Source organism: Methylobacterium sp., from assembly GCF_028290105.1.
Lineage (GTDB): Bacteria > Pseudomonadota > Alphaproteobacteria > Rhizobiales > Beijerinckiaceae > Methylobacterium.
On record NZ_JAQGKL010000146.1, the window covers coordinates 1 to 54,247 of the forward strand.

The 54,247-nt window shown below is 69.0% G+C and carries 60 protein-coding genes (1 of these 60 cut by a window edge); 31 read left to right on the plus strand and 29 right to left on the minus strand.

Going from position 1 to position 54,247, the window contains the following annotated elements:
* Both JWQ05_RS10305 and JWQ05_RS10310 read left to right on the plus strand, forming a co-directional pair.
* Positions 1-668 (plus strand): GTP-binding protein (locus JWQ05_RS10305; RefSeq protein ID WP_299658265.1); only part of this gene is annotated, 668 nt, incomplete at its 5' end.
* Positions 669-783: 115 nt separating this feature from the next.
* On the plus strand, positions 784-1,680 hold the full coding sequence (locus JWQ05_RS10310; RefSeq protein ID WP_299658267.1) for a hypothetical protein: 897 nt from the start codon (positions 784-786) through the stop codon (positions 1,678-1,680).
* 16 nt (positions 1,681-1,696) lie between these two features.
* Here the strand turns inward: JWQ05_RS10310 and JWQ05_RS10315 are convergent, their stop codons facing one another.
* The 5 genes from JWQ05_RS10315 to JWQ05_RS10335 form a co-directional block, all read right to left on the minus strand.
* Positions 1,697-2,020 (minus strand): HPr family phosphocarrier protein, encoded by a 324-nt coding sequence (locus JWQ05_RS10315; RefSeq protein WP_299658269.1) that lies wholly within the window; start codon positions 2,018-2,020, stop codon positions 1,697-1,699.
* A 116-nt stretch (positions 2,021-2,136) separates the two neighbouring features.
* The gene (locus JWQ05_RS10320) at positions 2,137-2,538 is read right to left on the minus strand and encodes a PTS sugar transporter subunit IIA (RefSeq protein WP_299658398.1); all 402 of its coding nucleotides are present in this window, start codon (positions 2,536-2,538) and stop codon (positions 2,137-2,139) included.
* A 125-nt stretch (positions 2,539-2,663) separates the two neighbouring features.
* Entirely contained in the window at positions 2,664-3,185 is a 522-nt protein-coding gene (locus JWQ05_RS10325; RefSeq protein WP_299658272.1) for a hypothetical protein, read from the minus strand.
* Positions 3,186-3,204: 19 nt separating this feature from the next.
* A complete protein-coding gene (locus tag JWQ05_RS10330; protein ID WP_299658274.1) occupies positions 3,205-4,920 on the minus strand; it encodes a sensor histidine kinase in 1,716 nt (571 codons plus the stop codon).
* A 90-nt stretch (positions 4,921-5,010) separates the two neighbouring features.
* Positions 5,011-5,721: a response regulator transcription factor gene (locus JWQ05_RS10335; protein ID WP_056179384.1), complete on the minus strand. Its 711-nt coding sequence runs from the start codon at positions 5,719-5,721 to the stop codon at positions 5,011-5,013.
* Between the two features lie 339 nt (positions 5,722-6,060).
* Between JWQ05_RS10335 and JWQ05_RS10340 the strand changes: the two genes are divergently transcribed.
* Positions 6,061-6,852 carry a DUF2470 domain-containing protein gene (locus JWQ05_RS10340; RefSeq protein ID WP_299658278.1) on the plus strand — a complete coding sequence of 264 codons (792 nt, stop codon included), beginning with the start codon at positions 6,061-6,063 and terminating at the stop codon, positions 6,850-6,852.
* 253 nt (positions 6,853-7,105) lie between these two features.
* Positions 7,106-8,911, plus strand: coding sequence for a translation elongation factor 4 (lepA, locus tag JWQ05_RS10345; RefSeq protein WP_299658280.1), 1,806 nt, complete (start codon positions 7,106-7,108; stop codon positions 8,909-8,911).
* Between the two features lie 6 nt (positions 8,912-8,917).
* Here the strand turns inward: lepA and JWQ05_RS10350 are convergent, their stop codons facing one another.
* The 9 genes from JWQ05_RS10350 to JWQ05_RS10390 all read right to left on the minus strand — a co-directional run bounded on the left by JWQ05_RS10350 (position 8,918) and on the right by JWQ05_RS10390 (position 17,772).
* Entirely contained in the window at positions 8,918-9,160 is a 243-nt protein-coding gene (locus JWQ05_RS10350) for a hypothetical protein (RefSeq protein WP_299658283.1), read from the minus strand.
* A gap of 124 nt (positions 9,161-9,284) precedes the next feature.
* Entirely contained in the window at positions 9,285-10,292 is a 1,008-nt protein-coding gene (locus JWQ05_RS10355; protein ID WP_299561136.1) for an inorganic phosphate transporter, read from the minus strand.
* 4 nt (positions 10,293-10,296) lie between these two features.
* Positions 10,297-10,953, minus strand: coding sequence for a DUF47 domain-containing protein (locus JWQ05_RS10360; protein WP_299561139.1), 657 nt, complete (start codon positions 10,951-10,953; stop codon positions 10,297-10,299).
* A 150-nt stretch (positions 10,954-11,103) separates the two neighbouring features.
* On the minus strand, positions 11,104-12,462 hold the full coding sequence (locus JWQ05_RS10365) for a methyl-accepting chemotaxis protein (protein WP_299658286.1): 1,359 nt from the start codon (positions 12,460-12,462) through the stop codon (positions 11,104-11,106).
* 268 nt (positions 12,463-12,730) lie between these two features.
* On the minus strand, positions 12,731-13,735 hold the full coding sequence (locus tag JWQ05_RS10370; RefSeq protein WP_299658288.1) for a GGDEF domain-containing protein: 1,005 nt from the start codon (positions 13,733-13,735) through the stop codon (positions 12,731-12,733).
* A 220-nt stretch (positions 13,736-13,955) separates the two neighbouring features.
* A complete protein-coding gene (locus JWQ05_RS10375; protein WP_299561148.1) occupies positions 13,956-14,378 on the minus strand; it encodes a hypothetical protein in 423 nt (140 codons plus the stop codon).
* Positions 14,379-14,520: 142 nt separating this feature from the next.
* A complete protein-coding gene (locus JWQ05_RS10380) occupies positions 14,521-14,907 on the minus strand; it encodes a hypothetical protein (RefSeq protein WP_299561152.1) in 387 nt (128 codons plus the stop codon).
* 65 nt (positions 14,908-14,972) lie between these two features.
* Positions 14,973-16,832, minus strand: coding sequence for a methylmalonyl-CoA mutase subunit beta (locus tag JWQ05_RS10385; protein ID WP_299658291.1), 1,860 nt, complete (start codon positions 16,830-16,832; stop codon positions 14,973-14,975).
* Positions 16,833-16,968: 136 nt separating this feature from the next.
* Positions 16,969-17,772, minus strand: coding sequence for an undecaprenyl-diphosphate phosphatase (locus JWQ05_RS10390; RefSeq protein WP_299658400.1), 804 nt, complete (start codon positions 17,770-17,772; stop codon positions 16,969-16,971).
* A 257-nt stretch (positions 17,773-18,029) separates the two neighbouring features.
* On the opposite strand from JWQ05_RS10390, the gene JWQ05_RS10395 reads away from it, so the two are divergent.
* The 3 genes from JWQ05_RS10395 to JWQ05_RS10405 all read left to right on the plus strand — a co-directional run bounded on the left by JWQ05_RS10395 (position 18,030) and on the right by JWQ05_RS10405 (position 20,775).
* Positions 18,030-18,722, plus strand: coding sequence for a glutathione S-transferase family protein (locus JWQ05_RS10395; protein WP_299658293.1), 693 nt, complete (start codon positions 18,030-18,032; stop codon positions 18,720-18,722).
* Positions 18,723-18,784: 62 nt separating this feature from the next.
* Complete coding sequence (gene queG, locus JWQ05_RS10400; protein WP_299658295.1) at positions 18,785-19,918, plus strand: tRNA epoxyqueuosine(34) reductase QueG; 1,134 nt, start codon at positions 18,785-18,787, stop codon at positions 19,916-19,918.
* Positions 19,915-20,775 carry an SDR family oxidoreductase gene (locus tag JWQ05_RS10405; RefSeq protein ID WP_299658297.1) on the plus strand — a complete coding sequence of 287 codons (861 nt, stop codon included), beginning with the start codon at positions 19,915-19,917 and terminating at the stop codon, positions 20,773-20,775. The genes queG and JWQ05_RS10405 overlap by 4 nt, the downstream gene beginning before the upstream one ends.
* 7 nt (positions 20,776-20,782) lie before the next feature.
* On the opposite strand, the gene JWQ05_RS10410 is transcribed toward JWQ05_RS10405, so the two are convergent.
* Together JWQ05_RS10410 and JWQ05_RS10415 are read right to left on the minus strand one after the other, a co-directional pair.
* A complete protein-coding gene (locus JWQ05_RS10410) occupies positions 20,783-21,826 on the minus strand; it encodes a GNAT family N-acyltransferase (RefSeq protein WP_299658299.1) in 1,044 nt (347 codons plus the stop codon).
* A gap of 204 nt (positions 21,827-22,030) precedes the next feature.
* Complete coding sequence (locus JWQ05_RS10415) at positions 22,031-22,417, minus strand: DUF2267 domain-containing protein (RefSeq protein WP_299658301.1); 387 nt, start codon at positions 22,415-22,417, stop codon at positions 22,031-22,033.
* A gap of 160 nt (positions 22,418-22,577) precedes the next feature.
* Here JWQ05_RS10415 and JWQ05_RS10420 point away from each other — a divergent pair, with 160 nt between their 5' ends.
* The 14 genes from JWQ05_RS10420 (at position 22,578) to JWQ05_RS10485 (ending at position 35,764) form a co-directional block, all read left to right on the plus strand.
* Positions 22,578-24,110 (plus strand): helicase HerA-like domain-containing protein, encoded by a 1,533-nt coding sequence (locus tag JWQ05_RS10420; RefSeq protein WP_299658303.1) that lies wholly within the window; start codon positions 22,578-22,580, stop codon positions 24,108-24,110.
* A gap of 224 nt (positions 24,111-24,334) precedes the next feature.
* Positions 24,335-24,649 carry a 50S ribosomal protein L21 gene (rplU, locus tag JWQ05_RS10425; protein ID WP_055947814.1) on the plus strand — a complete coding sequence of 105 codons (315 nt, stop codon included), beginning with the start codon at positions 24,335-24,337 and terminating at the stop codon, positions 24,647-24,649.
* A 39-nt stretch (positions 24,650-24,688) separates the two neighbouring features.
* A complete protein-coding gene (gene rpmA, locus JWQ05_RS10430) occupies positions 24,689-24,955 on the plus strand; it encodes a 50S ribosomal protein L27 (RefSeq protein WP_244013899.1) in 267 nt (88 codons plus the stop codon).
* A gap of 150 nt (positions 24,956-25,105) precedes the next feature.
* Entirely contained in the window at positions 25,106-26,140 is a 1,035-nt protein-coding gene (obgE, locus tag JWQ05_RS10435) for a GTPase ObgE (protein ID WP_299658311.1), read from the plus strand.
* A gap of 157 nt (positions 26,141-26,297) precedes the next feature.
* Positions 26,298-27,434 (plus strand): glutamate 5-kinase, encoded by a 1,137-nt coding sequence (proB, locus tag JWQ05_RS10440; RefSeq protein WP_299658313.1) that lies wholly within the window; start codon positions 26,298-26,300, stop codon positions 27,432-27,434.
* A gap of 107 nt (positions 27,435-27,541) precedes the next feature.
* Positions 27,542-28,840, plus strand: coding sequence for a glutamate-5-semialdehyde dehydrogenase (locus JWQ05_RS10445; RefSeq protein ID WP_299658315.1), 1,299 nt, complete (start codon positions 27,542-27,544; stop codon positions 28,838-28,840).
* Between the two features lie 30 nt (positions 28,841-28,870).
* Positions 28,871-29,494 carry a nicotinate-nucleotide adenylyltransferase gene (locus tag JWQ05_RS10450; protein WP_299658317.1) on the plus strand — a complete coding sequence of 208 codons (624 nt, stop codon included), beginning with the start codon at positions 28,871-28,873 and terminating at the stop codon, positions 29,492-29,494.
* Positions 29,495-29,557: 63 nt separating this feature from the next.
* Positions 29,558-29,986, plus strand: coding sequence for a ribosome silencing factor (gene rsfS / locus JWQ05_RS10455; RefSeq protein WP_299658318.1), 429 nt, complete (start codon positions 29,558-29,560; stop codon positions 29,984-29,986).
* 13 nt (positions 29,987-29,999) lie between these two features.
* Positions 30,000-30,503, plus strand: a complete 504-nt coding sequence (gene rlmH, locus JWQ05_RS10460; protein ID WP_299658320.1) for a 23S rRNA (pseudouridine(1915)-N(3))-methyltransferase RlmH — start codon at positions 30,000-30,002, stop codon at positions 30,501-30,503.
* The gene (locus JWQ05_RS10465; RefSeq protein ID WP_299658322.1) at positions 30,500-31,840 is read left to right on the plus strand and encodes a peptidoglycan DD-metalloendopeptidase family protein; all 1,341 of its coding nucleotides are present in this window, start codon (positions 30,500-30,502) and stop codon (positions 31,838-31,840) included. The genes rlmH and JWQ05_RS10465 overlap by 4 nt, the downstream gene beginning before the upstream one ends.
* Positions 31,840-33,162, plus strand: coding sequence for a S41 family peptidase (locus JWQ05_RS10470; RefSeq protein WP_299658324.1), 1,323 nt, complete (start codon positions 31,840-31,842; stop codon positions 33,160-33,162). Before JWQ05_RS10465 ends, JWQ05_RS10470 begins: the two co-directional genes overlap by 1 nt.
* 138 nt (positions 33,163-33,300) lie before the next feature.
* On the plus strand, positions 33,301-34,509 hold the full coding sequence (locus JWQ05_RS10475) for a divergent polysaccharide deacetylase family protein (RefSeq protein WP_299658326.1): 1,209 nt from the start codon (positions 33,301-33,303) through the stop codon (positions 34,507-34,509).
* A gap of 77 nt (positions 34,510-34,586) precedes the next feature.
* The gene (locus JWQ05_RS10480) at positions 34,587-35,132 is read left to right on the plus strand and encodes an RNA pyrophosphohydrolase (RefSeq protein WP_299658328.1); all 546 of its coding nucleotides are present in this window, start codon (positions 34,587-34,589) and stop codon (positions 35,130-35,132) included.
* A 44-nt stretch (positions 35,133-35,176) separates the two neighbouring features.
* The gene (locus JWQ05_RS10485; protein ID WP_366944583.1) at positions 35,177-35,764 is read left to right on the plus strand and encodes a DUF2939 domain-containing protein; all 588 of its coding nucleotides are present in this window, start codon (positions 35,177-35,179) and stop codon (positions 35,762-35,764) included.
* A 10-nt stretch (positions 35,765-35,774) separates the two neighbouring features.
* Here JWQ05_RS10485 and JWQ05_RS10490 read toward each other — a convergent pair whose 3' ends face one another.
* From JWQ05_RS10490 to JWQ05_RS10500, 3 genes are read right to left on the minus strand one after another with little or no spacing between them, the layout of a single operon-like run.
* A complete protein-coding gene (locus JWQ05_RS10490; protein WP_299658332.1) occupies positions 35,775-36,854 on the minus strand; it encodes an ROK family protein in 1,080 nt (359 codons plus the stop codon).
* 55 nt (positions 36,855-36,909) lie between these two features.
* Positions 36,910-37,269 carry a photosystem reaction center subunit H gene (locus JWQ05_RS10495; protein WP_299658334.1) on the minus strand — a complete coding sequence of 120 codons (360 nt, stop codon included), beginning with the start codon at positions 37,267-37,269 and terminating at the stop codon, positions 36,910-36,912.
* Between the two features lie 46 nt (positions 37,270-37,315).
* Positions 37,316-37,744, minus strand: coding sequence for a response regulator (locus JWQ05_RS10500; protein WP_299658336.1), 429 nt, complete (start codon positions 37,742-37,744; stop codon positions 37,316-37,318).
* A gap of 168 nt (positions 37,745-37,912) precedes the next feature.
* Here JWQ05_RS10500 and JWQ05_RS10505 point away from each other — a divergent pair, with 168 nt between their 5' ends.
* The 5 genes from JWQ05_RS10505 (at position 37,913) to JWQ05_RS10525 (ending at position 41,872) form a co-directional block, all read left to right on the plus strand.
* Positions 37,913-38,590 (plus strand): DUF1275 family protein, encoded by a 678-nt coding sequence (locus JWQ05_RS10505; protein WP_299658338.1) that lies wholly within the window; start codon positions 37,913-37,915, stop codon positions 38,588-38,590.
* Positions 38,591-38,624: 34 nt separating this feature from the next.
* Complete coding sequence (locus JWQ05_RS10510) at positions 38,625-39,626, plus strand: WD40 repeat domain-containing protein (protein WP_299658340.1); 1,002 nt, start codon at positions 38,625-38,627, stop codon at positions 39,624-39,626.
* 7 nt (positions 39,627-39,633) lie between these two features.
* Positions 39,634-39,906, plus strand: a complete 273-nt coding sequence (locus JWQ05_RS10515) for a hypothetical protein (RefSeq protein WP_299658342.1) — start codon at positions 39,634-39,636, stop codon at positions 39,904-39,906.
* 65 nt (positions 39,907-39,971) lie between these two features.
* A complete protein-coding gene (locus tag JWQ05_RS10520; RefSeq protein ID WP_299658344.1) occupies positions 39,972-40,499 on the plus strand; it encodes a DUF2937 family protein in 528 nt (175 codons plus the stop codon).
* A 131-nt stretch (positions 40,500-40,630) separates the two neighbouring features.
* Positions 40,631-41,872 carry a peptide ABC transporter permease gene (locus JWQ05_RS10525; RefSeq protein ID WP_299658346.1) on the plus strand — a complete coding sequence of 414 codons (1,242 nt, stop codon included), beginning with the start codon at positions 40,631-40,633 and terminating at the stop codon, positions 41,870-41,872.
* Here the strand turns inward: JWQ05_RS10525 and JWQ05_RS10530 are convergent, their stop codons facing one another.
* The 3 genes from JWQ05_RS10530 to argB form a co-directional block, all read right to left on the minus strand.
* Positions 41,873-42,307 (minus strand): metallopeptidase family protein, encoded by a 435-nt coding sequence (locus JWQ05_RS10530; protein ID WP_299658348.1) that lies wholly within the window; start codon positions 42,305-42,307, stop codon positions 41,873-41,875.
* Positions 42,304-43,032, minus strand: coding sequence for a pyrimidine 5'-nucleotidase (locus JWQ05_RS10535; RefSeq protein ID WP_299658350.1), 729 nt, complete (start codon positions 43,030-43,032; stop codon positions 42,304-42,306). Before JWQ05_RS10535 ends, JWQ05_RS10530 begins: the two co-directional genes overlap by 4 nt.
* Positions 43,033-43,206: 174 nt before the next feature.
* On the minus strand, positions 43,207-44,103 hold the full coding sequence (gene argB / locus JWQ05_RS10540; RefSeq protein WP_299658352.1) for an acetylglutamate kinase: 897 nt from the start codon (positions 44,101-44,103) through the stop codon (positions 43,207-43,209).
* A 235-nt stretch (positions 44,104-44,338) separates the two neighbouring features.
* Here argB and JWQ05_RS10545 point away from each other — a divergent pair, with 235 nt between their 5' ends.
* Positions 44,339-44,548 carry a hypothetical protein gene (locus JWQ05_RS10545; RefSeq protein WP_299658354.1) on the plus strand — a complete coding sequence of 70 codons (210 nt, stop codon included), beginning with the start codon at positions 44,339-44,341 and terminating at the stop codon, positions 44,546-44,548.
* Between the two features lie 245 nt (positions 44,549-44,793).
* Positions 44,794-45,069 (plus strand): hypothetical protein, encoded by a 276-nt coding sequence (locus JWQ05_RS10550; RefSeq protein ID WP_299658356.1) that lies wholly within the window; start codon positions 44,794-44,796, stop codon positions 45,067-45,069.
* On the opposite strand, the gene JWQ05_RS10555 is transcribed toward JWQ05_RS10550, so the two are convergent.
* Entirely contained in the window at positions 45,066-45,836 is a 771-nt protein-coding gene (locus tag JWQ05_RS10555; RefSeq protein WP_299658358.1) for an MOSC N-terminal beta barrel domain-containing protein, read from the minus strand. The two genes, JWQ05_RS10550 and JWQ05_RS10555, sit on opposite strands and share 4 nt — an antisense overlap.
* Positions 45,837-46,096: 260 nt before the next feature.
* Between JWQ05_RS10555 and clpB the strand changes: the two genes are divergently transcribed.
* On the plus strand, positions 46,097-48,727 hold the full coding sequence (clpB, locus tag JWQ05_RS10560) for an ATP-dependent chaperone ClpB (protein ID WP_299658360.1): 2,631 nt from the start codon (positions 46,097-46,099) through the stop codon (positions 48,725-48,727).
* 83 nt (positions 48,728-48,810) lie between these two features.
* Here the strand turns inward: clpB and JWQ05_RS10565 are convergent, their stop codons facing one another.
* A complete protein-coding gene (locus JWQ05_RS10565) occupies positions 48,811-49,125 on the minus strand; it encodes a hypothetical protein (RefSeq protein WP_299658362.1) in 315 nt (104 codons plus the stop codon).
* A 250-nt stretch (positions 49,126-49,375) separates the two neighbouring features.
* Here JWQ05_RS10565 and JWQ05_RS10570 point away from each other — a divergent pair, with 250 nt between their 5' ends.
* Together JWQ05_RS10570 and JWQ05_RS10575 are read left to right on the plus strand one after the other, a co-directional pair.
* Entirely contained in the window at positions 49,376-50,821 is a 1,446-nt protein-coding gene (locus tag JWQ05_RS10570; protein WP_299658364.1) for a TIGR00366 family protein, read from the plus strand.
* A gap of 38 nt (positions 50,822-50,859) precedes the next feature.
* A complete protein-coding gene (locus JWQ05_RS10575) occupies positions 50,860-51,483 on the plus strand; it encodes a carboxymuconolactone decarboxylase family protein (RefSeq protein ID WP_299658366.1) in 624 nt (207 codons plus the stop codon).
* A 20-nt stretch (positions 51,484-51,503) separates the two neighbouring features.
* Here the strand turns inward: JWQ05_RS10575 and JWQ05_RS10580 are convergent, their stop codons facing one another.
* The 5 genes from JWQ05_RS10580 to yidC all read right to left on the minus strand — a co-directional run.
* Entirely contained in the window at positions 51,504-51,659 is a 156-nt protein-coding gene (locus JWQ05_RS10580; RefSeq protein ID WP_299658368.1) for a hypothetical protein, read from the minus strand.
* Positions 51,656-51,892, minus strand: coding sequence for a hypothetical protein (locus JWQ05_RS10585; protein WP_299658370.1), 237 nt, complete (start codon positions 51,890-51,892; stop codon positions 51,656-51,658). Before JWQ05_RS10585 ends, JWQ05_RS10580 begins: the two co-directional genes overlap by 4 nt.
* On the minus strand, positions 51,889-52,260 hold the full coding sequence (locus JWQ05_RS10590; protein ID WP_299658372.1) for a DUF423 domain-containing protein: 372 nt from the start codon (positions 52,258-52,260) through the stop codon (positions 51,889-51,891). The genes JWQ05_RS10585 and JWQ05_RS10590 overlap by 4 nt, the downstream gene beginning before the upstream one ends.
* The gene (gene yihA, locus JWQ05_RS10595) at positions 52,257-52,907 is read right to left on the minus strand and encodes a ribosome biogenesis GTP-binding protein YihA/YsxC (RefSeq protein WP_299658374.1); all 651 of its coding nucleotides are present in this window, start codon (positions 52,905-52,907) and stop codon (positions 52,257-52,259) included. The genes JWQ05_RS10590 and yihA overlap by 4 nt, the downstream gene beginning before the upstream one ends.
* 137 nt (positions 52,908-53,044) lie before the next feature.
* Positions 53,045-54,247, minus strand: partial view of a membrane protein insertase YidC gene (gene yidC, locus JWQ05_RS10600; protein ID WP_299658376.1) — the 3' portion only. 639 nt of this gene lie beyond the right edge of the window; only the last 1,203 of its 1,842 coding nucleotides appear in the window; the start codon falls outside the window, past its right edge; its stop codon occupies positions 53,045-53,047.

A 54,247-nucleotide genomic window follows, 5' to 3' on the forward strand; every position in this document is an offset into this window, starting at 1 on the left:
CCTCGACCCTCGACAGGCATGGGGAGGCCGTGCGCCAGGTGGCGGTGGCCGACCATCTGGTGCTGGGCAAGCGTGACCTCGCCTCCGACGATGGCACGGCCCTGGAGGCCCGCCTGCGGACCCTGAACCCCACGGCGCCGATCCATGCCGCGTCGGTAGACCCGAGCGCGCTCCTCGGCGGCCTGTTCGGTCTGACGGGCAAGGGGGCCGATGTGCGCGACTGGCTCGGCGCGGACGAACAGGCGGCGCACGGACATCATCACGCGCACGGACATCACCATCACGACGTGAACCGGCACGATTCCGCGATCCGGGCCTTCAGCCTCACCAGCGACACGCCGGTGCCGCGCGCCGCCTTCGAGATGTTTCTCGACCTGCTGCGGGCCAATCACGGCCCGAACCTCCTGCGCCTCAAGGGACTGGTGGCCCTGGCCGATGCGCCCGAGCGCCCGCTGGTGGTGCACGGGGTGCAGCACATCATCCACGCGCCCGTGCATCTCGACGCGTGGCCCGACGGCGACCATCGCTCGCGCCTCGTCCTCATCGTGCGCGACCTCGACCCGGCCTTCGTCGCGCGCCTGTGGGATGCCTTCCTCGGACGTCCGCGCATCGACGGCCCCGACGCGGCGGCTCTCACCGACAACCCGCTCGCGATTCCGGGCGGCTGAGATCAGGGGCCCGTCCGGAAACGGGCGGCATCGATCTTGAGATGGAGATCCCGACTGGCGCGGCAGAGCGCGCGATTGTCCCGGATCGGGACAGGATTGGGATCGGATCGAGACGATGAGACAGCGCTTCACGGTCATCGAAGGCGGCGCAGCGGCTCCGGGGGCAGTGATCGCGGATGCGGCGGTGACCGGCTCCTTCGGCGGCCCAGTGACCTGGCGCATCGACCTTCGCAAGCCCCTGTCGATCGGTGAGGGCGAGGTTGCGGCGTGGCGGGCCCTCCTAGTGCGCAGCGGCGCGGCCGATCCCGTCCATGCCGACCCGGATTACCTGCTCTCGGCCGCTCAGCATCAGGCAGGCGGCCGCGAGATCGTCTTCGCCCTGGCCTGGGCGGTCGGGGCCGGTCCGGAGCGGTTGGGCGCGGTGGTGCCGCTCGCGCTGCCGCACACGCTGTGGGGCCATGGCCGGATCGTTCTCTGGCAGCCGCACGGGACTGCCGTCGCTCCGACTTTCGCGACAGACAGCGCAGCGGCCGTGCGCGAGGCCCTGGTCGAGCGCCTGCGTGAGCTGCGTCCCCGTGCAATCCTGATTCTCGACGAGCCCGCCGCGGACGCGCCCCAAGACCGCGCGCCGGCTCCGCGCCTCGCGGCCTTGCCGCGCCGCGCGAGCATTCCGGCCCACAGTCTCATCGGCGTGCGCGCGATCCATGCACCGGCACCGCCGGTGACCGAGTGGATCAGCGAACCGCACCGTATCCGCGACGCGGTGGAGGCGTTCCTGCTCCTCGACGCCGAGGTCTCCACGGCGCCGATCATCGCCGATCCGTCGGAGGCCGCGATGGTACGGGTGGTGACGCGCCTGTTCGCACAGCGCCGGCAGGCCACCGTCGCGCTGACGCGCCGCGATGGCGCCGTGGTCGCCGCATCGGTGACCCTCGGTGTCGGAGCGGAGTCCGTCATCTGGAAGCAGGTGGCGGGGAACGTGGCGCCGGAACGGATCGCCCGCCCGGCCTGATCCTGCTCTCAGCGCTTTACTCGTCCTCGCCGAACTTGTTGGCGAGGAGTTCGCTGATCGCCGTCATGCAGGTCTCGGCGTCGCTGCCCGAGGTCACCACCGCGATCGAGGTGCCCTGCGCCGCGCCCAGGGTCAGCAGCCCCATGATCGAGCGCCCGCCCACCGTCTCGCCGGAGCGGGTGACGGTGACGGCGGCGTCGTACCGCTCCACCGTCTGCACGAACTTCGCCGAGGCCCGCGCATGCAGGCCGCGCCGGTTGATGATCGGGAGCACCTGGATCAGCCCGCCTTCGGGCACCGGCGGCAGGGCGTCGTCGGCATCGTGATCGTCGTAGCTCATGGGCGTCGGCCGTCCCCTCGCTGGCATCCCGCGCCGCTTCGCGCGGCCGTGGCGGACCCGCTCGCTGAAGCGGGGCCTTGGAATGCCTGTAATCCGTGAAAGTGGGGGAAGGAAGACTATTTGCCGGCGAGCACGCGCGACGCGACATTGATGTATTTGCGCCCCGCCTCCTGTGCGTGCAGCACGGCATCGCCGAGGGGCTCGGCATCGCGCACGCTGGCGAGCTTGATCAGCATGGGCAGGTTGATGCCGGCCACCACCTCGACCTGACCGCCGTTCATGCACGACAGGGCGAGGTTCGAGGGCGTGCCTCCGAACATGTCGGTCAGCACGACGACGCCCGTGCCGGTGTTGACCCGGCCCACCGCCGTCATGATGTCGAGCCGGCGCAGCTCCATATCGTCCTCGGGACCGATGGTGATGGTCTCGATCTGTTTTTGCGGCCCGACGACATGTTCAAGGGCCGCCTTGAACTCCGTCGCCAGCAGGCCGTGGGTGACGAGCACCATTCCAATCATCGACGCGGGTTCCAACGCCTTCTGAGCGAAGCCGCCATTTTGTGCAGCGCAAGGTCGAGCGCAAGGGAATTGCGGCGTTTTGTGTGCTCGAACGTCATGATCATGCCACGGTGGTGGCTCCGGCGCTACGGTCCTGGCACCGGCGGCAGCGTCAGGACCGCCGGGTGCGTCCCGTGCGCCACGCCTATGCACGCAGCCAGCGCATCGAGGACGAGGCGTGGCGCGAGGCCGGACTGCAGGATCGCCCGGTCGAGCACCAGCCCCGGAACGGCGATTCCGAGCAGGACGACGGGCGGCATCGCCGCGTCCGGCAGGCGCGGGTTCGCGGCGACGAGGTCGACGACGAGGCGGATGGCTGCCGAGTCCAGCGAGCGCGTCACCCGAACGAGGCCAAGACCCCGGACCTCGATCCGGTCGCCAAGGGCCGGATGCGGGCGCGCCACCAGCGATCCGGCTTCCCGCACGAGCCGGATCCGGTCGTCGCCGACGAGGCCGGCATCGATGCCCATCAGGGCCGCCCGGTCGAGGAGGAGGAGGGCGAGGGTCGACTTACCCGATCCCGAGGCGCCGCGGATCAGGATGCCCACGCTCCCGAGGGCGATGCAGCTGGCGTGGATCGTGTCCGCCTCGTGCGTCGGGTCGGGCACGGGGAGTGGTCCCGTCCGTTCAGCGGGCAACGGCGGGCAGGCGCACGATGAAGCGGGCCCCGCGCACGGTGGGCTCGCCCTCCTCGTCGGCCGGACCGGGCCGGTTCTCGGCCCGGATCGTGCCGCGATGCGCCTGCACGATCTGACGCGAGATCGAGAGGCCGAGGCCGGAATTCTGGCCGAAACCCTGTTCGGGGCGGTCGGTGTAGAAGCGCTCGAAGATCCGCTCCAGGGCATGTTCGGGGATGCCGGGGCCCTCGTCCTCCACGATCAGCTCCACGTCGCCGCGGACACGGCGCAGGGCCACCCGCACCTTGGCATCGGGGGGCGAGAACGAGCGGGCATTGTCGAGGAGGTTGTTCACCACCTGACCGAGTCGGCTGTCGTGGCCGAAGATCATGAAGGGCGAGTCCATCTCGCCGGCGGGCGCATCGACGTCGAACTGGATCGGGGCGTCCTTGGCGCGCTTGCGCTCGTTGGCCACCGAGACGACGGTGGTCATCAACTTGCGCATGTCGACGCGGCGCGCCTCGGCACGGGCGAGCTCCGCATCGAGGCGCGAGGCGTCCGAGATATCCGAGATCAGCCGGTCGAGGCGCTTCACGTCGTGTTGGATGATCGCGAGGAGACGGGTGCGCGAATCGTCGGACTTGGCCAGTGGCAGGGTCTCGACGGCGCTGCGAAGCGAGGTGAGCGGGTTCTTCAGCTCGTGGCTGACATCGGCGGCAAAGCTCTCGATGGCGTCGATGCGCCGGTAGAGCGCCTGGGTCATCTCCCGCAGCGCCCCCGAGAGGTGGCCGATCTCGTCGGTGCGCCCGGTAAAATCGGGAATCTCCTCGCGCGACTTGATGCCGAGGCGCACCTTCTCGGCGGCGTCCGCCAGGCGCCGTACCGGCCCCGCGATGGCACCCGCGAGCAGGATCGAGAGGACCAGCATCACGGCGGCCGCGATCAGGAAGACCTGCAGCAGGCCGAAGCGCTCCGAGGCGATGACTCGGTCGATGTCGCCGCCTTGCGTCGAGAGCATCAGGGCGCCGCGCACCGAGTTCGCGCGCTGGATCGGCACCGCCACGGAGACGATGGTCTCGCCACCGGGATTGCGGCGCACGATGGTGCCGCGCCCGCCGCCGAGCGCCACCTGCACCTCCTTGAGGCCGTGGCCGCTTGCCGGGCCGACATCCTCGGCCGCGCCGGGCGTCTGGGTCCGGGTCCCCACCCGCGCCTGGAAAAAATCCCAGACCTGCTCCAGCAGGGTCCGCTTGCGCGGGCGGACATCCGGGTCGCTCCGGCTCATCTCGCCCCGCGCCGAGAGGGTGCGGGTGTCGAACAGCAGGCCGCCCTCCTGGTCGTAGACCCGGGCACGGTTGCCGGTGGGCGTGATCAGGCGGCGCAGGAGCGGAGCGACCCGCTCGGGATTGAGCGAGAAGGTGAGGGGCGACGAGGGCTTGTCCTCGCCCTCGCCGGCCTGGAGCTGAAGGAGCTGGTCCGGATCGATGCGGATCGCGTCGGTCTCGACGGAGGCCGATGAGGCGATGGCGCCCGCGATGATCTCGCCCTGGATCAGCAGACTCTGTACCCGCGCCTGGATCAGCCCCTGGCGGAACTGGTTCAGGTAGAGGAAGCCGAACAGGAGCGCGATGAGCCCGACGAGATTGAGCACGACGATCCGTCGCGTCAGGCTCGACGAGGCGCTTTGGCCGATCCCTCTCCAGATCTGGCGCGGCCAGCCCAGCATGCCGCGTGTCGGAGTCTCGGCTTGGTCTGTGGTCGCCACGGTCGTCCGGGTGTGAGGGGAAACGCTGGGACGGGAGGGCCGTCCGGGCGCTCAGCTTTCCTTGAAGCGGTAGCCGACGCCGTAAAGCGTTTCGATCATGTCGAAGTTGGTGTCGGTCACCTTGAACTTCTTGCGCAGGCGCTTGATGTGGCTGTCGATGGTGCGGTCGTCCACGTAGACCTGATCGTCGTAGGCCGCGTCCATCAGAGCGTTGCGGCTCTTGACCACGCCGGGGCGGTGGGCGAGCGCCTGCAGGATCAGGAATTCCGTCACCGTCAGGGTGACGGGCTCGCCCTTCCAAGTGCAGGTGTGGCGCTCGGGGTCCATCATCAGGAGGCCGCGCTCCAGGGAGCGGGCGGCGGCGTCGGCTTCGCGGGCGGCGGCACCGGGGCCGTCCTTCGGGGCGAAGCGGCGCAGCACCGCCTTCACCCGCTCCACCAGCAGGCGCTGCGAGAACGGCTTATGGATGAAGTCGTCCGCGCCCATCTTCAGGCCGAACAACTCGTCGATCTCCTCGTCCTTCGAGGTCAGGAAGATCACCGGCAGGTCGGATTTCTGCCGCAGGCGCCGGAGAAGCTCCATCCCGTCCATGCGCGGCATCTTGATGTCGAAGATCGCGAGATCGGGCGGGGAATGCTTGAGGCCGTCCAGCGCCGAGGCGCCGTCGGTGTAGGTCTGGATGCGGTAGCCTTCCGTCTCCAACGCGATCGAGACGGAGGTGAGGATGTTTCGGTCGTCGTCCACGAGGGCGATGGTCGGCATGCGCGTGTCCTGTTGCTCGGATGCGGCTCGGCGGACGTCTGATGGCGCCCACCCCTCCGCATCCCACCCAGATTCGCCGTCGCGGACGGCTGACGAGGATCGGCAAAAACGCGGTGGCGACCGTGCCGGAGGGCGGGCCGCGTTCGCGCGGAGAGTCAGGCTCTGTAATCCCAATGTGCAAGAAAAGCGAGCGATCTCGGTCGTTTGTGCGTTTGGCGCTTGACTGAGGCCATTGGGCCGCAGTCCGGCACCCTCGTGCGGGCCCCTATCTCATCGCTATGATCCCCTGGCTGAACGCGGCCTGAGCGCCGCGTCGGGAACACGATCGGGGAGACATTCATGGCCGAGGGCGAGACCAATACCGGGCAGGCGCGGCGCGGGCCGGCGGTGCCGCTGCCGGCGGCCGAGGCGCCCTTCGACGCCATCGGCCTCGCCCGGCATCTCTTGCGCTCGATCCGGTCGGGTGCGCTCGCCACCCTCGACCCGGAGGACGGCACGCCCTTCGCCTCGCTCGTGACCATCGCCACGGATGTCGACGGTACGCCCCTGATGCTGCTCTCGCGGCTCTCGGCCCACACCCGCAACCTGCTCAAGGATCCGCGCGCCTCGCTGTTGTTCAGTGCCGGCGGCAAGGGCGACCCGCTCGCCCATCCACGCCTGACCGTGACGGGCCGCGTCGCCCAGACCGCCGATCCGCGTGCCCGCGCTCGCTTCATTGCCCGGCACCCGAAGGCCAAGCTCTACGCGGACTTTCCCGATTTCGGATTCTTCGCCCTGGAGCCGACGGCCGGTCACCTGAACGGGGGCTTTGCCAAGGCCGCCGTTCTGACCCCCGGTGAACTGCGCCTCGACCTCAGCGGCACCGAGGCTCTGGTCTCCGGCGAGGCCGGCGCCATCGAGCATATGAACGCGGATCATGCCGACGCACTCTCGCTCTACGCGGTCGCCGCGGGTGCCGAACCGGGTCCGTGGCGCCTCACCGGCCTCGACCCGGAGGGGATGGACCTCCTGACCGGAGACAGGACCGCGCGCGTGCCGTTTCCCGAGCCGGTCCACGAGATGGGCGCCTTGCGAAAAATCCTGGTGGCGATGGCGGCGCGGGCGCGTGAGGGCGACGCAAGGGCGGATTAGACGGATCGGCCGCGCCGGCGCGGGCGCCGCCGGCGCACGATGTTCGCCGCAGAGGCACGGCCGACGGGCTCCGCCTCCCCGTTCGCGTCGTTCCGGCGCCGGGCCCGGGCTGAGACACCGCCGCCCGCCCCTCGCGCTTGGCGCACGGGGCGGGCGCTGCTATCTGCGGCGTTCCAGTTTCCCACACCCGAAAGACCGTGCGCCGGGTTCGTCTTCAGACGACGGGCCGCGCGCGCCGGAGATCGCAGCCTCGATGACCACGTCGCCAATCGACAACATCCGCAACTTCTCCATCGTCGCCCATATCGACCACGGCAAATCGACCCTCGCCGACCGGTTGATCCAGACCACCGGCACCGTGGCGTTGCGCGACATGAGCGAGCAGATGCTCGACTCAATGGACATCGAGAAGGAACGCGGCATCACCATCAAGGCGCAGACCGTGCGCCTGGAATACAAGGCCGAGGACGGCAAGGACTACATCCTCAACCTGATGGACACCCCCGGCCACGTGGACTTCGCCTATGAGGTCTCGCGGTCGCTCGCCGCCTGCGAGGGCTCGCTGCTGGTGGTCGATGCGAGCCAGGGCGTCGAGGCGCAGACCCTGGCCAACGTCTACCAGGCGCTCGACGCCAACCACGAGATCGTGCCCGTCCTCAACAAGATCGACCTGCCGGCGGCCGAACCCGAGCGCATCCGCGCGCAGATCGAGGAGGTCATCGGCATCGACGCCTCCGAGGCCGTGGCGATCTCGGCCAAGAGCGGCCTCAACATCGAGGCGGTGCTGGAGGCCATCGTCAAGCGCCTGCCGCCGCCCAAGGGCGACCGGGACGCGCCTCTCAAGGCCCTGCTGGTGGACAGCTGGTACGACGTCTATCTCGGCGTCGTCGTGCTGGTGCGCATCGTCGACGGCGTCCTCAAGAAGGGCATGAACATCCGCATGATGCGGGCGGACGCCGTGCACGGCGTCGACAAGATCGGCGTGTTCCGGCCCAAGATGGCCGATATCGCCGAACTCGGCCCCGGCGAGGTCGGCTTCTTCACCGGATCGATCAAGGAGGTCGCCGATACCCGGGTAGGCGACACGCTGACCGAGGACAAGCGTCCCTGCAAGGAGATGCTGGCGGGCTTCAAGGACGTCCAGTCGGTGGTGTTCTGCGGCCTGTTCCCGGTGGACGCCGCCGAGTTCGAGACCCTGCGCAGCGCCATGAGCAAGCTGCGCCTGAACGACGCTTCGTTCTCCTACGAGATGGAGACGAGCGCGGCGCTGGGCTTCGGCTTCCGCTGCGGCTTCCTCGGCCTGCTCCACCTCGAGATCATCCAAGAGCGCCTCGAGCGCGAATTCAACCTCGACCTGATCTCGACGGCGCCCTCCGTCGTCTACCGCCTGCAGATGACCGACGGGACGACGAAGGAGCTCCACAACCCGGCCGACATGCCCGACGTGATGAAGATCACGTCCATCGAGGAGCCGTGGATCCGCGCGACCATCCTGACGCCCGACGAGCATCTCGGCGGCGTGCTCAAGCTCTGCCAGGACCGGCGCGGCTCCCAGGTCGACCTGAACTACGTCGGGAAACGCGCCATGGTCGTCTACGACCTGCCGCTCAACGAGGTGGTGTTCGACTTCTACGATCGCCTGAAGTCGATCTCGAAGGGCTATGCCAGCTTCGACTATCACATCTCCGACTACCGCGAGGGGGACCTCGTGAAGATGTCGATCCTCGTCAATGCCGAGCCGGTGGACGCCCTCTCGATGCTGGTCCACCGCACTCGCGCCGAGCATCGCGGCCGGGCCATGTGCGAGAAGCTGAAGGACCTCATCCCCCGCCACCTGTTCCAGATCCCGGTCCAGGCGGCGTTGGGCGGCAAGATCATCGCCCGCGAGACCATCAAGGCCCTGTCCAAGGACGTGACCGCCAAGTGCTACGGCGGCGACATCTCGCGCAAGCGCAAGCTCCTCGACAAGCAGAAGGAGGGCAAGAAGAAGATGCGCCAGTTCGGCAAGGTCGAGATCCCGCAGGAGGCGTTCATCGCCGCCCTGAAGATGGACGATTGATCCGGCTCAGATCAGACGCGGTTCGCCTGTCAGGAGCTTGAGCGGACCGGCGAGCTTCTTCGAGAGGCGGCCGACCGGCTCCACGGCGGCGTCCTCCGCGCTCGCGGCCTCCACGATGGCGAGCGCCACCCGCTCGGAGACCGTGAGCACCGCGTAGACCCGCAGGGCCTCGCGGCGACGCTTCACCGCGATGAGGAAGACGTGGGCCTTGGCCCCGGCCGTTTTGGACCCGCGCGTTTTGGGACCCAACGCCTTGGCGCCGGCCGTTTTGGACCCGGCTGTCTTGGACCCGGCCGCTTTCGCGCCGCTTTTCTTCGGCGCGGCCTTGGTGCCTTTCGGCGAGTTGGCGGAGGGCACGATGCGGCTCGATCGTCTAGCGGAAGAAGGTGGTGAGGGCGTAGGTCGCGGCGGCGACCAGCCCCGCCGCCGGCAACGTCAGGACCCAGGCCACCACGATGTTGCTGGCAACGCCCCAGCGCACGGCCGAGGTCCGTCGCGCGGCGCCGACGCCGATGATCGCCCCCGTGATGGTGTGGGTGGTCGAGACCGGAATTCCCGCCCAGGTCGCGGCAAACAGCGTGATCGCCCCGCCCGTCTCGGCACAGAACCCCTGCATCGGGTTCAGCCGGGTGATCTTCGAGCCCATCGTGTGCACGATGCGCCAGCCCCCGGAGAGCGTGCCGAGCGCGATGGCCGCCTGACAGGAGAGGACCACCCAGAGGGGCACGTGGAACTCGCCCTCCAGCAGCCCCTGCGAATAGAGCAGCAATGCGATGATTCCCATGGTCTTCTGCGCGTCGTTGCCACCGTGCCCCAGGGAGTAGAGCGAGGCCGAGGCGAATTGCAGGATGCGAAAGCTCCGGTCGACGCCGAAGGGCGTCGCGCGCACGCAGGTCCAAGAGACGATCAGCACCAGGAGGAGCGCCAGCACGAAGCCGAGGAGCGGCGAGAGCACGATGGCGGCGGATGTCTTGATCAGCCCGCTCCAGACCACGGCGCTAAACCCCGCCTTGGCCGTGCCGGCACCCACGAGACCGCCGATCAGGGCGTGGGAACTGCTCGACGGGATGCCGAAGATCCAGGTGACGACGTTCCACACGATGGCGCCGATCAGGGCGCTGAAGATCACGCGCGGGTCGACGATGCCCGCATCGATGATGCCGGTGCCGAGCGTCTGGGCGACATGCAGGCCGAAGAACAGGAACGCGATGAAGTTGAAGAACGCGGCCCAGAGCACGGCGTATTGCGGCCGCAGCACGCGCGTGGACACGATGGTGGCGATGGAATTGGCCGCGTCGTGCAGGCCGTTGAGGAAGTCGAACAGCAACGCGACCGCGATCAGGCCGACGAGATAGGGGAGGGCGAGGGCGGCGTCGGTCATCGCCTCACACGTTCTCGATCACGATGCCGCTGATCTCGTTGGCGACGTCCTCGAAGCGGTCGACGACATCCTCCAGATGACCGTAGATCTCGGCCCCGATCAGGTAGGCCATGGTATCGCCGTCGCCGCCATCCTTTCGGTGGGCCTGGTAGAGTGCCTTGAGGCCACGCTCCTGCATCTCGTCCGAGCGGCCCTCCACCCGGGTGATCTGCTCGGTCAACGCGTTGAGCCGGGCCGCATGCTTGTCGATGGACGACAGGAGCGGGATCGCTTCCGCCGTCAGGCGTGCCGCCTCGATCACGGTGCCGCCCATCTCCCGCATCAGGGGCTGGAAGTCGCGCAGCTCGTAGAGCGCGATCGTCTTCACGGTCTTGTTCATCTGGTCGATGGCATCGTCCATCGACTGGATCAGGTCCTTGATGTCACCCCGGTCGAAGGGGGTGATGAAGCTGCGCCGCACCGCCAGCAGCACCTCGGCGGTGATGGCATCGGCCTCGTGCTCGCGATCCACGATGATCTGGCAGTAGCGCGGCACGGCCTCGCCGCCCTGAAGCACACCTTCGAGGGCTTCCGCGCCGGCCACCAGCGTGCGCGAGTGGCGCTCGAACAGGTCGAAGAAGCGATCCTCCTTCGGCATCAGAGCTTTGAACCAGCCGAGCATGCACGGCACTCCGGTCGGGGCCGGACGCGGCACCCAGGTGGGTCGAGGTCATTCGCCGGCTATGGGAAGCCTGCGGCCGCGTTGATACAGGCGTTTGCCCGCGCGCTACACCGATAAATGCGAAACCGGACCACGGTTCGATGCGAAAAATCAGCGCTCCGACGCAGCGAGCCGGCGCGTGGCCGATCCGAGGTCCCGTCCCTGATCGCGCAGGCGGGCCGAGGTCTCGCTCAGGGCCCGGGACGACCCGAGGGCGTCGGCGGTGGTGGCGCGCAAGGCGTCGAGGTGATCGGTGGCCCGGGCGATCGTCGCGCGTGCGCGGGTGATGCCCTCGGCGATCGTCCCGGCGGCGGCCTGATGCGCGACGCTGACCGTGCTGATCTCGACGGCGCTCTGCCGGACCGTGGCGATCTCGTCGCGCACCCGTGCGAGCGAGCCGGTGGACTGCGCCGCCACGCCGCGCAGGAGATCGACCTGCGCGGCGATCTCGGCGGTGGCCTGGCTGACCCGGCTCGACAGGGCCTTCACCTCGGCCGCCACCACGGCAAATCCGCGCCCGGCCTCGCCGGCGCGTGCCGCCTCGATCGTTGCGTTGAGGGCCAGCAGGTTGGTCTGGCTCGCGATGGTGCTGATGAGATCGCCGATCTGGCCGACCCCGGCGATCCGGCCCTGCAGGTCGGTGAACACCGCCACCGCCTCGTCGAGCACCCGACCCGAGCCATCCGCGATGGTCTCGACCCTTGCGGCATGGCCGCTCGCCTCGCGCGACAGGGCCACGAGATCCTGGGCCGAGCGAGCCACCGCGTCGATCTCCCCGGCCGCTTCGCCGCTGGAGCGGTCGACCTCCCTGCGCCCCTCGTCCACCGTCCCGGCCATCCGGAGCACGCCCTGCGCGCCCGCCTCGACCTGGATCGTCGTCTCGGCGAGTTGCCGCGCGATGCCGTCGAGGGTCGTCATCAGGCTGGCCGCGCGGACGCGCTGGGCGTGGTCCGTCAGCGCCAGCGAGAGGCGGTCGGCCACATAGGCCATGACGGCGAGGAGATCGTCGTTCAGTTCGGCGACCTCGCGGGAGAAGAACTCCAGCACGATCTCCACCCGATCGCCGCGGCGGACGGGGAACATGAAGCAGCCGCGCACCCCGTTCTCGCGGGCGGTCCCGGCCCGGACGAAGCCCGGCAGCACGGTCACGTCCGCGCAGGAGATCGGCTCGCCACTGGCCGCGACCCGGCCGACCAGCCCCTGGTCGACGGCGAAGACGGCACCTTCGGAGGCGGCGACGAACGCGGCCGCCTGGCCGGATCCGTCCCCGGAGGCCAGGGACCAGACGCGCATCGACCCCATCGCGGCGTCCCCGTCGCCGAGGCGGCGATAGGCGTGTGCGATGGGCCAGCCCGTGAAGCGCGCGACGATGCCGAGGCAGTCGCGCGTGGCCGCCTCGGGGGTCGCCGCCGTAGCGCAGGCACGCGAGACCGCATCGAGGAAGCCCAGCAGCGTGCCGAGTTCCCGCATGTGGGCCGCCTCGGCACGAACCGTCTTGTCCGCAGCCGCGCCGGATGTGCGCCGGCCTTCGCCGTTTCGATGAAGCCAGCTCAGGATTGTCGACCGGTTCACGCGCGACCTCGAAGAGACGATGGTTCGAGACGGAGCCGGTATCCATGTCCGGCGTCGACCGGCCACGGACGCGCGTTGCTCCGACGGCTTTCGCCGCGGAGCCACGATAGATCCGGCTGGCTTGATGGAATCTTCGTAGATCGTTGCCGCGCTGCACAAATGACGGTCAGCGACCGACCGAATTTTCGCCATGACGCGACCGTGACAGGTCCGGTGCCGCCATCTTGGCCGTCCCGCGCCCGGCGGCCTTTGCGGCGTAGAGGGCGTTGTCCGCTAGATGGAACAGGTCCCCCGGCGCGCAATGAGAAGCGCACGCAACGCCCACGGACGCTCCGAAGCTGAGGCTCGCGGTCCCGTAAACGAAGGGAGCCCGCATGGCCTCGACGATCCGGTGCCCGAGCGCCGTGCCGAGGGATCCATCGGGGTCGGTCGCTAGGAGCACGGCGAACTCGTCGCCGCCGATCCGCGCCACGAGATCCGCGTCGTGGCAAGCCTCGCCGAGGCGTCGCGCGGCTTCCCGGAGGCAGGCATCGCCCGCCGCATGTCCGTGGGTGTCGTTGACCTGCTTGAAGCCGTCGAGGTCCACGAGGAGGAGGGTTCCGGCCTGCGGTATGGCCGCGAGGCGTGATTCGAAGAGTGCTCGGTTCGCCAACCCCGTCAGGTAGTCGAATTCCGCGCGGTGGCGCGCGCGGTCCGATTGCAGCTTCTCGAACGTGATGTCCTGCTTCAGTCCGAAAAGGCGCATCGGCACCTCGCCCCGGCATTCGACCGTGGCCGTGATGCGGATCCAGCGTGGGCTGCCCAGCCGGCCGACGATCTCGGTGTCCAGGGTAAAGCCGGAGCGCTTGGCGATGGCCTCCGTCCGAACGGCGACGAGCCTGCGTCGTGCCTCCTCCGGGTAGCAATTCAGGGTCTCCGAGCGATCCGGCCTCGTGCCGCGCGGAAATTCGAAGAGATCGCAGACACCGTCGCTCCAGCGAAGCGACTCGCTCGCCAGGTCACACTCCCAAAGGCCGATCCGGGCAGCCGTCGACGCTTGCTCGAAGATGGCTCGGTCCCAGGCCAAGGCGGCGGCCTGTGACTGGATCAGGTCGTTCCGCAGTGCCAATTCGGCGCGAAGCGCGTGGATCGTGGCCGCATCGGCCGTGCGTTGCGCGGCGGCCGCATCCATGACGCGATGAGCGAGATGGACTGCCGCCGACGGCAACCCAAGGCGGGCGTGCAGAGCGGGCGGTGACGCCGATCCGGAGGGCAGGACATGAGGCGAGACGCCCGAGGATGGGGATCGTCCCTCTGAATGATCGGAAGCTGCCAGGAAAGCCTCCCTCGCGCAGTCACCTTCCGATTCAATGCTAAGCGAAACCCGTTAAGACAATTGTCTGCTGCGTGTCCTATTCGGCGGGCTTGTTCGCGTCGTCCCGGTCGACCGGAGGCTCGGCGCTCGCGACCGCCTTCCGCTCCAGCATCGGCTGCAGGCGCTCGGCAAGTTCGCGCCCGAGGTGCTGCGTGTAGGCGTTCTGGAAGTAGCGGGTGCCGGTGCCGCGTCCGTACAGGCGATCATGCGCCTGGATCATCGCGTCGACCTCAGGCCGGCAGAGGAAGCCCGTGATCCCGGCCGCCTCGTACCAGCGTCCGGCACGGGCATGGCGGGTGGCGGCGGGGTTCGAGAGGACTGTCTCCGCGAAGCAGTCGGTCGCCGCCTTTTCCAGCGGCGACATCACCCCATGCGGCTGCACCGGGTTGCGTCCCGCGGCCTCCGCCACGCCGACCCAGCCCACGGTCGTCACGAACGCGCCGAACAGCAAAGCCTTCATCGTGGGACGCCCCGTGCGAGATCATTTTCGATTCGGGGTCAGTATTCCCTGCGGATTTCGTCCGGAGAAGGGCAGACCGTCGCAGCGCGTTCGCTCACCCGACGATCCACCCGGATTGTGGCGTCCCGAGCACAGAACGGTCTCAGCCCCGGCGCTCGGCGTTCCAGCGGCCACTGCAGGAGATCAGCCCGGTGGTGCTCCAGGTGCCGCTACCCGTCCCCTGGCGCCCGAGGCGACCGACCACGTCGGCGGCATCGTTCCCGCGCGAGATCACGGCCCGCACGCCGCCGGACTGGGAGACCCGCCCGTTGATGTTGAACTCGCCGCCCGCATAGCTCGCCTCGCCGCGACGGATCTGCACGCCGTAGCGGTAGGCCCGGTCGCAGGGACCGTCGAGGGTCACGACCTCGATGCTCCAGGTGCCGTCGTAGCGATTGGGCACCTTCACCTTCTTCTTGGCGGCATCGGCGGCTCCGATCGAGGCGCCGAGGAGGGCGAGGGTGGTCACCGCAAGGGCTGCGCGTCGCATGGCTGTCCGTTCGCGTTCGATTTCGACTGGGCCGAGAACGAACGGGGCGCCGTTCGGTTGCGGCGTCAGGCGGCCGTGGCGTGCGCCAGCGCTCCCGTGAGCAGGGCCAGGACGTCGCCCCCCGCATGCAGGTAGGCATCGACGCCGGCGGCACTCAGGGCCTCCTCGAGGTCACCGGGTTTGCCGGCGAGGTAGAGGGTGGTGACGCCGGCCGCCTTCAGGGCTTTGGCCGCCTCCACCGCATGGGTCGCATAGATCGCGTCCGACGAGCACAGGCAGGCGATGCGTGCCCCCGACGCCCGGAAGGCCTCGGCGAGGGCCGCCGATTCCGTGAACCCATCCTGGTTCACCCCCTCGATCCCGCCTGCCGCGAAGGCGTTGGCGGCGAAGGTCGAGCGCGCGTTGAACGCCGCCACCGGGCCGAGATTGGCCAGGAACACCGTCGGGCGGCCGCCCGTCCGGGCGAGGGTCGCGTCGGAGGCGTCGCGCAGGGCCTCGTAGGGTTCGGCGAGGCGCTGCGAGGGCAGGGGCTCGCAGGTCAGTGCCGGGCCCGTGGCGAAGGCGCCAGCCTGGGGTGCCGCGACGGCGGGGATGTCGAGGACGGTCACGGGCTTCTCGGCGAGGTAGGGGAACTCGCTGGCGCCCGTCAGCGCCTCGCGCCGGGTGGCGATGTTCCTCGTCCGCGTCGCCCGTGTGCCTGCTATCCGCCCCTGGATCGCGCCCGCCTGGAGGCTGGCGACGATGCCGCCCTCGCGCTCGATCTCCTGGAAGGCCGCCCAGGCGGTCTCCGAGAGCTTTTCCGTCAGCGTCTCGAAGCTGCCGGCGCCAGCCGCCGGGTCGGCGACCCGGGCGAGGTTCGATTCCTCGATCAGCACGATCTGGCTGTTGCGCGCCACCCGGCGGGCGAAGGCGTCGGCGAGCCCGAGGGCCGCCGTGTAGGGCAGGGCGGTGACAGAATCGGCGCCGCCGAGGCCGGCCGAGCAGGCCGCCATCGAGGTCCGCAGGATGTTCACGAAGGGATCGCGCCGGGACATCATCCGCCACGCCGTCTCGGCATGCAGGCGCAGGGGCTTCGGGTCGAGGCCGCAGGCGGCTTCCACTCGCGCCCAGAGCCGGCGCATGGCGCGGAACTTGGCGATGGTCAGGAACTCGTCGGCATCGGCCGTGAGCAGCACCGCGATGGCGTCGCGGGACCGGCCGAGGTCGTGGCCGTGCGCTTCGAGCGCGCGCAGGTAGGCGATCGCGGTCGCGAGGGTCGCGGCGAGTTCGGCCGCCTCGCTGGCCCCGGCCTCGTGATAGGGGCGGCCGTCGGCGAGGCAGGCCCGGCCGGTGAAGCCCTCGGCGTCGAAATCCGCGAGGCTGCGGGCGATTCGCGAGCCGTAATTCTCCGCCAGGGAACCGGTGGCGGCGAGCTGGCCGATCGGGTCGAGGCCGAGATCGAGGTCGAGACCCTTCAGCGTTTCGCCGCGTGCCTTGACCACGTCCCGGATCAGGTCGGCGGCCTCGATCCCGCGCGCGCCGGCATCGAGGCGGGTGGCGATCAGCGGCAGCATCACGTTGCCGAGCGCCGCGTCGAGGTCCGCCGCGTCGGTGGGGGCGAGGCCGTGGCCCCGGGCGGCGGGCGCGCCGGCGAACACCAGCACGAGCGCGTCGGCCCCGCCCTCGAGATCCGCGAGGGCGAGGGCGCTCGCCGTCGCGCCGTCCGGATGGTCGACGCGCTGTGAGACGCGCCACGGGCCCGGCGCCCGCACCGGCTGCGCCACGGGTGCCGCCGGCTCGTAGAGGGGTTCGATGCGGATGCCATCGGCGGTCTTCGAGACCAGCCGCTTCTCGAAGTCGCCGCCTTTCAGGACGCCGTCTACGAGGCCGAGCCAGCGCTCGCGGGTCGCGGGCGGAAACAGGTCGGCGAGGGGACGGTCTTCCATCGGGGCGGGCCTCCGCAGGTGCTGTATGCCGGCCACGCACGACCGGATTGTTGTTTGCGACAGCCCTTGCACGGCGTGGCTCGCGGAGGCAATCGCCCGGCCACGCTGTATTTTGTATCCCCTCGAGGTGGGGGACCTAGCCGAAGATGATGAGCCCGGCGAAGCCCAGCGAGCCGACGATGATGCGCCACCACGCGAACAGGCGGAAGCCGTGGGATGAAACGTAATCGAGCACCGTACGCACCACGATGAAGGCCGAGATGAAGGCGACGATGAAGCCGATCACGATCAGGCCGGTGTCGTCCTTTGAGAGGTTCTTGTAGTTGTCGAGGAGGTCCTTGGCGAAGGCGCCCGCCATGGTGGGGATCGCGAGATAGAACGAGAACTCGGTGGCCGAGCGCTTGTCGGCGCCCATCAGCATCGCGCCCACGATCGTGGCGCCCGAGCGCGAAACGCCTGGGATCATCGCGATGCACTGGAACAGGCCGATCTTGAAGTCCATCGGCAGAGTGAAGTCGAAGACGTCGCGCTTCTTCACCTCGAGGTCGGTGTCGTCGAGGACGAGGAGCACGAGGCCGCCGGCCACCAGGGTCGCGCAGACGATCCAGGGATTGAACAGGTAGAACTTGATGTACTTCGAGAAGAGGCCGCCGATGATCGCGGCGGGCAGGAACGCCAGGAGGATGCCGGCCACGAAGCGGCGGGCCTTCGGGTCGTTCGGCAGGGCGAGCGTGATGCCGAGCAGGCGGCGGAAATAGACCGCGAGGATGGCCAGGATCGCACCGAGCTGGATCAGCACCTCGAAGGTGTTGTTGGGCGACTCGAAGCCGATGAAATGGCCGACGAGGAGCTGGTGGCCGGTGGAGGAGACGGGAATGAACTCGGTCGCCCCCTCCACCACGGCGAGCACGACCGCCTTCGCGATGCTCATCGCATCCATCATCTCATCGCCTCGACGGTTGGGTGTGTCTCGAAAGGTGCCGGCCGGCGGCACGGCCCAGGGCCGGTGGTGCATCCGGCGGCGTGGCGTTCGTGAGCCGAACGTGACTCAACAAGGTTGACGGCTAGTTATCGCGTTCGCGACCCGCGTGTTAATGAGGCGGCAACGATCGGGCAATAAGGTTTTGTTGGCCGACCATCCCCGCGAGGCAACGACGCGGTTCGTCCTCCGGCACACCCCCGTTTGAAACGGCCTCGATGGCGACGCTTTACCATTCTCCCTTCTGCCCGCATTCGCGGTTCATTCGTCTGGTCCTGTCCGAGATGGGCATGGAGCCGACGCTGATGGAGGAGCGTGCCTGGGACCGGCGCGAGGCCTTCCTGTTGATCAACCCGGCCGGGACCACGCCGGTGCTCGTGGAGCAGACGGGACTCGCCATCCCGGGAGCCGGCATCATCGCGGAATACCTCGACGAGACCCGAGGCCTGGGCCTCAGCGGCCGGCGCCTCCTCCCCGAGACCACCGCCGCGCGGGTCGAGGTGCGCCGCCTGCTCGACTGGTTCCTGGTCAAGTTCAACGCCGAGGTGACCGAGTACCTCGTCACCGAGAAGATCTCGAAGCGCTTCATGAACAGCGCCAATGGCGGCGGCCCGCCGGATATGCACGCCATACGCGCCGCGCGCACCAACGTACGCTATCACATGAAATACATCGGCTATCTGATGTCCCGCCGCAAATGGTTGGCGGGCGACCATCTGACCTATGCGGATCTCGCAGCCGCCGCCCACCTCTCCTGCGTGGATTATCTCGGCGACGTGCCATGGGACGAGGACGAGACGGCGAGGGACTGGTACGCGCGGGTGAAGTCGCGCCCGTCCTTCCGCACCCTGCTGGCGGACCGGGTGCCGGGCATGGCCCCGGCGGACCACTACGCGAACCTGGACTTCTGAACGCCTCCGCGGTTCGCAAAACCCCGCGACGGATCCTGGCGGGGGACGACCTGCGCCGCGCCGTGGAGACGCGGGCTCGCCACCTCGGCTTCGAGGCGATCCGCGTCACCCGGCCCGATGCCGTGCCCGAACTCCGCGAGCGGCTCCCGGCCTGGCTCGCCGCCGGGCATCACGGCTCGATGGACTGGATGATCGAGAGGGCCGACCAGCGCGCCGACCCCGCCACCCTGTGGCCCGGGGTGCGCAGCGTCCTCGTTCTCGGCATGAACTACGGGCCGGAGGCCGACCCCCTGGCACTGCTGGCCCGGCGCGACCGGGGCGCCATCGCGGCCTATGCCCAGCGGCGCGATTACCACGAAGTCGTCAAGGGCAAGCTCAAGGAACTCGGCGGCTACCTTTCGGCCAAGGGCGACGTCCGCGTGAAGGTGTTCGTCGACACCGCCCCCGTGATGGAGAAGCCGCTCGCCGCCGCCGCCGGTCTCGGCTGGCAGGGCAAGCACACGGTGCTGGTCTCCCGGACCCTCGGCAACTGGCTCCTGCTCGGGGCGATCTACACCTCGGCCGACCTCGCGCCCGACGCGCCCGAGGCCGACCATTGCGGCTCCTGCCGGCGCTGCCTCGACATCTGCCCGACGAACGCCTTTCCGGCGCCCTACCAGCTCGATGCGCGCCGCTGCATTTCCTACCTGACCATCGAGCATGCCGGGCCGATCGCCCCCGAGTTCCGCGCGGCCATCGGCAACCGCATCTTCGGCTGCGACGACTGCCTCGCGGTCTGCCCCTGGAACAAGTTCGCGATCGCATCGGCGGAGGGGCGGATGGCGGCGCAGGCCGATCTCGCCGCGCCGCCGCTCGCCGAACTCGCGCGCCTGGACGATGCGGGCTTTCGCGCGCGCTTTGCCGGCACACCGATCAAGCGCACGGGGCGCGACCGCTTCCTGCGCAACGTCCTCGTCGCCATCGGCAATTCGGGCGATCTGGCCCTCGCGCCCGAGGCGGAACGCTGCCTGTCCGATTCCGCGCCTCTGGTGCGCGGCATGGCAGTGTGGGCCCTCGCGCGCCTCCTGGCACCCGCGCGCCTGCGCGACCTTTTCAACGCCGGGGGTTTGAGCGAAACCGACGCGGCGGTGCGGGCGGAGTGGCGCCTCGCCCTGGAGCCCGCCGCCCCCGAGACGACAGGACAGCCCTTGCCATGAATCTCTTCGTCTTCGGCCTCGGCTTCACCGCGCGCCGCTTCGTGGAGCGCGCCCGCGACCGCTTCGCGCAGGTCCGCGCCACGGTCACCGACCCCGCGCGTTCGGGCACGAGCGAGCTCGCCGACCTGCGGGCCTTCGGGCCGGAAAGCGACGATTCCCGCATCGCTGCGGATCTCGCCGACACCGACGTGCTCCTGGTCTCGGCCCCCCCGGGCCGCGACGGCGACACCGTGCTCGCCCGCTACCGCGATGCCATCGCCGGCAGCCGGATCGGCTGGATCGGCTACCTGTCCACCATCGGGGTCTACGGCGATCACGAGGGTGCCTGGATCGACGAGGACACGGCCCCGAAGCCGGTCAGCGCGCGCTCGCGCGGACGCCTCGCCGTCGAGAACGACTGGCTGGCGCTCGGGGCCGAGACGGGCAAGGCCGTGCAGGTGTTCCGGCTCTCGGGCATCTACGGGCCGGGCCGCAACCCCATCGTGAAGCTGCGCGAGGGCAAGTCGCAGCGGATCATCAAGCCAGGCCAGGTCTTCAACCGCATCCACGTGGACGACATCGCCACGACGCTGCTGGCCTCGGTCGCGCACCCCCGGAACGGCGCCACCTACAACGTCACCGACGACGAGCCGACGCCGCCGCAGGTCGTCACCGAATACGCCGCCAAACTCGCCGGCCTGCCGCTTCCGCCAGAGGTGGATTTCGAGACCGCCGATCTCAGCCCGATGGCCCGCAGCTTCTACGGCGAGAACAAGCGGGTGCGGAACCGTCTGATCCGCGAGGAACTCGGGGTCACGCTGGCCTATCCGACCTATCGCGAGGGGCTGGCCGCCCTCGTGGCGGATGCGCGGGACTGAGGCTCGCTCAGGCCGCCTGCCGGTTCGCGGACGGCCCGAAATGGTCGCGGTAGCGTGCCGCGATGGCCGAGACCGGTAGCACCACGAAGACGTCGGTGGTGCCGAATTGGCGGTCGACCACCGCCCCGTCGCCGAAGGTGGCGCCGACGCGGAGATACCCCTTGACCAGCGGCGGCAGCGCCTGGAGCGCGGCCTTCGGATCCACGGCTTCGCGGGCGAGGCGGTCCATCGCGACGTAGCGCTCGGGCACGGCGCGGGCGCACCAGCCTTCGGCCGCGCGGGCGTGGTGGTGCAGGAAGCTCAAAGGCAGGGCGAGGCGATCCGGATCAGTGCCCTCCAGGCTCGCGCAGCCCAGCATGGCGTCGATGCGGTGATGCCGGACATAGGCCCAGATGCCGGCCCAGAGCAGTTCCACCGTCCGCTTCGTCCGGTAGGGCTTGAGCACGCAGGAGCGCCCCAGTTCGAGGACGCGCGCGCCCGGATTGGCCGCCATCACAGGAGCGATGTCGTACTCGCCCGCCGTGTAGAAGCCGAAGTGCCGGTCAGCCGTCTCCTGGCGCAGGAGCCGGTAGGTGCCGACCACCTTCGGCCGTGCGCGCCGGAAGGACTGGCCCGGGAAGGATTTGGCGTCCATCGCGGCGTGGTCGATGACGAGGAGGTGGTCGCAGACCACGTCGTAATCGTCGATGTCGCGGCGCGACAGCATCGCGAGCCCGCTCGGCACCGCCGACATCTCCTCGTAGAACACCCGGTAGCGCAGGCGCTGCGCCCTGCGGATCTCGGCCACCGAGGTGGCGAGGCGGACCTCCAGCGAACCGATCCGGCCGAGGCTGGGCGCGAGGCCCGGCGCGGCGGAGGGTGTCCTCAGCCGGGGCTTGAACCGGATCGGCGCCGATCCGGGCGGGAGCAGGAGGCCGCGCGGCAGGCCCGGCAATCCGGAAAGAGCCACACCGGCGGTCTTCTGCTTGAACCGGGCGAAGGGCGCGTTCACATGCGCCTCCCAGCCGTTGAGCCAGGCCGCAGAGGCATCGCGCGCGAAGTTCGGGACCATCGTCCAATCCGCCCTGTCGGGACCGCGAGGCGGGCTCCCAGCGGAGCCGCCGGCCTCGTGCCTTCGGGAGGTCACATCATCACGAAGCGCGCACGCTTTTATGACACGGATTTTCTTTTTACCAGAGGAGCTTGCACCCCGCGCCGGTCCCGCCTTCGGCGATCACCCGATGGATAGTCGCCGAAGGATCGAACGCGCAAAAACTCAGACGAACTGGTTGAGGCCAGGGATCGCGCCGACGATCGGGCCCATGACGTCCTCGCCGGCCTTCTCGCGGCCATAGGCGAAGAGTTCCTGGCCCAGGGGCTGCATCTGGCCCATCGGGACGCCGGACGCCATCAGCTTCTGGCCGAGCGCCATGACGCCCCCGCCCATCATGCCGCCGAGCATGCCCATCAGGCCGCCACCGCCCTCGCCGGCATTCGAATCGGCGATCGTCGTCTCCGAGCCCGGCAGGGCGCTGAGGAGCTGGCTCACCTCGGTCGCCGGCCCTTCCTTCTGCAGGAACGCCAGGATGTGCCCGATGGCAGTCTGGGCCGTCGCGGCATCGAGGCCGGTCCGGGTCGTGACGCGGGCGATCAACTCTTCCATCTCAACATCAGCTCCAGAACGGTCGGGGCTTAGTCCTTCCGGCCTTGCCGGCCCGAAATCAAGGCCAGGGACGGTTCCGCTGGAAAATGCCGCGCCCGGGCGCCATAACGCTCAAGGTCGGTGCCGATGCGCATCGACCGGCACGGGGGAGCGAATTGTGATGCAGGGCGACGGCACGATCCTGGTCGGCAAGGCTCCGCTGAAGGATGGAACCTTGAAGCCGGAAGGCCTGACCCTCCGGCTCGCCAACCGACACGGCCTCGTGGCCGGCGCCACCGGCACCGGCAAGACCGTGACCCTGCAGGTCATGGCCGAGGGGTTCTCCAACGCGGGCGTCCCGGTCTTCGCCGCCGACATCAAGGGCGACCTGTCCGGCCTCGCGGCGGCGGGTGAATCGAAGCCGGTCTTCGTCAAGCGCGCCGAGGAGCTGGGGGTGCCCTACGAGCCCGACCGGTTTCCGGTCGTGTTCTGGGACCTGTTCGGCGACCAGGGCCACCCGATCCGCTGCACGGTGATCGAGATGGGACCGCTGCTGCTGGCGCGCCTGCTCGAACTCAGCGACACCCAGGAAGGCGTCCTCAACATCGCTTTCCGGGTCGCCGACGACAACAAGTGGCCCGTCCTCGACCTCAAGGATCTGCGGGCCCTGCTCCTTTATCTCACCGAGAACCTGAAGGCGGTCTCGGGGCAGTACGGCAACGTCTCGGCGGCCTCCGTCGGTGCGATTCAGCGTCAACTCCTGATGCTGGAGAACCAGGGCGCCGACCGCTTCTTCGGCGAGCCGGCGCTGGATCTCAACGACTTCATGCGCGTCGACCGCGAGGGCCGGGGCATCGTCAACATGCTGGCCGCCGACAAGCTGATGCAGCGGCCGCGCCTCTACGCCTCGTTCCTGCTCTGGATGCTCTCCGAGCTCTTCGAGCAGCTGCCCGAGGTCGGCGACCTCGACAAGCCCAAGCTCGTGTTCTTCTTCGACGAGGCGCACCTGCTGTTCGACGATGCGCCCAAAGCCCTGCTGGACGCGGTTGAACAGGTGGTGCGCCTGATCCGCTCGAAGGGGGTCGGCGTCTACTTCGTCACGCAGAATCCCCTCGACGTACCGGAATCGGTGCTCGGGCAACTCGGCAATCGGGTGCAGCACGCGCTTCGCGCCTTCACGCCACGCGACCAGCGCGCCGTGAAGGCCGCCGCCGAGACGTTCCGTCAGAACCCCGGCTTCGATGTCGCCCAGGCGATCACCGAACTCGGTGTCGGAGAGGCCCTGGTGAGTTTTCTCGAGGCCAAGGGCACGCCTTCGGTGGTGGAGCGCGCCCTGATCGCGCCGCCGCAGGGGCGCGTCGGCCCCATCACCCCGGCCGAGCGCGCGGACCTGATCGCCAAGAGCCCGGTGCGCGGCAAGTACGACGAGTCCGTGGACAACGAGAGCGCCTACGAGATGCTGGCTGCCCGCAAGGGGCTCGACGCGGGCGGTGCCGACGGGAATGCGGGCTCCGAGGGGGGCTTGGGCGGCATGCTCGGCGGATGGCTCGGCGGCGTGCTGGGCACCAAGCCGGCGGGCAAGGGCCGACGCCCGGCGCCGGGGCTCGCCGAGCAGGTTCTGGGCAACGCCGCCCGCTCCATGGCCCGCAAGGTCGGCACCGAAGTGGGGAATGCGATCCTGCGCAACGTGCTGGGTGGGTTGACGAAGCGGTGAGTGGGTCGCCGCGGTCTCGGCTGCCGCGACTTGGCTGCCGCGACATTGACAAATCACCCCATACCCGCCTATCCACCGTCGCTCGCGCGACTTCCTCGACGAAGTTCGCGCGTTTCGCGTTCGCGCATCGCTCGATCGGTGTTCGCGGATGACCTGAACAAGAAGACGGTCCAGGATTCGCCGCGAGGCGCGCCGGAGGCCGGCAGAGAACACGAGAGAGAACGATGTTCGCAGTCATCAAGACGGGCGGCAAGCAGTACCGCGTTGCCGCCAACGACACCATCACGATCGCCACCCTGGAAGGCGAGGCCGGTTCGGCCGTCACCTTCGGTGACGTGCTCCTGTTCACGAACGGCGAAGGCGCCACCCAGGTCGGCGCGCCGCTGCTCTCGGGCATCAGCGTCACCGGCGAGATCGTCAGCCATGGCCGCGACGCGAAGGTCATCGCCTTCAAGAAGCGCCGCCGCCAGAACTCCCGCCGCAAGCGGGGCCACCGGCAGCACCACACGGTGGTGCGCATCACCGGCATCAGCGCCTGACGATCCGACCTGAGATTCAAGAATTCGGAGTGATTTCCCATGGCCCATAAAAAAGCAGGCGGCTCGTCCCGCAACGGCCGCGACTCGGCCGGCCAGCGCCTCGGCGTGAAGAAGTTCGGTTCCGAGGCGGTCATCCCGGGCAACATCATCGTGCGCCAGCGCGGCACCAAGTGGCACCCCGGCACCAATGTCGGCATCGGTACCGACCACACCCTGTTCGCCAAGGTCGCCGGCCGCGTGCTGTTCGAGACGAAGCGCGGGCGCGCCTTCGTCACGGTCGTGCCGGTTCAGGAAGCCGCCGAGTAAGGCACCTGCCGATTTGGATGCGTTTCGCGGGCCTTCCCCCGAAACGGTCCGATCACCAGATCATCCCGGGGAAGGTGGGAAACCATCTTCCCCGTCGTCGTTTCGGCGGTGCCCCCGCATCCTGACGTCCAACCTGAACTGAGTCCTCCTGTGAAATTCCTCGACGAAGCCAAGGTCTATGTCCGCTCGGGCGACGGTGGCGCCGGATGCGTGGCCTTCCGGCGCGAAAAGTTCATCGAGTTCGGCGGCCCCAACGGCGGCGACGGCGGGCGCGGCGGCGACGTCTGGGTCGAGTGCGTCGACGGCCTCAACACCCTGATCGACTATCGCTACCAGCAGCACTTCAAGGCCAAGAAGGGCGAGCACGGCATGGGCTCGAACCGCCACGGGGCCAACGGCGCCGACGTGGTGCTGAAGGTGCCGGCCGGCACCGAGATCATCGCCGAGGACGGCGAGACCCTGATCGCCGACATGACCCATGTCGGCCAGCGCGTGCGCCTCGCCAAGGGCGGCAACGGCGGCTTCGGCAACGCCTACTTCACCACCTCCACCAACCGCGCGCCGAAGCACGCCAATCCGGGCCTCGAAGGCCACGAGCAGTGGATCTGGCTGCGCCTCAAGCTCATCGCCGATGCGGGCCTCGTCGGACTGCCGAATGCCGGCAAGTCCACCTTCCTCGCCACCGTGACGGCGGCCAAGCCCAAGATCGCCGACTATCCCTTCACCACCCTGCATCCGGGCCTCGGTGTCGTTCGTTCGGACGAGCGCGAATTCGTCCTCGCCGACATCCCCGGACTGATCGAGGGCGCGCATGACGGCGTCGGCCTCGGCGACAAGTTCCTGGCCCATGTGGAGCGCTGCCGCGTGCTGCTGCACCTCGTGGAGGCGACGAACGAGCATGCGGGCCAGACCTACAAGCTCGTCCGGCGCGAATTGGAGGCCTACGGCAACGGCCTCGACGAGAAGCCGGAAATCGTCGCGCTCTCGAAGGCCGACGTCGTCGATCCCGATACGCTCAAGGAGCAGGTCGCCCGTCTCAAGCGTGCCTCGAAGAAGAAGCCCCTTATCCTCTCCTCTGCGACCGGCCTCGGCGTCCAGGACGCCCTGCGGGCGATTGCCCGCGAGATGGATGCGGCCAAGCTCGCCGAAGCCGAGGCGCATCCAGCCGAGGCCTGGCAGCCTTGAGCGACGGACGGCCCGAGATGCGCTGGCATCGGGGTCGTTCGAGCGAGCAGGCGAGGATTGCCATGATCAGGCGATGGAACGATGCCGTTGCCAAGTAGGCCGCCCTTCCGCTCCTGTTCAAGGGCGACGACTTCGGGCAAACCGATATGATCCCCGCATGGCCGCCGACGTGACGATCCCCAACCTCCAAGATTTCCGCCGCATCGTCATCAAGGTCGGCTCGGCCCTCCTCGTGGACCGGGCGCGCGGGCGCCTGCGCCACGCCTGGCTCGCGGCGCTCGCCGAGGACATCGCCGATCTGCATGCCAGCGGCGCCGACGTGCTAGTGGTCTCGTCGGGCGCGATCGCGCTCGGCCGCACGGTTCTCGGCTACCCCCCCGGCACCCTGCGCCTGGAGGAGAGCCAGGCCGCCGCCGCCGTGGGTCAGATCGCGCTGGCGCGCCACTGGTCGGAGGCGCTGGGGCACCACGGCATCGCCGCCGGGCAGATCCTGGTGACGCCGCAGGACACGGAGGAGCGCCGGCGCTACCTCAACGCCCGTGCCACGGTGCTGAAGCTCCTCGAAGTGCGCGCCGTGCCGGTGGTCAACGAGAACGACACGGTGGCGACCTCGGAGATCCGCTACGGCGACAACGACCGGCTCGCCGCGCGCGTCGCCACCATGATCGGCGCCGACGTGCTGGTGCTGTTCTCCGACATCGACGGCCTTTACACGGCCCCGCCCCACACCGACCCGCAGGCGCGCCATCTCCCCCTGATCGAGCGGATCACCCCGGAGATCGAGGCGATGGCCGGCGGCCCGGCCTCGGAACTCTCGCGCGGCGGCATGCGCACGAAGGTCGAGGCGGCCAAGATCGCCGCGAGCGGCGGCACCCACATGATCATCGCCGACGGGCGCGAGAAGAACCCCCTGCGCAGCATCCTCAAGGGCGGGCGCTGCAGCTGGTTCCTGTCCGGCTCCAACCCCGTCACCGCCCGCAAGAGCTGGATCGCGGGTTCGCTGGAACCGCGCGGCATCCTCACCGTCGACGCGGGCGCTGCCCGGGCGCTCCAGGGCGGCGCCAGCCTGCTGCCGGTGGGCGTCACCCGCGTTCAGGGCGGCTTCGGGCGGGGCGATGCCGTGGTGATCCGCGACGAGGCCGGGCGGACCCTCGGACGGGGGCTCGTCGCCTATGACAGCGATCAGGCCCTGCGCATCATCGGGCGTCCGAGCCGCGAGATCGCGGACCTTCTCACCCATCCGGGCCGGGCGGAAATGGTGCATCGCGATGACCTCGCGATGGTTGGGGAATAGCCGCTCTGTCAGCGGGAATGCTTGTTTTTGCGGCGCGCGACGTGGCATGACGGGCGGGAACACATGGCGGCCGCGCCCTTTTCGCGACGGTCGCGAGGATGAAGGCCGTGCCCGTTCTGAACCTGCGCACCGATTTTGCTCCCCCCGGTGATCTCTCCGCCGAGATGAACGCCATCGGCCGGCGCGCCCGCGCCGCCGCCCGCAAAATCGCCCTCGCCCCAGCCCAGACCAAGGACACCGCGCTTCGGCTCATCTCCGAGCGCCTGCGCGCCGAGCGTGACACCATCCTCGCCGAGAATGCCCGCGACGTGGAGGCGGCGCGCGCCGCTGGCCAGACTCAGGCGCTCATCGACCGCCTGACCCTCGACGCGGGCCGCCTCGACGCCATTGCCGACGCCGTCGCCAAGATCGGCGCGCTGCCCGACCCCGTCGGCCGGCAGGTGGCGGCCTTCGAGCGGCCCAACGGCCTGCTGATCGAGCGCATCGCCGTGCCGCTCGGCGTGATCGGCGTCATCTTCGAGAGCCGCCCCAACGTCACGGCCGATGCCGGCGCGCTCTGTCTCAAGGCCGGCAATGCCGCCATCCTGCGGGCGGGCTCCGACAGTCACCGCTCGGCCATGGCCATCGCCCGCGCCATGCGGGCCGGGCTGGAGGCCGCGGGCCTCCCCGCCGACGCGATCCAGATCGTGCCGACCCGGGACCGTGCGGCTGTGGGCGCCATGCTGTCGGGTCTCGATGGCGGCATCGACGTCATCGTGCCCCGCGGCGGACGCGGTCTCGTGGAGCGGGTCCACGCCGAGGCCCGCGTACCGGTCTTCGCCCATCTCGACGGTATCTGCCACGTCTACGTGGCGGCTGGCGCCGACCTCGACATGGCCCAGACCGTGGTCCTGAACAGCAAGATGCGCCGCACCGGCATCTGCGGCGCCGCCGAGACGCTGCTGGTCGACCGCGCCTGCGCGGGCACGCACCTCGCGCCGCTCGTCACCGCCCTGCTGGAATCCGGCTGCGCCGTGCGCGGCGACGCGGCCACGCAGGCCGTGGACGCCCGGGTGAGCGCCGCCACCGACGCCGACTGGCGCACCGAGTACCTCGATGCGATCATCGCGGTGCGGGTGGTCGACGGCCTCGACGCGGCCATCGACCACATCGAGACCAACGGATCGCATCACACCGACGCGATCATCACCGACGACACGGCCGAGGCCGCGCGCTTTCTGGCCGAGGTGGACTCCGCCATCGTCACGCACAACGCCTCGACCCAGTTCGCCGATGGCGGCGAGTTCGGATTCGGCGCCGAGATCGGCATCGCCACGGGCCGCATGCACGCGCGGGGACCCGTGGGCGTCGAGCAACTGACTACCTTCAAGTACCGCGTCCACGGGAACGGGCAGACGCGTCCTTGACGCGTCGTCCACTGCGGAATCCAGGCCCCGATGCGCCTTGACGCGTCGGGGCCTGCGCACCTGCCCCCCGTCGCGCCGGGCCTACGCATCGGCCTCTATGGCGGCTCCTTCAATCCGGCCCATCTCGGGCACCGGCATGTCAGCCTCGTCGCCCTGAAGCGGCTGCGGCTCGACCGGGTCTGGTGGATGGTCACGCCGGGCAATCCGCTGAAGGACAGGGGCGATTTGGCCGCCATCGACACGCGCGTCGCGCGGGCAGGCCGGGTCGCCGATCATCCACGCATCGCGGTCACGGATTTCGAATCGCGGATCGGCGCGCGCTACACCCGCCAGAGTCTGCGCTTCCTCACGCGACGCAATCCGGCCGTTCGTTTCGTCTGGATCATGGGCGCCGACAGTCTCGCGACATTTCATCGCTGGCAGGGATTTGCCGAGATCGCGCGCCTGATGCCAATCGCGATCATCGACCGGCCGGGCTTTACCCTGACGGCGCCGGCCGCCCGCGCCGCCCGAAGGCTGGCACGCTGGCGCATTTCCGAATCGGACGCGGGCGGCCTCGCCGATCGGGCCGCGCCCGCCTGGGTCTTCCTGCACGGCCCCCGCTCGACCCTCTCGTCGACGGCGCTTCGGGCCAGACCCGCTCGGGGCGAATAGGCAGGCCATGGAAAAGGCAAGTGCCACGTTCCACTTTCGGGCCAATCAGGGTACGGTGGCGGGATGACGATGGCGATTGCAGGAATCCAGACGCTGAACGACGCGGTCCAGACCGGAGCCCCGGGCTCCGAAGACTCCACGAACCGGAAGATCGACGATCTTCGGAGCCTCGCCCTCGACTGCCTCGAGGACATGAAGGCCGAAGAGACGATCGAAATCGATCTCATGGGCCGGACCTCCCTGGCCGATACGATGATCATCACCTCCGGCCGCTCCCAGCGCCATGTCGGCGCGATCGCGGATCGCGTCCTGCAGGAAATCAAGGCCAAGGGCCTCGGCACTGCCCGGGTCGAGGGCATGCCGGCCTGCGACTGGGTGCTGATCGATGCCGGTGACATCATCGTTCACATCTTCCGCCCGGAAGTGCGCGGTTTCTACAATCTCGAGAAGATGTGGGGCGCCGATCGTCCCGCCGCGGCCCTGGCCGAGTGAGCCTCGGCGCCGCGTGCGCCTGCTCGTGGCGGCGGTCGGCCGCCTGAAGCCCGGCCCGGAGCGGGACCTCGCCGCGCGCTACCGCGAACGCGCCGCACAGGTGGGCCGCTCCCTCGGCTTCACCGCCTGCGATGTCGCCGAAATCCCCGAGAGCCGGGCGCGCCGCGCGCCGGATCGCGCATCGGAGGAAGCAACGGCCATCCTGGGCCACGCTTCGGCCACCGGCATGGTGCTCGCCGTCTACGACGAGCGCGGCCGGTCCGACCTCACCAGCGAGGCCATTGCCGAGCGTGTCGGAACGTGGCGCGATGCCGGGCGCTCAGGCTTGGTCCTGGCCATCGGCGGCGCCGACGGGCTCGATCCGGCGGTGCGGGCGCGCGCCGAGCTGAGCCTGTCCTTCGGAGCCGCCACCTTGCCGCACGGGCTTGTGCGCGTGCTGGCCCTGGAGCAGGTGTATCGCACGCTGACGATCCTCGCCGGCCATCCCTATCACCGCGGAAACCTCGACGAGCGATGAGTTCGGCCAAGCGACCCAGGCGAGACGCGGTACGAGGCGGCCTGATCCTGGCCGCACTCCTCGTCGCGGGCCTTGCGGCGCGTGCCGAGGACGCGTCGACACCGGAGGCCGTCCAGAAGGCGCTGGAGGAGAAGAGCCGCCGGGCGGAGAACCTGAAGCGCATCGAGGACGCCCTGGCCGCCAGCACCGGCGCGCGGGCGAAGTTCGAGACGGAGATCGCCGCCATCGGCGGCGACCGGTCCAAGCTCAACACCGCGCTTCTCGATGCCGCGCGCCAGGCCCAGGCCACCGAGGTCCGGATGAGCCGGTTGGAGGAGCGCCTGAAGACCCTTGGCGCAAGCGAGGCTGCGCTACGCCGCTCGCTCGATTCCCGGCGCGGCGTCATCGCCGAGATACTGGCCGCCCTGCAGCGCATGGGTCGCCGTCCCCCGCCCGCCGTACTGGTGCGCCCCGAGGATGTGCTCGCGGTGATCCGGACCTCGATGCTACTCGGCGCCGTGGTACCCGAGTTGCGGGGCGAGGCAGAGACGCTCGCCGGCGACTTGTCCGAACTCGTGCGCCTTAAGGGGCTCATCGCCGCCGATCGCGAAGGTTTGACCAACGATCTCGCCGGCTGGGCCCGCGAGCAGCAGCGCCTCAACGCGCTCATCGCCGCGCGCCGCACCCGGCAGGCCGAAATCGAAAGCGGACTGGCCGCCGAGCGCACGCGTACGGCCGAGCTTTCCGTGCAGGCCAGAAGCCTCAAGGATCTTCTCGACCGTATGGAAGGCGAGGTCGCCTCGGCCCGCCGCGCGGCGGAAGAGGCTCGGGCCGCCGAGACCCGCGAGGCGCGCGCGACGCAGGAACGCTTCGCCGCAGCGGGTGCCCGGGATCCGGCACGTCTGGCGCCGAAGGTACGCTTCGTCGATACCCGTGGCGACCTGCCGCGTCCGGTGAGTGGCGCGATGGTGCGAAGTTTCAACCAGCCCGACGGCAATGGCGGAACCACCCGCGGCATATCGCTCTCGACCCGGCCGAAAGCCGTGGTTTCGTCACCGGCCGATGGCTGGGTGTCGTTCGCCGGGCAGTTCCGGTCGTACGGCCGACTCTTGATCATCAACGCCGGCGATGGCTACTATCTCTTGTTGGCGGGGATGGACCAGATCAACGTCGAGGTCGGCCAGTTCGTACTTGCGGGCGAGCCGGTGGCGGCGATGGGGGAGGGCGGCACCGGTCCCGATTCGGCGGGCGGTGATCGCGGCGATCCGGTCTTATACGTTGAGTTCAGAAAAGACGGCGGCTCCATCGACCCGGAGCCTTGGTGGGCGAAAAGCCCCAGCGAGAAGGTTCGCGGATAATGCGCAAGGTTTCCCTCGTTCTGCTCGGCGCGTTCATCGGCGTCGGCTCCTCCATGGTGGCGATGCAGACCCGCCTCCTCTCGGGGACGAGCGCGGTCGCGGCCTCCGCCGAGACCTACCGTCAGCTCAGCCTGTTCGGCGACGTCTTCGAGAAGGTGCGCACGGACTACGTCGAGAAGCCCGACGAGGCGAAGCTGATCGAGGCGGCCGTGAACGGCATGCTGACCTCGCTCGATCCGCATTCGAGCTACATGGATTCCAAGAGCTTCCGCGACATGCAGGTGCAGACGCGCGGTGAGTTCGGCGGCCTCGGCATCGAGGTCACGATGGAGGACGGCCTGATCAAGGTCGTCACCCCGATCGACGACACGCCCGCCTCGAAGGCCGGCATCCTCACCAACGACGTGATCACGCAGATCGACGAGGATCAGGTCCAGGGCCTCACCCTGAACCAGGCCGTCGACAAGATGCGCGGCCCGATCAACTCGCCGGTCAAGCTGAAGATCAGCCGTAAGGAATCCAAGGACCCGATCGAGGTCACGCTCAACCGCGACGTGATCAAGATCAAGCCGGTGCGCTCGCGCGCCGAGGGTGGCGATGTCGGCTACATCCGCCTGACCCAGTTCAACGAGCAGACCTTCGACGGCATGCGCGCGGCGATCGACAAGCTCAACACCGACATCGGCCCCGACAAGCTCAAGGGCTACGTGCTGGATCTGCGCAACAACCCGGGCGGTCTCCTCGATCAGGCCGTGATGGTGTCGGATGCCTTCCTCGACCGGGGCGAGATCGTCTCGACCCGTGGCCGCAACCCCGACGAGACCCAGCGCTTCTCGGCGAAATCCGGCGACCTCACCAAGGGCAAGCCTATCGTGGTGCTGGTCAACGGCGGTTCTGCCTCGGCCTCCGAGATCGTGGCCGGCGCGTTGCAGGACCACAAGCGCGCGACGGTGCTGGGCACCCGTTCGTTCGGCAAGGGTTCCGTGCAGTCGATCATCCCCCTCGGCGGCAGCGGCGCTCTGCGCCTGACCACGGCGCGCTACTACACGCCGTCGGGCCGCTCGATTCAGGCCAAGGGCATCGAGCCGGACCAGGAGGTCCTGCAGGAGGTGCCGGACGAGCTGAAGGGCAAGGACGAGACCAAGGGCGAGGCCGGGTTGAAGGGCCACCTCAAGCAGAAGGACGTCGAGGAGCGCGGCGGTTCGTCGGCCTACGTCCCGCCGGATCCGGCCAAGGACAAGCAGCTCATCGCTGCCTTCGACTTCCTGCGCGGCATCCAGAAGGGCGCGGCCAACACGCCGAAGGCAGCCGTCCCGAACTGAGGTCCATCCGCCTCGCCTTAGCGAAGCGTTAACCATGACGGCCCCCAATGTCGGTCCAGAACCGACATCGGGGGCCGTTCGCGTTTTCGGCGAGGGCCGTCCAACATCGGCTCACGAAGCTTGGGGAAGCGGCTGCGCGTGGCCACCGACGACATCCTGACCCGACCGCTCGGAGCCAAGCCCGCTTCCGGCCAGCGCCTGCGGTCGCTGCGGCAGGTCCGGGTGACCGCGCCGATGCTGCTCGGCGGCTTGGTGTCCGGGCTCGTCGTCGGAGTCAGCATCCTCGCCGTGGCCGGCGATCCGGAGGGTGGAGAGCCCAGCGCGGTGGCCGCCATCACCTTGCGCGAGCCGGTCGCCACCCCCGTGGCGCCGATAGCCGACAAGCCGCAACGCCCGACGACCGGTCCGAGCAGCGCCGACGAGGTCGAGTCCGCGTCCGGAGTCACCGTCTTCCGGCCCACCGGAACGTCTGCGCCGAGCGAAGCAGTCGTGATTCAAGTACCCTCCGCCGCGCCGATCAAGCTGGCCTCCGCCCCGGATCCGCGCCTCGTCGAGCGGGGCCGCCACGGTAACGTTCCGCGCCTCGGGGACAGCCGCCTTCGTCCCCTCGACGTCTACGCTCGACCCGAGGCCGCAGGCTCGGGGCCCCGCGTCGCCATCCTCGTCTCGGGCTTGGGGATCGGGCAGGCCGCCACCGCCAGCGCCATTGCCCGCCTGCCGCCTGCGATCAGCCTCGCTTTCGCGCCCTATGGTGGCGATCTCGAACGCACCGTGGCCCGTGCGCGGGAAGCCGGACACGAGGCGCTGCTCCAGGCTCCGATGGAGCCCTTCGATTATCCCGACAGCGATCCCGGCCCCCAGACTTTGCTGACGTCGTCGCGGACGCCGGAAAACCTGGACCGCCTGAGCTGGATCATGAGCCGGTTCTCCGGCTTCGTCGGCATCGTCAATTACATGGGCGCCAAGCTGACGAGCGATGCGGCGGCGCTGGAACCGGTCCTGCGCGAGATCGGCGCCCGCGGTCTCGGCTTCGTCGATGACGGCACCTCCCCGCGCTCGCTCGCCGGCACCCTCGCCGCCAAGGCCAAGGTGCCGGTCGCCCGCGCCGAGATCGTGCTCGACGCGCTGGCGCGCCCCGAGGCCATCGACCGGGAACTCGCGCGGCTGGAGGCCCAGGCCCGCCAGAAAGGCTTCGCTCTCGGTTCTGCCAGTGCCATGCCGATGAGCATCGACCGGATCGCCCGCTGGGCGGCCGACGCCGAGGCGCGTGGAATCCGGCTGGTGCCGGTCAGCGTGGCCCTCAGGGGGGCAGGGGCGGCGACGCGGCTCAGCAGCGCGAAACCCTGAGTCGCAGAACCTCCGAAATACCCGATGCCGTCGTTTCGTGCGTTGCGGCACATGGCCGGTCTGCCTATGGTCGCGCCATGACCGCACCCCCGATCGCCGACGGCACCGGCCTGCCGTACCGACCCTGCGTGGGCATCACGTTGATCTCGCGCGATGGCCGCGTGTTCATCGGGCGCCGCCGGGCCGATGCGGGGCCGGAGCACGTCGCGGACGGACGCGCCTGGCAGATGCCGCAGGGCGGCATCGACGCGGGCGAGGACCCGGCGGACGCGGCATTGCGCGAACTCTACGAGGAGACCAACGTCGCGGCCGGCTCCGTCGTCCGGCTCGGCGAGACGGAGGGCTGGCTCTCCTACGACCTGCCGCCGACGGTGCTGAAACAGGTCTGGAAGGGGCGCTATCGCGGCCAGACGCAGAAGTGGTTCGCCTTCGGTTTCCTCGGCTCCGACGACGAGATCGATGTCGCCACGCCGGGCAACGGCGTCTTCAAGTCCGAATTCGATGCCTGGCGCTGGGAGCCGATGTCCGGCTTGCCCGACCTGATCGTGCCCTTCAAGCGGCCGGTCTACGAGGGCGTGGTCGCCGCCTTTGCGGGCCTGACCGCATGGCGCGCGCCCTCGTGACAGTCTGAGCCGGCATCCCGATGCGGTGGTGGTCAATTCCGGTCGTGCTGGTTCTAGGGTGGTTCGCCTACACGCTGACGCCCCTTTGGGCGCTCTACGATCTCGCGCGCGCGGTCCAGGCGCACGACACCGACTACATCGCACGCCACGTCAACTTTCACACGTTGCGCGTGTCGGTGATCCGCCAGGCGGCAGCGGCCGCGCAGGCGCGCGACCCGTCCGCGCCCGACATCGAGCCGCGCGAGCGCCAGCGCATCTCGGAGGCCGCCGCCGCCCTGGCGATCCCGATCGCCGAGGCACTGGTCACGCCTGCGACGGTGGTCGATCTCCTCGATGACGGCTGGCCGCAGACGGTGGAACTCGGCCGGGATGAGCCTGAGCCGAAACCCGGGGGAGGGGGCCTGCGCATCGAGAGCCTGCGCCGGCTGATCCCGTTCTATCTCGCCTCCGAGATGCGGGGGTTTCGCGCCGTGGTCGTCGGCGTGCCCCCCGAGGCGAGCCGGGACCGCCGTTTGAGAATCCGATTGCGTCTGCACGCCTGGACCTGGCGCGTGGTCGACATCGAACTGAACGACGAGCTTCGCGAGCGGATCGCCCAGACCTTCGCCCGCGCCAGCGCCAAGGTGCGCTGACCCGCCTCGCTCAATCGCAGCCCGGTTCGTCGCCCCGGTTGGTGAAGCGCGCATTGCCGAGGCCGGTGCCGATGGTGAGGACGCCCCAGCGCGTCACGTCCTTGCGGTCCGGAACCTCGCTCAGGCCCTGCACCACGGCGTCGTTGTGCATCACCACCATGGTGGTGTGACCACCGATGCGGGGAATCGCGGCCGTGATGCGGCCGGCGAGGTTGAAGTCGTCGCCCTCCCAGTCGCCCGGCAGGTTCTGGCCACCGCGCGCGATGGTGCCATCGGCCGCGATGACCCCGGGGCAGCCGATTCCGATGAAGGGCGCCAGGGTAAGGTTCGCCCGCTCTGCCCGCCGGATCAGGTCGTTCAGCATGCCGATCAGACGCTCGATCGCCTCGTCTCGGCTCGGCGCCGGGTCCTCGTCGCGGTGCCGCCAGAGTTCCGAGCGCCAGACCGCGCTGCGCGACAGGTCGGGCGCCTTCCTGAGGTTCGTGGTCACCACGCCGGCTCGGATGTTGCTGCCACCGATGTCGACGGCGAGGAGGCTGTCGTAGCCGGAGAAGATCCAGGCGGGGGCGAGGTGCACGGCGCCAATCAGGCCGCCCTCGTCGGGATGGTGCCGGATCGGCTCCAGGGTGATGTCGATGCCCTCGCCACGCAGGAGGAACCCGGCACGGCCGATCGCGAGGCAGCCGGCGCGGCTGTCGCGAAATCCGCCCCCGACCACGATGGCCTGGGTCCCGCGCCAGCCCTCCTGGTTCAGGAAGATGCGCACCACGCGGGCCAGTTCCTGCGCGAAGGCCTCGATGGCGCTGAACACGGCACCGGAGGCGAGCGGGTCTTGCCCCAGCAGGATGTGATCGAGGCGCCGCTTGGTAAAATCGCAGCTCGGCTTGTCGCCGAGGGGGTCGGGGCCAATGGCGTGCAGGCGCTCGCGGCACGCTTCCAGCATCGTGCGGAACGCCGCCTTCGAAACCCGGTCGCCGATGAAGCCGTCGCCGTCCTTCAACTCGATGTTGTAGTCGTCGACGACGACGGAGGGCAGCCGCTGCGCCGCGTGGGCGATGCCCGCTTCGCGGATCGTAATGTTCTGGTTCATGCCGTTCCGTCCGTCCCCCGCCGCGGCTCCGCGCGCAGCCCAACGCGCAACCCGGCTATTTGGGCTTGGCGGTATCCGGCACGACGGGCGCCTTCGGCTCGCGGGCCTCCATCAGGTCCTCGGCCTTTTCCTCGTCGGTGTCGCCGCCGCGCTCGATCGTCTTCTCGGGGTTGGCCGCCAGCGCACGGACGATCGCCACGAGGCGCTCGCACTCGGCCTCGTACTTGTAGGTCTCCAGCACGATCGCGGCGTCGCGCAGGGTACGCAGGTCGCGCACGGTCTGCTTGTTGGCGGATTCCCGCAGCTCGGTCTTGCCGGCGATCGCCTCTTCGAGCTTGGCGCCCTTCACGTCGCAGGCGGCGGATGCCGTGGCGGTGCTGGCGGCAAGGAGGAGTGCGGCGGCGAGAAGGCGCATCGTTTGGCTCCGGCAGACGGGGTCCACGCGCTTTGCGCGGACGCGGTCAGGCGTGATGGGGGTTGGGACGCAGGATGTCGTTGGCGAGGGCCACGAGGTGGCTCAGGCGGTAGGGCTTCGGTACGAAGATGGAATGCGAGACCGCGTCGGCCTGCGAGAGCTGGCCGCGACCGCCGGAGGTATAGACCACCGGCAGGTTCGGCCAGTGTCGGCGCGCGCGATGGGCCAGGACGAGGCCGTTCGTGTTGCGAGCGAGATCGATATCGGTGAAGAGCAGGTCGACGCGCTCCCGCGCCAGGATGTCCTCCGCCGCGTCGGCATCGGCGGCGGTGAGGACGCGGTAGCCCTCGTCGAGCAGCGCCTCGGCGGCGAGCTCGCAGACCATGGCTTCATCCTCGACCACCAGGACGGTCTCGGCGGCGCCGCGGGGGCTGAAGGCAGGGATGCTGGGAAAGGCGCAGGCGAAGGAAATCATGACGCAACTCCTACTCACCCGGCGTGAGGGCCTCGGCCCCGTGCCGGATCGTCAGACAAACGGGTCGCCGAGGCGCTTCGTTCGCCGCCGTTCACTCCAATTGCGCGGACTTGGTAAGCGAAGCTTTAACCTTGCGGGCCCGGAGATAAATCGACCGGCGCCGCGCCCATGACCCGTCCCTGGCATCTCGGCTTCGGCCTCATCCTGACGGCCCTCGCCGGCTACGTGGATGCCCTCGGTTTCATCCGGCTGGGGGGCCTCTACACCTCGTTCATGAGCGGGAACACGACGCAGCTCGCGGTCTCGATCGGCCACGGCGATCCGCACCACGCCCTGCTGCCCGCCCTGCTGATCCTCGCCTTCCTGCTCGGCGGCATCTGCGGCGGCGGTCTCTCGGCGCTGACGCCGTCGCGCTGGGTCACCCCGGTCATCCTCGGCTTCGAGACGGCGGTGGTGAGCGCCGCCTTCCAGGCCGCGACGGCGGCGCCCGATTCCGGCATCGCCTCCCTGATGCTCGCCCTGGCGATGGGCGCGCAGAACGCGGTGCTCTCCCATGTCCAGGGCTTTCGCGCCGGCACCACCTTCGTCACCGGCGCGCTGTTCGGCTTCGGCCAGAAGTTCGCCCTGGCGCTGGCCCGGCGCGGCGCGCGCTGGGCCTGGGTCTCGGACGGCGTCGTCTGGTTCTCGCTCTTCGTGGGATCGGTGGCCGGGACGGTCGCCTACGGGCAACTGGCGTTGTATGCGCTGGCCATCCCCGCCGGCATCGCCGGCTTCCTCGCGTTCCTCGCGACGATCCTGACCGTCCGCGCCGTGCCCAACGCCGCCGGCAAGGTCGCCGTGAAGTGAGCCCGCGAGACCACGCTGTGAGAGATCCCTCCGCATGAGCGCCCCCTCCCTCCTCGATCACGTGACGCCCATCGCGGCCGGCGCCCATGTCACCCAGGCGGTCTGGCTGAAGGACACGCTGGCGCTGGCGCTCGGCGATGGCGGCGTGCTCCTCGTCTCCGGCTCGGAGACCCGGCGGGTCGAGGCGCATCCCGAGGCCGGCATCCTCGTCGGCGCCGGCGACGGACGCCGTCTCGTCACGGGCGGCGACGACGGCCGCGTGGTGGCGACCTCCGACAAGGGCGACGTCATCGAGGTGGCGGCCGCGAAGAACGGCGCCTGGATCGACGCCCTCGCCCTCCATCCGGACGGCGGGATCGCCTATGCCGCCGGCCGCAACGTCGTCGCCCGCGACCCCAAGGGCCGGGAGAAGACCTTCGCGGCGCCCTCCACGGCGCGCGGTCTCGCCTTCGCGCCGAAGGGCTATCGCCTCGCGGTCTCGCACTATAACGGCGCCACGCTCTGGTACCCCAACCTCGAGACCGCGCCCGACTTCATCGAGTGGAAGGGCTCGCATATCGACGTGACCTGGTCGCCGGACGGCCGTTTCGTGGTCACCACGATGCAGGAAAACTCGCTGCACGGCTGGCGCCTTCAGCCCGACCGCGGTCACATGCGGATGTCGGGCTATCCCGGCAAGGTGCGCTCGGTCTCCTGGTCGGGCGACGGCCATTGGCTCGCCACCAGCGGCGCCGAGGCCGCCATCGTCTGGCCGTTCGATTCGAAGGAAGGCCCCACCGGCAAGGCGCCCCGCGAGTGCGGCGTGCGCCCGGCCCGCGTCTCCCGGGTTGCGTTCCACCCCAAGGCCCTGGTGCTGGCCATCGGCTACGAGGATGGCTGCATCCTCCTCGTGCGCTTTGCCGATGCCTCGGAACTGTTGGTGCGCCCGGCCGTGAAGGGCAGCGCGATCTCGGCCCTGGCCTGGGACGGACGGGGCACGCGCCTCGCCTTCGGCTGCGCCGACGGGCAGGCCGGCCTCCTCACCCTGCCGGCCTGAGGTCGCGATGGCCCTGTTCGGCTTCGGTGGCCGCCGGCCTCCCGCAGATCAAGGCGTCCGTGACGCCATCAGCGCCTGGGTGCGCCGGATCGGCGGACTGGACGAGGGCGTCCTCGTCAAAGTGAGCGAGATCGTGTGCGCCGATCCCGCTTGCCCCGGTATGGAGACCGTCATCCTGATCATGGCGCCGGGGCGCCCGACCCGGGCGGTGAAGGTTGCGCGTGCCATGGACACGGTCTCGGAGGCGGATATCGAGGCGGTGCTTCGCCCCGTTCCCTGAGGCGGAGAGCGGAACCCGTCACCCCGTCGCGCCTTTCATTCTTACGGTCAAGATCGGGAGATGCCGTGTTTCGCGTCCTGCGCACCCTCGGTCTCGCGCTCGGGCTCCTCGGCGGCGCCATCGCCGCGCAGGCACCGGAATTCGCGCAGCAATATGCCCAGCGCCTCGGTGGGACCGTCGATGAACTACGCCGGGTGGTCACCACCTTCGAGTCGGATGCTTCCGCCACCGGGCGCAGCCGCGACGAAGCCGTCGCCCGCCTCAGCGGTGACCGCGATGTCCTCGTGGCTCGTCGGGGCGCTGCGGCGCGCCAGGACATCGCGCGCCTCAAAGCGCTGAGCCGACAGCAGCGGGCGCTGGCCGAGGCGGGTGGGCCGCTTGGACGCGTGGTCGCCGTTCTGCGCAATCCAGACATGTCCCTGGCACGGGCAACCTACCAAGACTACGTGCCGGCCATTCCCACCACCGCCGACGGTCTCACCGCCGCTTTCGTCGGGTTTCTCGCGACCTGGGCGGGCTGGCGCATCCTCGCGGATCTCGCCCGCCGCCTCGTCGTCGGCCGACGCAGGCCGGTGTTGAGCCGACGCGCCTGAACCCGAGTGAGGGGCCGGGAGAGCCCGACTGTTGCATCGCGTCTACAGCCCACCCCTCCTGGCTGCACTACCACTGGTGCCGTAGCGCGCAGGCCTCGTCCTGGCGCCGGTTCACGGCCTCGATCGAACGCATGGCGCGCGCCCCCCAGTCTTCCGTCGACCCGGCTCACGACGCCGCGGCGCTGCTGCGCCGTATCGGCTTCATCGGCCTGTTCGTGATCATGCCGGTGGCGGCACAGTTCGCCCGCCGCGCCGTGGTCGTGCTGGCGCCGATCGCCATCGCGCTCCTGTTGCTCGCCAGCATCATCGACGGCAGGTCGCGCCCCGTCCGTCCGGCCTCGACCCGGCTGCTGCGCTCACACGCCTTCCTGGCCGGATGCCTTTTCATCCTCTGGGCCGCGCTGTCCCTGGTCTGGACGCCCTTCCTCGATCTCGCCACCGAGCGCCTGCTCAACCTCGTGGCGACCCTTCTCATGACCATGGCGGGCTACCTCGCGCTGCCGGACCGCATGCGCTCGGCCAATCTCTACCTCCTGCCCGTCGGGCTGGCGGCGGCTGCCCTCGTCGCCATCGGGCTCGGACTGTCGGAATACGGCCTGTTCGGGCGCGGGATGCCACGGTCGGGGGACGACGAGTCGATCCTCGACCGGGGGCTCATCCTTCTCGTCCTGCTGGTCTGGCCGGGGGTCGCCTGGCTGCGCTCGCGCGGGCGTGACGGACAGGCCCTCGGCCTCGCCGTGCTCGTCTCCGTCGCGCTCATCGTCTCGCCCGGGCCGACCACCCTCGTCGCCTTGGCGGTCGGTGCCCTGGCCTTCGCCCTCACCGTCGCACGCCCAGTCCTCGGCCCGCGCATCCTGGCCTTCATCGCCGCGGCCCTGCTCGTGCTCGGCCCGGTGCTGCCCTTCCTCGCGCGCCCGATCGGCGCGGGATTGTTCGGAGGGCGCGCGCCCGGCGTCCTCAGCCTGAAGGCATGGCAGGGGATCGTGACGGCAGAGCCCCTGCGGCTCATCACGGGACACGGCTTCGAGACGGCCCTGCGCGGCCGCTTCGTCGGCCTGCTGCCGATGAACGCACCCCGCACCCTGCTGTTCGAGCTCTGGTACGAGCTCGGCCTCGTCGGGGCCTTCGCTGCCGCCTTCGCCCTGCGCGCCGCGATCCTTCGGGCCGGCCGGGAGGTCTCGGTGCTGGTGCCCGGTGCCATGGCGGCCTTCGCGGCGGCCTTCCTCATCGCCTGCATCGGGGTCGGCATGATGGTGATGTGGTGGCTCACCACACTGGCGCTGGCCGTGCTGGTCTTCGTCGCGGTAGAGCGGGGCCAGTTCCGGACGCGCCGGCCCAAAGCAAGCCTGCTTCGCGCCGCCAACGACATCTGATCAAGCGTCGGTCGCGTCCTCGACGGCCGTCTCGATCGCCTGCATGTCGTCGTCGGACAGCCCGAAATGGTGTCCGATCTCGTGGACGAGAACATGCGTCACGAGGTGCCCCAGGGTCTCTTCGTGCTCGGCCCAGTAATCCAGCAGCGGACGCCGATAGAGCCAGACCTGGTTCGGCATCTGGCCCGTGGCCACTTCGCCGCCCTGGGCGAGCCCGATCCCGCGAAACAGGCCGAGGAGATCGAACTCGCTCTCGCACTCCATCTCGGTGAGCGTCTCGTCGTCGGGAAAATCCTCCACATGGATGACGAGGCCGGTACAGAGATTCCGGAAGGCCAGCGGCAGGTTCGCGAAGGCTTCGTGCGCCAGATCCTCGATCGCCGCGAGGTCCGGCGCGCGCAGCCGCGTCCAGTCGTGGATCGGGTCGCTGCTCATGCGAGTTCCGGCAGGACGTGCTGGCGCAGGAAGCCGGCCAGGTCGCTGGTGATGTGGTCGATATGCGGCTCGCGCACGGCCTCCTGTTCGAAGGCCTCTCGGAAGGGATCGAGGGTCGGGGGCACCACCAGCACCGTGGACATCCCGATGTCATGCGGCACGACGAGGTTGCGGGCGATGTCCTCGAACAGGGCGGCCCGGCGCGGATCGACGTCGTGGCGCTTCAGGAAGCGCTCGTAGGTGGACCGCTCCGGCTTCGGCACGAAGTCCGCGTCGGCGATGTCGAACACGTCCTCGAAATGGTCGAGGATGCCGAGCTTGGCGGCGACATTCTCGGCGTGCCGGCGCGAGCCGTTGGTGAGGATCAGTTTGCGCCCGGGCAGGCGCTCGATGCCCTCGCCGAGGGCGGGATCGAGCCGGATCGCCGAATGGTCGATGTCGTGGGCGAAGTCGAGGAAGTCGTGCGGATCGATTGCCGCCTCGACCATCAGCGCCTTCAGGGTCGTGCCGTAGCGGTGGTAGAAATATTTCTGCAGTGCCCGCGCCGAGAGGCCATCGAGCCCGTAGAGGCGCATGACGTAGAGGGTAATACGCTCGTCGACCTGCGGCCAGACCCGTGCGTCGCTCGGATAGAGCGTGTTGTCGAGGTCGAACACCCAGGTGTCGACGTGGCGGAAGCCACGGGATTGCGCGGTGGTGAAGTGGCTCTCGCCGGGAAGGAACAAGGCGTATCGACACGGGTTCGGGGTGGGCTCGGGCTGCCCGGCTGCCCCAGATGGGAACCGGACCTCCCAAAGGGAAGCGTCGCTGGTCGCTTTTCAGAGCATGGCCGCGCGCGTCCGGCAAGCGCCGGCCCCGCGCCGCAGGGGCGCGAGGCATCGTTGCGAGTCGCCTCCGTCTCAGCCGCGCCGGATCAGTGTGCCGGCGCCGTAATCCGTGAACAGTTCGAGCAGCACCGCGTGGCTGACCTTGCCGTCGAGGATGACCACGGCCTCGACGCCCTGCTCCAGGGCGTAGATGCAGGTCTCGACCTTCGGGATCATGCCACCCGTGATGGTACCGTCGGCGATCAGGCGGCGGCAATCGTCGATGGACAGTTCCGGAATCAGCTTCTTGTCCTTGTCGAGGACCCCCGGCACGTCCGTGAGCAGGAGCAGGCGCTTGGCCCGCAGCGCCCCCGCGATGGCGCCCGCGAAGGTGTCGGCATTGACGTTGTAGGTCTGCCCGTCCGCCCCGAAGGCCACGGGGGCCAGGACGGGAATCAGTTCGGCCTTGAGCACCGCGTCGAGGACGCCGCGCTCGACGTGCTCGGGCTCGCCGACGAGGCCGAGATCGATCTCCTGCTCGGTCTGGCTCTCGGGATCGATGATGGTGCGCGTGGCCTTCCTGGCCCGCACCATATTGCCGTCCTTGCCGCACAGGCCGACGGCGCGGCCGCCCTCGGCGGAGATCCAGCCGACGATCTGCTTGTTGATCGATCCGGCGAGAACCATCTCCACCACCTCGACGGTGGCCTCGTCGGTGACGCGCAGGCCGCCGCGAAATTCGGATTCGATGCCGAGCCGGCCGAGCATCCGCCCGATCTGCGGGCCGCCGCCATGCACGACGATCGGTTTCAGGCCAGATTGCTCCAGGAGCACGATGTCCTCGGCGAAATCCTCGGCTGCCGCGCGGTCGCCCATGGCGTGGCCGCCGTACTTGATGACCACGATCTCCTGGTCGTAGCGCTGCATGTGCGGCAGGGCCTGGACGAGGACTTCGGCGCGCACGTGGACGTTGGGCAGCGGTTCTTTCATCGTGGGGCTGGTCCTCGATGGCGCGTCGGGCACCCGCGCGCGACGCCGGGCTTCTAACGCAGCAAGGCGGTGCTGCGAAGCAGCGGTCCGGCGAATTTCTCGCACAGGCCGCGAATTCTGCAGACGACGCGCGAATGCAACGTGCGAGATACATTCCTGGCCAGGACACCCTCGCGGGTAAGTTTCCGTTAAGGTTGCCGTTTCATGATCGCGGTGTCGCCCAGGATTTCACGCCATGCCGAACGCCGACTCGCACCTGCCTCGTCCGACACTCCTGAACCCCCGTCTCCTCGCCAGTACGGTGGATCAACTCGGCCATCATGCCGGCTCGCGGACGGATGTCTGGCGCCTCCTGACCGAACACTTCGCCGTCGATCTCGATGCCGTCGCGGCGCTGCTGCCGCGCGCGGAGCCCGAGCCGCACTGGCTGCCGATGCGGCGCTGAGCACGGCCCGGCATCGACCCGGCCAGGCCTGCGCCCGACGCAAGTCCGGCCCCGATACGGGCAACCCGCAGGTACCGATGAACCGGGCTGGCATACGCCATGCTAGGTCCGGCCAAGAACGACCTGATCAAGAACGATCTCGATAAGAACGACAGGGGAAACACCAAGGCAACGATCACGCGGCCGCTCGGACGCCGGAGCCACACCGCGGACCTTATTCGCCAGTCTCGAACAAGGGGTCCGTCATGCCTGAATTGCTGTCCGTTGCCCTCGTCTGCGCCGCCACCCTCGTGGCCAAGGATTGCTCCCGCGATACCGCCCTCGACGTCATCGTCTCGCCCGCCCGCACTCCGATGGAGTGCATCATGCGCGGGCAGGTGGTCGCCGCCTCGACGGGCCTGCCGGGCGGCGAGGACCGCTACCTCAAGGTCACCTGCGAACGCCGCCACGCGGATCTGCGCCACCTGCGCCGCGCCGGCTACGCCGCCGCGATCGTGCTGGTCCACCGCGACGCGATCTAGTCGAGCGTGAGCCGGTCTCCGGCCTCCAACCGGCCTCCGTTCAGCACCTCCGCGTAGACGCCGCAATCGGTGTGTCCGAGGTGCTGTGACAAGGTGCGGGGGATGGCGAGATCGCGCTGGCCCGTCACCGGATCGACATTCGTCGCGGCGCAGCGCTCGGTGCGTTTGTGGATGCGCAAGGACACGCCGCCCGGCGTCGTGATCGTGCGGCCCACGAGGTCGAGTTCGGCCCAGGGGGCGAGGCCCGAGACATGGAGATTCGCTCGGAACCGGAGCGGGTCCACGGCTGTGCCGGTCATGTCCTCGATGGCCGCGACGCTGGCGAGGTTGAGGAGCGAGACGAAGCCGCGCGCCGAATCCGTGAAGCGATATCCGTCCGGCGCGGTCAGGACCTTGGCCGGACCGCGCATCGCCTCCGGGAGGAAGGCCGTGAGGAAGGCCTCGATCTCAGCGCGTCCCTCCGGCGTGCGGAGATCGCCCCGCACGGTCGCCGCTCCGCCCTGGCGGATCGTCAGCGTTCCCGTCCCGGCTTCGTAGCGGGTCTCGAGTTGCGCCAGGGCTTCGTGGCGCATGAGCATCAGGAACTTGATCTTCGGCTGGTGCGTCGGCGCATCCGGGTCGAAGCCGGAAGGGCCGTTCTCCACCGCGAACAGACGATCGCCAGGAAAATACGCGCCGGGCTGTAGGTCCGCCGATTCCAAACGCTCGGGCGAAAGTCCCTTCACGGGGTAGCGATAGAGGGCGTCGAGGCTGAGAGAGGCGGTCATGGAGGGCGCGATCATTCGCCCAGCGTGGCCCTGCTTTGCAAGGCGATGCAAGCCCAGGCACACAATCGGCAGAGGCGCGAAGCAGTCGCGTCCCGGACTCTTGTGGTGCCGAATTGCAACACTACATCCAGCGAACCGGCGGCCATGGTGGGGCCGGTGTCCCCAGCGGCCCGAGGCCGTGGGGGCAACGTTTCGGCGACCCGCCGTGCCGCATCATGCGGGCGGATGGGCGAAAGCCGGTACGGAGAGGTGGGACACCCATGAATTTCGAGATCTATACCGAACGCGCCCGGGGCTTCGTCCAGGCGGCTCAGAGCCTCGCGATGCGCGAGGGCCACCCGCAATTCCAGCCGGGCCACATCCTCAAGGTTCTGCTCGACGATCCCGAGGGCCTCTGCGCCGGTCTCATCGACCGGGCCGGCGGTCAGTCGCGGGTCGCGCTCGCTCAGACCGAGGCCTGGCTCGCCAAGCAGCCGAAGGTCTCCGGCAACGCGTCCCAGCCGCAGGCGACGCGCGAACTCGTGCGCCTGTTCGACACCGCCGAGAAGGCGGCCGAAAAGGCCGGCGACAGCTACGTGACCGTCGAGCGCCTGCTGCTCGCGCTCGCCGTCGAGAAGGACACGGAAGCCGGACGGGCGCTCGCTGCCGCCGGTGTGACCGCCGCCTCACTCAACGGTGCCATCAACGCCCTGCGCAAGGGGCGCACCGCCGACAACGCCACCGCCGAGAACGCCTACGACGCACTGAAGAAATACGCCCGCGATCTCACCGAGGCGGCACGCGAGGGCAAGCTCGATCCGGTGATCGGCCGCGACGAGGAGATCCGCCGTACCATCCAGGTCCTGTCCCGTCGCACCAAGAACAACCCTGTCCTGATTGGCGAGCCCGGTGTCGGCAAGACCGCCATCGTCGAAGGCCTCGCCCTGCGCATCGTCGACGGCGACGTGCCGGAATCCTTGCGTGACAAGAGCCTGCTCGCCCTCGACATGGGTGCCCTCATCGCGGGTGCGAAGTACCGCGGCGAGTTCGAGGAGCGCCTGAAGGGCGTGCTTTCCGAGGTCACCGCCGCGGAGGGCGGCATCATCCTGTTCATCGACGAGATGCATACCCTCGTCGGCGCGGGAAAGGCCGATGGGGCGATGGATGCCTCCAACCTCCTGAAGCCCGCTCTCGCGCGCGGCGAACTGCACTGCGTCGGTGCGACCACCCTCGACGAGTACCGCAAGCACGTGGAGAAGGACGCGGCCCTCGCGCGGCGCTTCCAGCCCGTCTTCGTGTCCGAGCCCACCGTCGAGGACACGGTCTCGATCCTGCGCGGGATCAAGGAGAAGTACGAGCAGCACCACGGCGTGCGCATCCAGGATGCGGCGCTGGTGGCTGCCGCGACCCTGTCGAACCGCTACATCACCGACCGCTTCCTGCCGGACAAGGCCATCGACCTCATGGACGAGGCCGGTTCGCGCCTGCGCATGCAGGTCGATTCGAAGCCGGAGGAACTCGACAACATCGACCGCGAGATCGTGCGGCGGAAGATCGAGGGCGAAGCCCTGAAGAAGGAGACCGACACCGCTTCCCGTGACCGTCTAGTGCGGCTCGAAAAGGAATTGGCCGATCTCGAGGAGCAGTCGGCTGCGATCACCTCTCGCTGGAAGGCCGAGAAGGACAAGCTCGGGGCGGCCGCCGACCTGAAGCGCAAGCTCGACGAGGCCCGTAACGACCTCGCCTCGGCCCAGCGCCAGGGCCAGTACCAGCGCGCGGGCGAACTCGCCTACGGCGTGATCCCGGGGTTGGAGCGCCAGCTCACCGAGATCGAGGCGCAGGGCGAGGGGGCGGCGCAGCGCGACGGCATGGTCGAGGAGGCGGTGACGCCCGCCCATATCGCGGGCGTCGTCTCGCGCTGGACCGGCGTGCCCGTCGACAAGATGCTGGAAGGCGAGCGTGACAAGCTGCTCGCCATGGAGACCGTGCTGGGCCAGCGCGTCGTCGGGCAGCGGGAAGCCGTCGAGGCGGTCTCCACCGCCGTGCGCCGCGCCCGTGCCGGTCTTCAGGACCCGAACCGGCCGATCGGCTCTTTCATCTTCCTCGGGCCGACGGGCGTCGGCAAGACGGAGCTGACCAAGGCGCTCGCCGGCTTCCTGTTCGACGACGACACGGCCCTGGTTCGCATCGACATGTCGGAATACATGGAGAAGCACTCGGTCGCCCGGCTCATCGGCGCGCCTCCCGGCTATGTCGGCTACGAGGAGGGTGGAGCGCTGACCGAAGCCGTACGGCGCCGGCCCTATCAGGTCGTGCTGTTCGACGAGGTCGAGAAGGCGCATCCGGACGTGTTCAACGTCCTGCTGCAGGTGCTCGACGACGGGCGCCTGACGGACGGGCAGGGGCGGACGGTGGATTTCCGCAATACGCTCCTGATCATGACCTCGAACCTCGGTTCGGAATACCTCGTCAATCAGGGAGAGGGCGAGGACACCGAGGCCGTGCGTGACGAGGTGATGGGGGTGGTGCGCGGCCACTTCCGGCCGGAATTCCTGAACCGGATCGATGAGATCATCCTGTTCCACCGCCTGAAGCGCTCGGAGATGGGCGCGATCGTCGATATCCAACTGAAGCGCCTGCAGAAGCTCCTCGACGAGCGCAAGATCACCCTCGACGTTGAGCCGGAGGCCCGCGACTGGCTCGCCGACAAGGGCTACGACCCGGCCTATGGGGCACGTCCCCTGAAGCGGGTGATCCAGAAGGCGGTGCAGGACCGCCTCGCCGAGCAACTCCTGTCGGGCCTGATCCACGACGGGGAGGCGGTGCCGGTTGAGGTCGGGCCTCTCGGTCTGATGGTCGGAAAGTCCGGTCTGACCACCGAGCGACGGCCGGAGCGCGCGACCCTGAACTGATCGAGGCTTTCCGGTTCAAGGACGCCGCCCGCGCCGACACTGTCGGCGCGGGTTTTCTTATTGTCGCGCCTGTTGGGCCGGGCTCACTGACCCGAGCGCAGGATCATCCGCCGGAGGCGCCCGTCGAGTTCCTCGGAGCGTGCCGAGAAGCCCCGGCCGACGCAGGCCGTGAAGGCGTCCCCCGCGAAGAAGCCGCGCGCGCTCTGCTCGCGACAATCGAGGACGGGGGGCAGCAGGACGAAGCCGAGGCCGATCAGTGCCACCACCGCGATGTTGACGGCCAGCGCGCCGAGCCAGCCCAGCGGCGACAGGAAGGGCTTCTTGGAAGCACTGGGCTCCCGCTGGCTGCCTGGCCGCAGATCGCGGACCGCGCCGCCGCGCGAGCGCCGCTCGGCCATCCTCGTGTCGAGATCGCGAATTTTCGAAGTTCCGGCCACCCACAGTTCCTTCAGGCTCTCCGCGCCGATTCTATGCCGGAACTCCTCAAGGAAGTTTGAAACGCGCTGTTCAGTGGGCCCGGGGCCGAAACGACGGGCGTGACAAACCCCCGCCAAGCTTGTGTAAAGGGCGAGTGCCGCCTTGAGCTGAACCGGCATTTGCGGACAATACGCCCCGCCGGGCGACAGCCCTCTTTTCCAGGACGTTTCGATGTCGACACCCCCGCTGGAGCGCAGGCCCGAGGCCGTGGCATCGGAGAGCGCATTGTCCCGTGCGGGCGTCCGCTTCACCGCCTGGGCCGAGAAGTGGTTTCCCGACGCCTTCATCTTCGTCGCCATCGCGGTGGTCATCGTGGCGCTCGGTGCCTTCGCCAACGGCGCGCCGGCCACCGCCATCGCCAAGAGCTTCGGCGACGGATTCTGGAGCCTGATCCCCTTCACCATGCAGATGGCCTTCGTGACCATCGGCGGCTACGTGGTGGCAACGGCACCGCCGGTCCAGGCCCTGATCGACCGGCTCGCCAGCATCCCCAAGACCGGCCGCGGCGCCGTCGGCTTCGTCGCCGCGGCCACGATGTTGTCCTCGTTCCTGAGCTGGGGCCTCAGCCTGATCTTCGGCGGCCTGCTCGCCCGCGCGCTCGCCCGGCGCACGGAATTGCGGATGGATTACCGCGCCGCGGGAGCGGCCGCCTATCTCGGCCTCGGCGCCACCTGGGCGATGGGGCTCAGCTCCTCGGCCGCCCAGCTCCAGGCGAACCCGGCAAGTTTGCCGAAGGCGCTCCTGCCGATCACCGGCGTGATCCCGTTCAGCGAGACCATCTTCCTGTGGCAGTCGATGCTGATCGCCGCGATCCTCTTCGTGATGTCGATCATCATCGCGTACATCTCAGCCCCGCGTCCGAATACGGCGGTGACGGCCGAGGATCTCGGGGTCGACGTCGCCCGGGACCAGCCGGACCTGGGGCGCCCCCAGCAACCCGGCGAGTGGCTGGAGCATTCGCCGATCCTCACGGTGCTTCTCGTCGTGATCGCAGGCGGATGGATCTTCCAGGAATTCGCCCGGCAATCCTGGATCACCGCGATCTCGAACCTGAACACCTACAACCTGCTGTTCATCACGCTTGGCCTGGCGCTGCATTGGCGCCCCAAGCGCTTCCTCGTGGCGGTGGCGAAAGCCGTGCCGGCGACAGCCGGCATCCTGATCCAGTTCCCCCTCTACGCCGCCATCAGCGCGATGCTGACCGGGCCGAAGAACGCGGCCGGCATCTCGGTCTCGGAGGTGATCACCCACGCGTTCGTCAGCCTGAACACCACCGGCAGCTTCCCGATCTCGATGGGCGTGTATTCGGCGGTGCTCGGGTTCTTCGTACCCTCGGGTGGCGGCAAGTGGTTGCTGGAAGCGCCCTACGTGATGCAGGCGGCCAACGAGCTGCAGGTGCATCTCGGCTGGGCCGTCATGGTCTACAACGCCGCCGAGGCGCTGCCGAACCTGATCAATCCGTTCTGGATGCTTCCGCTGCTAGGCATCCTCGGGCTGAAGGCGCGCGACATCGTCGGCTTCAGCTTCCTGCAACTGCTGATTCACTTGCCGGTGGTGCTGTTCCTGCTCTGGGCGCTCGCCTTCACGCTGACCTACCACCCGCCGGTCATGCCATAGGCATCGACTGCAACATCCGGCAGAAACCGTCGAGACCGATGCGCAAAACGTTACTCCCCGCCCTGTCCATCCTCCTGTTCGGGACCCTGTCCGCTTTGGCCCAAGACCGCCTGCCCGAAATCCCCGCCGCCTCGTTGACGGAGGCCCAGAAGGCCGCCTCGGCGGAGTTCCTCGCCGCGCGCAAGACCCCCGTCTTCGGGCCGTTCGTGCCGCTCCTGCGCAGCCCCGAGTTGATGACCAACGCGAGCACCATGGGGCTGCACCTGCGCTACCGCAGTGTGCTGCCCCTTCGCTTGAGCGAGTTCATCATCCTCATCACCGCGCGGGAATGGACGCAGCAATTGGAGTGGCACATCCATGCGCCGATCGCCCTGAAGGCCGGGCTCGATCTGGCGATCGTCTCGGCGATCCAGGAAGGTCGGCGACCGGATGCGATGGGACCTGAGGAAACCCTAGTCTACGCCTTCTCAACCGAGCTTCACCACAACAAAGCGGTGAGCGACACGACCTACGCTCGCGCGGTCGCGACCTTCGGCGAGCAGGGCGCCATCGAGATGGCGGGGATCAACGGCTACTACACCCTGCTTGCCATGAGCATGAACATGGCCCGCACCGCCCTGCCGGACGGAGCGCAACCGCAACTCCCGCCGCTGGTCCGCTGAGGCGCCCCGGCACGTCGGTTCTAGGAACGTGGCGCGCCGGTCGTAACCCTGTGCTGTTCGAGAGCCGCAGCGTCGTATCGACGGCCCGCTTCTTCTTGAAGCCGCACGGCGACATAGCCGATCATGACGACGATGGCCGGGGTGACGATGAATGCGAGAATGGCAAGTTCATTCATGGCTTGAGCCCCTTCAAGGCGCGCCTCGCCAGGAAATGTAGGAGGATGGCTGCGAGAAGCCAACCGGCGACGCCAAGTCCGAGCGACCAGAGGCTCACCGTCGTCTGCATATTTCCGAAATTATAGATGTAGCCGGCGACCGGTGTCGCAATTCCGACCGTGAAGCACGAAGTGGCGGCCGTGTTCAGAGCGATTGCCAAAAGCTTGATCTGCTCGTTGAAGACAAGGTTCATCGCCGGCCTGGCACGAAGGCTGCCACCCCTACGAGCAGCCACCCGGCCATCAACACCATGCCGCCGGTGGGCGCCGCCATCGGAAACATCGGCGTCCCGTGGAGCGCCCGCAGGGCGAGGTCGCCCGAGAACAGCGCGAGCCCGACGACGAGGACGCCCGCGGCGATCCGTGTGACGAGCCGGTGCGTCGTCCCCGTGGCCGACAACGCCGCCAGCGCGAGGATGGCAGGCGCGTGGAAGAGCAGGAACTGCGCGGCGGTCTTCAGGCTGTCGGCCCCGCTGACATGAGCGGCGGCTGCACTCGCGGCGACGCCGAGGAGGCCGGCGAGGGCGCCAAGTGCCAGCAGGATGCGGTCGACGCCGGTCACGCGCCGCGCTCCCTCAGCAGACGGGCGACGCTGGCGCGCAGTTCCGGCACGCCGCGATCGTCGCGGCTGGACGTGAGCAGGATCTCCGGATAGGCCGCCGGACGCCGGGCGATGGCGTCCTGCACCCCGGCGATACGGGCGTCCATCTCGGATTTCTTCAGCGCGTCGCCCTTGGTCAGCACGATCTGATAGCTCACCGCCGCCTTGTCGAGGCCGTCGAGTACGTCGGTGTCGATGCTCTTCAGGCCGTGGCGCGAATCGATCAGCATGAACACGCGGGCGAGGTTCGAACGGCCCTTGAGGTAGTCGTGGATCAGGTCGGTCCAGGCTTCGACCTTGGTCTTCTCCACCGCGGCGTAGCCGTAGCCCGGCATGTCGACCAGGGTCAGACGGCCGCCGATGTCGAAGAAGTTCAGTTGCTGCGTCCGCCCCGGCGTGTGCGAGGTCCGCGCCAGGGTGTTGCGCCCGGTCAGCGCGTTGACGAGGCTCGACTTGCCGACGTTGGAGCGGCCCGCAAAGGCGATTTCCACGCCCTTCATCGGCGGCAGGGCGGGCACGTTCGGGGCCGAGGCGATGAAGTCGGCCGCGCCCGCGAACAGCAGGCGCCCGGCCTCGAGCAGCGCGGCATCGTCTTCGGCTTGGGACATCGGGTGGCTCCGGGCGGGGCGCATCCGCCACCCTCGCGAGCCGATACGCTGGAAACGGGAAGTCCTCCCCGTCGCGGGACGGAGAGGACCGGATCGGTGCGATTGCCGGCGCCCCAGGGCGGCCGGCGGCGCGTGGTTCAGCTTTTGGCGACGGCGTTCTTGCGCCTGAACATCCCGCTCAGGTTGTCCCACAATTCCACCTTCACGCCGTTGCGGCGCATGATGACGTATTGCTGGATCACCGAGAGGGTGTTGTTCCAGGCCCAGTAGATCACCAGACCGGCGGGGAACGAGCCGAGCATGAAGGTGAACACGATGGGCATGAAGGTGAAGATCTGCGCCTGGACCGGGTCCGGGGGCGCGGGGTTCATCTTCATCTGGATGAACATCGTGATGCCCATGATGATGGGCCAGATGCCGAGATGGACGATGTCCGGAGCCGCGAAGGGCAGCAGGCCGAACAGGTTGAGAAAGCTCGTCGGATCGGGCGCGGCCAGATCCTGGATCCAGCCGAAGAACGGCGCATGCCGCATCTCGATGGTGATGAACAGCACCTTGTAGAGCGCGAAGAAGACCGGGATCTGGATCAGCACCGGCCAGCAGCCAGCCACCGGATTGATCTTCTCCTTCTTGTAGAGCTCCATCATCGCCTGCTGCTGCTTCATCTTGTCGTCAGCATAGCGTTCGCGGATCGAGGCCATCTCCGGCTGCACGGCCTTCATCTTGGCCATGGACTGGTAGGACTTGTTGGCGATGGGCAGGAACAGCAGCTTCAGGCAGAGCGTGACCACCAGGATGGCGATGCCGAAATTACCGAACAGGTGGTAGAAGAAGTCGAGGGCCCGGAACATCGGCTTGGTGATGAAGTGGAACCAGCCCCAGTCGATCAGCAGGTCGAACTGCTTGATGTTCTGGTTCGCCTGGTAGGCGTTGACGGTGTTCACCTCCTTGGCGCCGGCGAACAGCTGCTGTGTGGCCGCCACCGAGGCGCCGGGCTGAACCACCTGAACGTTGCCGAGCACGTTGGCCTGGTAGACCTTGGTGGCGCCGTCCGTCCGCTCCGTGAAGCTGCCGGTATAGGGGGCCGACTGGTCGGGGATCGCGGCGGCGGCCCAGTACTTGTCGGTGATGCCCACGAAGCCGCCGGTCACGCCCGTCCAGGTCTTGCCCTTGGTGCTGGCATTGCCGAGCGCCGGCTCCTTGGCGAGGTGGTCGTAGGTGTATTCCTGCAGGCCGTCGGCGCCGAGCACGCCGATCATGCCCTCGTGCAGCACATAGTAGCCCTGGGTATGCGGCTTACCCCAGCGCGAGACGAGGCTGTAGGGATAGAGGCTGACGGC

Bases quoted from the DNA above. Each gene is read 5' to 3' on its own strand.
- proB (WP_299658313.1), top strand. From the start codon at position 26,298: ATGGCCGCCGACGTGACGATCCCCAACCTCCAAGATTTCCGCCGCATC.
- JWQ05_RS10550 (WP_299658356.1), top strand. From the start codon at position 44,794: ATGCCTGAATTGCTGTCCGTTGCCCTCGTCTGCGCCGCCACCCTCGTG.
- JWQ05_RS10380 (WP_299561152.1), bottom strand. From the start codon at position 14,907: ATGCGACGCGCAGCCCTTGCGGTGACCACCCTCGCCCTCCTCGGCGCC.
- rplU (WP_055947814.1), top strand. From the start codon at position 24,335: ATGTTCGCAGTCATCAAGACGGGCGGCAAGCAGTACCGCGTTGCCGCC.
- argB (WP_299658352.1), bottom strand. From the start codon at position 44,103: ATGAAAGAACCGCTGCCCAACGTCCACGTGCGCGCCGAAGTCCTCGTC.
- JWQ05_RS10505 (WP_299658338.1), top strand. From the start codon at position 37,913: ATGACCCGTCCCTGGCATCTCGGCTTCGGCCTCATCCTGACGGCCCTC.
- yihA (WP_299658374.1), bottom strand. From the start codon at position 52,907: ATGTCCCAAGCCGAAGACGATGCCGCGCTGCTCGAGGCCGGGCGCCTG.
- JWQ05_RS10580 (WP_299658368.1), bottom strand. From the start codon at position 51,659: ATGAATGAACTTGCCATTCTCGCATTCATCGTCACCCCGGCCATCGTC.
- JWQ05_RS10500 (WP_299658336.1), bottom strand. From the start codon at position 37,744: ATGATTTCCTTCGCCTGCGCCTTTCCCAGCATCCCTGCCTTCAGCCCC.
- lepA (WP_299658280.1), top strand. From the start codon at position 7,106: ATGACCACGTCGCCAATCGACAACATCCGCAACTTCTCCATCGTCGCC.
- JWQ05_RS10450 (WP_299658317.1), top strand. From the start codon at position 28,871: ATGCGCCTTGACGCGTCGGGGCCTGCGCACCTGCCCCCCGTCGCGCCG.
- JWQ05_RS10330 (WP_299658274.1), bottom strand. From the start codon at position 4,920: ATGCTGGGCTGGCCGCGCCAGATCTGGAGAGGGATCGGCCAAAGCGCC.
- rpmA (WP_244013899.1), top strand. From the start codon at position 24,689: ATGGCCCATAAAAAAGCAGGCGGCTCGTCCCGCAACGGCCGCGACTCG.
- JWQ05_RS10585 (WP_299658370.1), bottom strand. From the start codon at position 51,892: ATGAACCTTGTCTTCAACGAGCAGATCAAGCTTTTGGCAATCGCTCTG.
- JWQ05_RS10515 (WP_299658342.1), top strand. From the start codon at position 39,634: ATGGCCCTGTTCGGCTTCGGTGGCCGCCGGCCTCCCGCAGATCAAGGC.
- JWQ05_RS10405 (WP_299658297.1), top strand. From the start codon at position 19,915: ATGAATCTCTTCGTCTTCGGCCTCGGCTTCACCGCGCGCCGCTTCGTG.
- JWQ05_RS10525 (WP_299658346.1), top strand. From the start codon at position 40,631: ATGGCGCGCGCCCCCCAGTCTTCCGTCGACCCGGCTCACGACGCCGCG.
- JWQ05_RS10490 (WP_299658332.1), bottom strand. From the start codon at position 36,854: ATGAACCAGAACATTACGATCCGCGAAGCGGGCATCGCCCACGCGGCG.
- JWQ05_RS10420 (WP_299658303.1), top strand. From the start codon at position 22,578: ATGCAGGGCGACGGCACGATCCTGGTCGGCAAGGCTCCGCTGAAGGAT.
- JWQ05_RS10360 (WP_299561139.1), bottom strand. From the start codon at position 10,953: ATGCTCGGCTGGTTCAAAGCTCTGATGCCGAAGGAGGATCGCTTCTTC.
- clpB (WP_299658360.1), top strand. From the start codon at position 46,097: ATGAATTTCGAGATCTATACCGAACGCGCCCGGGGCTTCGTCCAGGCG.
- JWQ05_RS10320 (WP_299658398.1), bottom strand. From the start codon at position 2,538: ATGATTGGAATGGTGCTCGTCACCCACGGCCTGCTGGCGACGGAGTTC.
- JWQ05_RS10375 (WP_299561148.1), bottom strand. From the start codon at position 14,378: ATGAAGGCTTTGCTGTTCGGCGCGTTCGTGACGACCGTGGGCTGGGTC.
- JWQ05_RS10480 (WP_299658328.1), top strand. From the start codon at position 34,587: ATGACCGCACCCCCGATCGCCGACGGCACCGGCCTGCCGTACCGACCC.
- JWQ05_RS10470 (WP_299658324.1), top strand. From the start codon at position 31,840: ATGCGCAAGGTTTCCCTCGTTCTGCTCGGCGCGTTCATCGGCGTCGGC.
- JWQ05_RS10310 (WP_299658267.1), top strand. From the start codon at position 784: ATGAGACAGCGCTTCACGGTCATCGAAGGCGGCGCAGCGGCTCCGGGG.
- JWQ05_RS10370 (WP_299658288.1), bottom strand. From the start codon at position 13,735: ATGGATGCGGCCGCCGCGCAACGCACGGCCGATGCGGCCACGATCCAC.
- JWQ05_RS10565 (WP_299658362.1), bottom strand. From the start codon at position 49,125: ATGGCCGAGCGGCGCTCGCGCGGCGGCGCGGTCCGCGATCTGCGGCCA.
- JWQ05_RS10340 (WP_299658278.1), top strand. From the start codon at position 6,061: ATGGCCGAGGGCGAGACCAATACCGGGCAGGCGCGGCGCGGGCCGGCG.
- JWQ05_RS10355 (WP_299561136.1), bottom strand. From the start codon at position 10,292: ATGACCGACGCCGCCCTCGCCCTCCCCTATCTCGTCGGCCTGATCGCG.
- JWQ05_RS10410 (WP_299658299.1), bottom strand. From the start codon at position 21,826: ATGGTCCCGAACTTCGCGCGCGATGCCTCTGCGGCCTGGCTCAACGGC.
- JWQ05_RS10390 (WP_299658400.1), bottom strand. From the start codon at position 17,772: ATGGATGCGATGAGCATCGCGAAGGCGGTCGTGCTCGCCGTGGTGGAG.
- JWQ05_RS10415 (WP_299658301.1), bottom strand. From the start codon at position 22,417: ATGGAAGAGTTGATCGCCCGCGTCACGACCCGGACCGGCCTCGATGCC.
- JWQ05_RS10575 (WP_299658366.1), top strand. From the start codon at position 50,860: ATGCGCAAAACGTTACTCCCCGCCCTGTCCATCCTCCTGTTCGGGACC.
- JWQ05_RS10335 (WP_056179384.1), bottom strand. From the start codon at position 5,721: ATGCCGACCATCGCCCTCGTGGACGACGACCGAAACATCCTCACCTCC.
- JWQ05_RS10465 (WP_299658322.1), top strand. From the start codon at position 30,500: ATGAGTTCGGCCAAGCGACCCAGGCGAGACGCGGTACGAGGCGGCCTG.
- JWQ05_RS10315 (WP_299658269.1), bottom strand. From the start codon at position 2,020: ATGAGCTACGACGATCACGATGCCGACGACGCCCTGCCGCCGGTGCCC.
- rsfS (WP_299658318.1), top strand. From the start codon at position 29,558: ATGACGATGGCGATTGCAGGAATCCAGACGCTGAACGACGCGGTCCAG.
- JWQ05_RS10395 (WP_299658293.1), top strand. From the start codon at position 18,030: ATGGCGACGCTTTACCATTCTCCCTTCTGCCCGCATTCGCGGTTCATT.
- JWQ05_RS10530 (WP_299658348.1), bottom strand. From the start codon at position 42,307: ATGAGCAGCGACCCGATCCACGACTGGACGCGGCTGCGCGCGCCGGAC.
- JWQ05_RS10570 (WP_299658364.1), top strand. From the start codon at position 49,376: ATGTCGACACCCCCGCTGGAGCGCAGGCCCGAGGCCGTGGCATCGGAG.
- JWQ05_RS10510 (WP_299658340.1), top strand. From the start codon at position 38,625: ATGAGCGCCCCCTCCCTCCTCGATCACGTGACGCCCATCGCGGCCGGC.
- JWQ05_RS10555 (WP_299658358.1), bottom strand. From the start codon at position 45,836: ATGACCGCCTCTCTCAGCCTCGACGCCCTCTATCGCTACCCCGTGAAG.
- JWQ05_RS10385 (WP_299658291.1), bottom strand. From the start codon at position 16,832: ATGGAAGACCGTCCCCTCGCCGACCTGTTTCCGCCCGCGACCCGCGAG.
- JWQ05_RS10365 (WP_299658286.1), bottom strand. From the start codon at position 12,462: ATGCGGGAACTCGGCACGCTGCTGGGCTTCCTCGATGCGGTCTCGCGT.
- JWQ05_RS10495 (WP_299658334.1), bottom strand. From the start codon at position 37,269: ATGCGCCTTCTCGCCGCCGCACTCCTCCTTGCCGCCAGCACCGCCACG.
- JWQ05_RS10545 (WP_299658354.1), top strand. From the start codon at position 44,339: ATGCCGAACGCCGACTCGCACCTGCCTCGTCCGACACTCCTGAACCCC.